This window comes from Kitasatospora sp. NPDC051702, assembly GCF_040681575.1.
In the GTDB taxonomy this organism is placed as follows: Bacteria; Actinomycetota; Actinomycetes; order Streptomycetales; family Streptomycetaceae; genus Kitasatospora.
Genome location: NZ_JBFAZB010000014.1, coordinates 1 through 57,671 on the forward strand (window position 1 = coordinate 1; position 57,671 = coordinate 57,671).

The window sequence follows — 57,671 nt, forward strand, 5'->3', positions numbered from 1 at the left end:
GCCCCGATCTCCTCCGCGGTGACCGGGGAGACCCGGGCCACCGCCCGGTGCCGGGGCCGACCGTCCGTCCCGGCCCCGGCCCTGCCGCCCGCACAGCCGCACGCACGGCACCCGGACATCGTCCGCACCACCGGCCCGTCGGAGGGAGCCCCGCCATGCCGAACCACGCACCGTCGAACGGCGTCGCCCCGGGCCGCGCCCGGACCCACGCCATCCCGCCGCAGCACGCGCCGACGGCCCAGCCGGCCCAGCTGGCCCAGCGCGCCGGGGCAGCCGGGGCACCGCCCGCCCGCACGGCTCCGTACACCCTGGTACGGGCCACCGTGCTCGCCCGGCCGGCCCAGTCCGCCCCGGCCGCCGCCGTCCGGGACCTGCTCGGCCGGCTCACCGCCCTCGAGGCCGCCGAGGCCGTCCTCCGGCCCGCGCTCTGCGACGACCTGCACGCCGAACGCGCCCGCCACGGCGAGGAGTTCCACCGCCGGGTCGCCCTCCCGCTCCGCCGTGACCTGCACAACGGCCGCCCGCCCCGCCCGGCCCTCCTCGACCGGCTCGGCGACCTCCCCGACCGCCTGCCGCGGCTCGCCGCCTGGCTGGAGCTGCGCGCCCGCCGCGCCCGGTTGCTGGACGAGCTCGCCGCCGCCCTCCCGCCCGCGCTCGCCGCCGAACGCGCGGCCCTGGCCGGGTTGTGCGCCGAACCCGCCCTCGCCCGCGCCGTCGCCCTCACCAGCGCTGACCTGCTGCGCGCGGTCTCCGCCGCCGCGCGCCGCGGCCTCCAGCCGGGGGAGCGCGGCGGGCGGGCCCGCAAGGAGGAGGCGGCCGTCCTGCGCCACGCGCTGCGGGCCACCACCAAGACCAGTCCGCTCTCCTGGTTCACCGCCGTCGGCTGGGCGGACGCGGACGCGGACGCGGGTGTGGGTGCGGACGCGGGTGCGGGCGCGGGAGCACCGAGCGCGGACGCGGCCGACGGCGCGCCCCCGCGGGCCGTCGTCAAGGAGAACCGCACCCTGGTCGGCGCCCTCGTCGAAGCCCTGCTCGACGACCCCCGCCGCAGCCGCACCCTGCCCCACCGGATGGCCGGCTCCACCCGGACCGGCGACGGCCTCGCGCGCTACGCCCGCAGCCAGGTGGTGTTCGCCGGAGGGCGGTACCTCGTCACCCGGGAGGAGCAGGTCCAGCTGGCCGACCGCCCCGAACTGGCCGTCCTCGCCCGGCTCGCCGACACCCCGGACACCCCGGGCCGCCTCGCCGCCCGCCTCGCCGCCGCCCTCGGCCGGCCCGACGGCGACCCCGCCGTCCACCGCTTCGTCGGCCAGCTCCTGGGCGCCCGGCTGCTCGCCCCGACCGACCCGGTCGACCCCCAGGCCGAGGCGCCGCTGCGCCGCCTCGCGGACTGGCTCCGGCAATGGCCGGAGGACGCCGGGCTGGTCCGGATGATCGCCGAACTCGCCGACCGGACGGAGGACTTCGGTTCGGCTCCGGCCGACCGGCGCCCCGCGCTGCTGGCCGGACTCGCCGCCGACTGGCGCCGCGCGCTCGCCGAGGCCGGCCGGCCCGTTCCGGCCGAGGCCGCCCCACTGACGGTCCTCACCGAGGACGTCCACGCGCCCGCTCCCGCCCGCCCCCGGCTGGACGACGCGGACCGCAGGGCGCTCGGCGAAGCGGCCGCGCTCGCCGAGCTGTTCGACCACGGCCACCTGATGCGCCGGGCGGCCCGGGACCGCTTCGTCGCCCGCTACGGCGTCGGCGGGGTCTGTACCGCCCCCTGGGAGTTCGGCGCCGACGCCGCCGAAGCCTGGGCCGACGCCGGAAGCTCCGCCGTCCCGGCCGAACTCGCCCACCTCCGGGCGGAGTTCGCCGCCACGCCCGAGCGGGGCGGGGAACAGCTGCTGCCCGTCGAGCAGCTGCGCGCCCTGGCCGAGCGCCTGCCCGACTGGACCGCCGCCCGGCCGCTCAGCTACTCCTGGTTCGTCCAGCGCGACCCCGCCGACGGACTGCTCTGCGTCAACCACGTCTACGGCGGGTGGGGGCGGTTCACCAGCCGCTTCCTCGACGAGGCGGGGCCACGGGCGGCCGCGGCCGTCGCCGCGCAGATCCGCCGCGGCCTGGGACCCGGTGCCCGCGCCGCCCAGATCCGGCCCGTCGGCGGCTTCAACGCCAACCTCCACCCCCGGCTGCTGGCCGACGAGATCGGCCCCGACCGGCGCTGGACCGGTCTCGCCGAGGCGGACCTCGACCTCGTCCACGACCCCGCGAGCGACCAGCTGCGCTTCCGGCTGCGTACCACCGGTGAGCACCTCGACGTGCTCTACCTGGGCTTCCTCGCACCGATCATGCTGCCCCAGCGGCTCGCCCCGCTGCTCGCCGACCACCCCAACGGCGTCGTCGACTTCCGCCCCCTGCTGCCGCGCACCGCACTGCCCGCCCCCGGCGGCACCGTCACCCGCACCCCGCGGCTGCGGTACCGCCACCTCGTGCTGGCCCGCCGCCGCTGGCACCTCCCGGCGGACGTCCTGGACGCCCTGCGCGCCGACCTCGCCGCCGACCCCGGCCCGGACGGCGTGCCCGCCACGACCGCCGCCCGCTGGCGCGCCCGGCTCGACCTCCCCGAACAGCTCTTCCTCCACCCCGTCCCGGACCAGGCCGAGGGGCCCGCCGCGGACGCCTTCGTCGCCCACCTGCGGGCGCCGAAGCCCCAGCCCGTCGACCTCGGCGACCCGCTCCACCTGCACCACCTCGGCAAGTGGCTCACCCGCCACCCCCGGGGCGTCGTCCTGGAGGAGGCCCTCCCGGCCGTCGGAGGTGCGGCGGAGCCGACCAGGGCCGTCGAACTGGTCGCGGAGACGTACCGCCCGGGGCGGCCGGGACGGGCCCGGCGCCCCGCGGGTGAGCGGCCGTGACCGGCGCGCCGCCCGGCGGCGCCCGCAGACCGCCGGCGGGCGGCCGCCCCGATCGTCACGAAGGCCCATCCGAACAGCGTCGAGGAGGCGTGCGATGACCGACCCTGAGGCCGCGACAGCCCGGGACGTGGTCCTCTACCACTACCAGCCCGGCAAGACCCGGGCGCTGCGCGAGGCCGTGCTGCCGCTGGCCCGGCAGGCCGAGACCGACGGGCTGCGCGCGCACGTCGAGCGCCACTGGCGGTTCGGCCCGCACCTGCGGCTGCGGCTGGCCGGGCCCCCCGGGCAGGTGACCGACGCGGCCGAACACGCGGCCGGGCGGCTGAGGGCCTGGGCGGCGGCGCACCCCTCCACGGCGGACCGGACCGACGCACAGCTGCTGGCCGAGGCCGCGGTGGCCGGACGCGTCGAGCTGATCGCCCCGCCGTACGGCCCGCTGGTCCCGGACAACACCGTCCGGATCGAGCCCGTCGAGGACGCCGCCACGACCGCGCTGAACGCCCTGCTCGGCGCCGACGCGGCCGCGCTGCGGGACGAGCTGCTCCGGCTCGGGCTGCCCGCCCTCGGCTCGGCCTGCGACTTCCTCGCGGCACACGGCGACCGGGCCGAGGCCCGGGTCCAGCTCGTGGTGGCGGCGCTCGCCGCGCACGCCACCGCCCACCCGGACGGCCTGGTCGGCGGCCACTACTCCTTCCTCTCCCACCTGGAGGACTTCCTCCTCCACGAGGACCCGGACGGCCGGCTGCGCGCCGCGTTCGACCGCCGCTGGGCGCAGGACGGCCGTGCCGTGACGGCGCTGGTCGGCCGGATCGTCGACGGCGGCGCGCGCGGCTGGGAACGCGACTGGGCGCACTGGTCGGCGACGGCCTGGCGCCGGGCCGAGGAGCGCCTCGCGGCCGGAGCCGACCTGGCCGGCGACCGGACGGAGTACCGGGACCGCGCGGCAGCCGTCGGCGACCGCGCCACCGCCGAACGCTGGAACCACGAACTGCGCACCCGCTACAGCGAGTTCCATCAGCTGCTGCACCGCTCCGACCCGACCGGCACGATGTGGAGCCGCCCGGACTACCTGATCTACCGCGCCTGCACCAACGGCCTCTACCGGCTGCTCGCGATCTGCGACGTCCGGCCGGTGGAGCGCTACCTCGCCGCCCACCTGGTGGTGCGCAGCGTCCCGGAGCTGACCGGGCACCGCTGGCGGGCCCGGATCGACGAGGTGATCACCGCGGTCGAGGGGGCGGCATGACCGCGCCGGAGCCCCGCATGACCGCGCCGGAGCCCCGCCCCCGGCTGCGCCCGGGCGTGGCGGTCACCCCGCTGCGGGCGGGCCTGCACCTGCGCGGGCGGGGCACCAGCCTGACCCTCGAGGGAAGCCGGGCCCTCCCGGCCCTGTGGCGGCTGCTGGCGGCCGGGCCGGCCACCGGACCGGGCGAGGGCCAGGAGCCGGCACCGGGCCCCGCCGACCCGCAGACCCCGCCAGCGGTCGCGGCGGCACTGGCCACCCTGACCGCCCGCCTGCGCGAGCACGACCTGCTGGTCGACGCCCCGGCCGGTGCCGGAGTCCTGCCCTGGCCCGGCTCGGCGGCCGCCCGGCCCCAGGAGGCGGCAGCGGCCCTCGCGGCCGCCCGCCCACTGGTCACGGCGGCGGACCCGGACGGGCCGCTGGCCCGCGCGGTGGTCCGCGCGCTCGCCCGGGGCGGGGCCGCGCCGACCGCCGTCCCCGACACCGCGCTGCCCGCCGGCCGGGTGCTGCTGGTCGCGGGTGACCCGGCGGTGGCCCTCGCCGTGCAGTGCGACGCCGACGGCGGGTTCGTCACCGCGCCGGCCGGTCCGGCCCGCACCCGCGCCGACGCCGAGGCCCTCGCCGCCCGCCTGCGCGAGGGTGCCGACCCGGCGGCCTCCGGCGCGTCACCACCGCCGACGCTGCCCGCGCTCCTCGCCGCGGCCGCGGCCCACCGCCTGCTCTGCGCCGTCGCTGGCCTGACCGACCCGGGGGACCCGGCCGAGGACCCGCGGCTGCTCGCCACCCGACCCGCCGTGCTGGTCGCCGACGCCCGCCCGCCGCGGGCCGAGCACCACCCGTGGGCGGCCGCCCCGGGCCCCCGGGCCGCGCCCCCGGCGGACCTGGCGGAGGCCCTGCGCCGGATCGCCGCCCTCGGCGACCCTCGACTCGGTCTGCTGGACCGGCCGACCCCCGGCGACCTGCCGCAACTGCCCGTCGCCCTGGTCTCCTGCCGCACCCCGGCCGGCCTGCTCGTGGCGGGCGCCGTCCGCACGGACCTGGCCCGGCTGGCCGCCGCCTGCCGGGCCGTCGAACTCCACCTGGCCGCCGTCGACCCGGCCGCCCCCGTCGTGGGCGCCGACCGGGGCGACGCGCTCGGCCGGGCCCTGCGCCGGGCCTGCCTGGCCGACCCCGCCGGCGGGCCCGCCGTCCCGGACGCCGCCTGGCGGCACCACCCCCAGGCGGCCCACTGGTGCGCGGCGCTGACCAGGGCCCTCGGCCGCCCGCCGGAGCTGACAGTGCGTCAACTCGAAGACTCCGGAGCGTTCCTGGCCGAGATCGACGACGCGGCGGCAGCCGTCCCGGACCGGGCCGTCGAGGCCACCCCGGCCGACGCCGTCACGGTCGCCGCGCTCGCCGCCCTCACCCGCCGCTCCGCCGCCGGCCTGCGGCTCCCCGCCGCGCGGCACACCACCCTCACCGGCTCCGCGGCCGCCCTGGCCACCGCCGGTCCGGCACCGGCCCCCTGGACGGACGAGGGCTGGACGGACCGCTGGCTCACCGGACTCGCCACCCGCGAGGAACGGTTGCAGACGGACCTGCGGCAGCTGACCGGCCTGCGCGCCGTCGAGTGGCGCCCCGCCACCCCCGCCGCGCAGCCCTGGGCCGACGCCCTGCACGGCTGCGGCCTCACCGCCCTCGTCACCACCGGAGGCCGCACATGACCGCGACGAGCCCGCCGGCCCCGACGGCCGCTCCCACCGCCGCAAGCGCCGAGCCCGCCCTCCTCGACCCCGACCAGGCCCTCGCGACCACCAGCGGCACCGCCCTGGTCCACCTCACCACCTGGACCCTCGGCCTGGCCGAACGCCTCAGCCGCCACGCCCTCGCCCACCCCGTCCGGCTGGTGCCGATCCGGGAGGACGGCGCCCACACGGTGATCGGACCGGTCCTTCGGCCGGGGGCGGCGGCCTGCCTGCACTGCACCGAGTACCAGCGACTGGCCACCGCGGGCGGCCGCGTCCCCTGGCAGAGCCCCACCCTCGCCCTCGCCGGCACCGGCACCCCGGCGTTCACCGAGGCGGCGGCCGCCCTCGCCGCCGACCTGCTCGCCGAACCCGCCGACGGCACCGCGCCGCACGCCACCGTGTACGTCCTCCACGGCGACCGCGCCACCTGGTCCACCCACCGCGTCCGCCCCGTCGGCGGCTGCCCGGTCTGCCACCCGCTGCCCGCCGACGGACCGGCCGCCGCCCGGCTGCCCTCGACCCCCCGCCCGCTGCCCGACCCGACCGTACTGCGCGGCGCCAACGACCGCACCGGCGCCGACCGGCTGCGCGCCGAACTGCACGACGAGCGCTTCGGCCCCGTCCGGCGCCTCTTCCGCACCGAGGACTCGGCGTTCGCCCTCACCACCGCCTGGGTCACCGACGGTCGGCTGCTCGACGACGGCGGGTACGGCCGGGCCGCGGACTACCGTTCCAGCGAGCGGGTGGCCCTCTTCGAGGCCGTCGAGCGCCACGCCGGCATGCGCCCGCTCGGCCGCCGGACCGTCCTGCGGGCCTCCCACGCCGCCCTGGCGCGCGAGCTCGGCCCCGGCGCCGTCCTCGACCCCGTCCGCCTCGGCCTGCCCGACCCGGCGCACCACGGGCACCCGGCCGCCGCCACCGTCCCGCACACCCCCGACCTGGTGCTGGACTGGGTGCACGGCTGGTCCCTCACCCACCGCCGCCCGATCGCCGTCCCCGAACACGTCGCCTACTGGGACCTCCCCGACCGGGGCCGCCCCCGGGTGGTCTACGAGTCCTCCAACGGCTGCGGGCTCGGCAACAGCCCCCAGGAGGCCGCGCTCTACGGCCTGTTCGAGGTCGCCGAACGCGACGCCTTCCTGATGGCCTGGTACGCGCGGACCCCGCTGCCCGGCGTCGCCGTCCCCGTCGAGGACCGGGCCGTCGCCGACCTCGCCGACCGCGCACACCTGCTCGGCTACCGGCTCACCCTGCTCGATGCCACCAACGACCTCGGCGTCCCCGCCGTGATCGCCCTCTGCCGCCACCGCGGCGGCCACCCGGACGCCCCGCGCACCTTCCTGGCCGCCGGCGCCCACCACGACCCGGCGGTCGCGATCCGCTCGGCCGTCGCCGAGGTGGTCACCAACGTGCAGGAGGCCGCGCACCGCTCCGCCGCCCCCGGCGGACCGCGCGACCCGGACCGGCTCCGGCCGATGCTGGAACGGCCCGAGCTGGTGGTCGGCCTCGACGACCACGTCGGCCTCAACACCCTGCCGGAGGCCCAGCCCCGCCTCGACTTCCTGTTCGCCGGGCCGCCCCCGGTGCCCTGGCGTCGGCGCTGGCCCGGCGCCCCCGAACCGGTCACCGACCTGACCCGGCTGCTGGACCGGACGGTGGAGCGCCTCGCCGCCGAGGGACTGGAGGTGGTCGTGGTCACCCAGGACGAACCGGGGGTGCGCGACCGGCTGGGCCTGCACTGCGTCAAGGTCGTCGTCCCCGGCACCCTCCCGATGACCTTCGGCCACGTCAACCGCCGCACCCGCGGCCTGCCCCGGCTGCTGGACGTCCCGCACCGCCTCGGCCGAACCCCCCGCCCGCTGCGGTACGAGGACCTGCCCCTCCACCCGCACCCGTTCCCCTAGCCACCCCGCCGCCGACAGTCGCAGAGCCGGGGCACCGAGCAGCCCGGGAAGGACCCGAGGACCCATGACCACCCACCCGCCGACCACCACCGACTGGCAGAGCCTCCACCTGGCCCTGCCCCTCCCCGCCCCGGACACCGACGCCTTCGTCACCGAGGACCTCGCCCCGCTCCTGGACGGCCTCACCACGGCGCACCCCGGCACCGACTGGTTCTTCATCCGCTACAACGAGGGCGGCCCCCACCTGCGGATCCGCCTTCGCGGCCCCGGCGCCCCCGGACGGGCCGACGGGCTCGCCGCCGCCCTCACCCGCCTCGCCACCCGCCGCACCCCGCCCGACGGCACCCGCGCCGCCCGCCACGGCGAGGTCACCGCCGTCCCCTACGCACCGGAGACCGAACGCTACGGCGGCCCCGCCCTGCTGCCGATCGCCGAGGAGGTCTTCGTCCACTCCTCCCGCACGGTCGTCCGCGCCCTGACCGCCGCCCCGGCGGCCGCCACCCGGCTGCCGCTGGCCCTCGACCTCGCGCACACCACCGCCCACGCGCTCGGGCTCGACGAGCTCGCCGCCGCCCGCTGGCTGCGCCGCCACGCCGCCTCCTGGCGGTGGGTCACCGAGTTCCGGCCGCTGCCCGGCGCCGCCGTCCACACCAGGGTCAACACGGTCTTCGCCCAACAGCGCCAGGCACTCGCCCGCCGCGCCCGGGCCCTGCGCGAGGCCCTCGACGCCGGCACCGCCGCGCCCTGGCTCACCGACTGGGCCGGGGAGGTCACGGCCGCCGCCGAACGCATGCGCGCCGCCGCCCCGCCCGAGGCCGCCGAACGCCTCTCCTGGGTCTGGGCCTCCCAGCTGCACATGCTGTTCAACCGGCTCGGAGTCGGCCCCGACGAGGAGCGCGCGGTCTGTCGGCTCGCCGCCCGCACCCTGCTGGAGACCGACGGCGCGACCGCCCCGTTCCCCTTCTTCCCCGCCGACCACCACGCCCCCGACTACCAGTACCTGGAGCGCAGCAAGTTCCAGATCGGCCGCGCCGAGGACACCGCCCTGCGCGACCTGGCGCCCCGCCAGGTACCGCAGGAGGCGACCGGGGACGTCCCGCTGCCCGCCGAGCCGCTCCCCGCCGTCCTGCTCGCCGAGGCCCTGCGCAGCCGCCGCTCCACCCGCGGCGCGCTCACCGGACCGCTCACCGCCGCCACCCTCGGCGCGGTCCTCTGGTCCGCGCTCGCACCGAGCCACACCACCCGCCAGCCCCTCGCGGACGGCACCGCCCGCACCCTCCGGCACCGGCCGCACCCCAGCGCGGGCGCCCTCCACTCCGTCCGGGTCCGGCTGCTCGCCCTCGCCGTCGACGGCCTGCCCGCCGGCACCTACCAGTGCCTCCCGGAACGCCGCGCCCTGCGCCCGATCGGTCCGGCACCCGCTCTCGACGACCTCAAGGCCCTCTCCTCCTACCTCTCCCGCCCGGCCGAGGACCCGGACGCCGTCGGCATCGACCACGCCCCCGCCGTCCTGGCCGTCCACCTCGACCTCGCCCTGCTGCGCCGCCGCTACGGGCTGCGAGCGCTGCGCCTCGGCCTGCTGGAGGCCGGCCACCTCACCCAGAACCTGCTGCTCACCGCCGCCGCCTGCGGCCTCGGCACGATCCCGCTCGGCGGCCTCCACGACGACCTCGCCCACGAACTCCTCGGCCTGGACGACCTCGACGAACCCGTCCAGTACCTCCTCCCGCTGGGGCGCGCCTGACCCCGGGCGACTTCTCCGGGCCGTCGGGCCGGCGGGTCGGCGGGGGCGGCGGGGCCGGCCGACGTCCGGTCAGTCGGCCAGGCCGAGCGGGTCGGGGGCGGGGTCGAGGAGCTGGGGCCCGTTGTTGCGGACGCTGTTGACGGTGGTGGGGACGGCGCGGACGGTCAGGGCGCCGTCGGCGGGGCGGCGGAGCAGCCGGTGGAGCTCGTCGGAGTCGGTGTGGTCGGGGGCGAGCCAGGAGGCGAGGTCGTCGGGGGCGACGGTGAGCGGCATCCGGTCGTGGACGCGCCCGGCGCTGTCGCTCGCGTCGGTGGTGATGACGGCGGCGGTGGCCAGCCAGGCCGCCGGGTCGTCCTCGGGCCGGGTCGGGTCGCGCCAGAACTCGTACAGGCCGGCCATCAGCATCACCGAGCCGGTGCTCAGGAAGTAGGGCTGCTTGTACTTCTTCCGCCCGGCCTCGGCGGGGACCTCGCGCCACTCGAAGTAGCCGTCGGCGGGGACGACGCAGCGGCGGGTGGCGAAGGCCTTGCGGAAGGCGGGCTTGACGTGGACGGTCTCCGAGCGGGCGTTGATCATGCGGGCGCCGCCGGACGGGTCCTTGGACCAGGACGGCACCAGGCCCCAGCGCAACGGGCGCAGCTGGCGGAGTAGTTCACCGGTCTCCCGGTCGACGCGTTCCAGCACGGCCGGCACCGGGTCGGTGGGGGCGACGTTCCAGCTGGGGGCGAGGGCCTCGGCCGGATCCCAGCGCAGCTCTCCGAGCAGGCTGACGAGGTCCTGGGGCGTGGTGGTGGAGACGAATCGGCCGCACATGGCCCCCACCCTGCCACTCGGTGGCCCGTCGTGCCGGGCATTCCCGGTCCGGCACCGCGGTCCCGTCCCGTCCCGTCCCGTCCCGTCCCGTCACGGCGCGGCCGGGCCGCCGCCCGCACCGCGGCGCGGTGGGCCCGGTGCTGGGCGGCGCGCCGGCGGAGCACCGGGGCCGGGTGGTGGCGGCCCGCCGGCCGTACCCGGTCGCGGCGGTCGCCGTCGCGGGCGTGCTGCTGGTGCCGGGCCCGGGCCTCTGCGCGTGCGTGGCGCTCGCCCCGGCCGCGTCCGCCCGCCGAGGCCCGGCGGACGCGGCGACGTCGGGGTCAGGACAGCAGGTTCCACCCCTGGCCGGCGGCGGCGCCGTCCGCCGCGTCCGTGGTCACGGTGGCGCCCGGCGCCCCGTGGCCGGTGAGCACCAGGCCGGTGGCGACGTTGGTGATGGTGAGGGCGCCGGTGGCGGAGTCCTGGACGACCCGCCACTCCTGCCAGGGGTTGCCGGGGGAAGGGTTCAGCAGGTAGGCGCTGTTCCCGGCCGCCGTCCCGGCCGAGAGCACGGTGTGCGCGTGGGTGGCGGTGCCGCAGTTGTCGCTGATCCGCACGGTGCCGTCCGGGTTGCCGGTGAAGGTCCACTGCTCGGAGGTGTGGGTGGGCCACCAGGTGTTGACGTCCGCGACGGAGCCGAGCGGGGAGCTGCAGGTGCCCGAGACCTCCAGGGCCAGGCCGCCGCCCGTGGCGACGGCGTGGTACCGGCCGTCGTCGACCACGGCGGCCGGGGTGGTGGCCGCCCGCGCGGAGAGCCGGTAGAGCGCCGCGCCGTGCGGTGCCACGGTGGCGGTCAGGGTGTCGGTGACGGTCGATCCGGCGCCGCTCCAGAGCTCCTTGGCGGTGTAACCGGGGCCGCTCAGGCCGAGCTCGCGCAGGCTGGTGCCGACGGTCCGGCTCGCGGCCGGGTCCTGGTTGACGAGCAGCACGGCGGTGTCCCCGTTCGCCAGCCGCCGCTTGAGGACGACCGGGGCGGTGGGGCTCGCGGGCCGGGCGCCGACCAGTGTCGCGGGCTGGGCCAGGGCGTCCTGGTCGATCGCGATGACGTCCCGGTTCTTCAGCGTGGCCAGGCTCGCCGCGTCGATCCCGGTGGACCAGCTGTGCCCGTCCTGGGTGTGCCGGGACTGCGCGGCGGTGCGCAGGTCGGCGCCGGAGATCAGCGGGGCGGCGAGCATCGCGAGGATCGAGGTCTCGGTGCGGGACTCGTCGCCGGTGAAGGGCTTGTGGCAGGTGCAGGTGTCGGTGGTGCCCCAGAGGCCGTAGACGTCCTGCCAGCCGGTGAACATCATGTCGAGGTCGTTCCAGCTGCCCGGTCGGACGTTGCCGGGGTACTGGAGGGCGGTCTGCAACTGCCCGTTCCAGAGCACGCCGTCGAGTTCGCTGTCGCGGTCGCCGCCGATCCGGCAGAGGTTGGCGACCTGGCCGCACCAGACGCCGGTCGGCGCGTAGCCGGGCGCCTGGAAGGGCACCGGGTCGGCTGCCCGGACGACCGGGTCGGTGCGCGCCGGGTCGTCGGCGGCCTGCAGGTACGGGACGCCGGTGTGGACGGGCTGCGCGGAGACGCTGAGGGTGACCTTCGGCCGGCCGTGGGCGACGGAGGCGGCGTCGAGCGCCCGCTGGAAGTCCTGGACGCGGGCGTAGACGGAGCGGGTGAGTTCCCGGCCCTCGCCCTGGGTGCCGTAGTCGTGGCCGTCCGGGCCGGTGATCCGCGGGCCGTACGGGCAGTCGTCGTACTTGACGAAGTCGACGCCCCAGGAGACGAAGTCGTCCGCGTCGGTGGCCTCGTGGCCGAGGCTGCCGGGGTGCATCTGGCAGGTGAGGTAGGTGTCGGTGGCGTAGAGGCCGAACTTCATGCCCTTGGCGTGCGCGTAGCGGGCGAGGTACTCGATGCCGTTGACGGTGCGTCCGTCGACGGTCTGCGCGGGGAAGTGGTCGGGGCGCGGGAGCAGGTGGCCGCTGGTGGGGTCGTGGCCGGTGCCGTCGGTGCCGCTGACGGGGTTCCCGGCGGCGTCGTAGAGCTGCAGCGAGCCGTCGGCGGTGCGCGCCGGGTCGGTGGTCTGGCCGTCGCGGTGCCAGAGCGACCAGCCGTCGTCGATGGTGACGGTGTCGTAGCCGGCGGCCACCAGGCCGTTGGCGGCCATGAAGTCGATGGTCTGGACGACCTGGTCCTGGGTGACCTCGGTGCCGAGGGAGTTCCAGGAGTTCCAGCCCATCGGCGGGGTGAGGGCGGCGCCGTTGCCCAGGGCGGCGGCCGGCGCGGCCGTGCCCAGGGCGAGGGTGCCGAGGCCGGTGGCGGCGAGGGCCAGCGCGAGCACGGGGGCCGCGAGGCGGTGGGGGACGAGGCGCATGGGGCGCTCCTGTGGGGGGGTGGGGGATCCGGCGGTGCGCCGGTGGGGGCGGACGGGGCGTCCGGGGGTGCGCGGCCGACCGGGGCGGGGGCCCGGCCGGCCGCGGTACCGGGGGGTGGGGGGCGTGCGGGTGTGGGGTGTGCAGGCGGGGGCGGGCGATGGGCCCGCGGCGGGGTCAGCCGGTGACGGCGGCGGTCGCGGTCCGGCCGGGGGCGACGGTGACGGTGGCGTAGGTGTAGGTCACGCCGTCGACCGTCCTGGTGCGGACGGGCAGGCTCCGCCCGTCGACGGTCAGGCCGGTGCGCGCCCCGGTGAAGCGGGCCTCCCAGACGAGCGGGGAGCGGCCGGTGTTGGTCAGGGTGGTGCTGCGGTGGCCGTCCTGCCGGACGGTGACGGACCCGGCGCCGACCGGGATGTCGGCGACCTGCAACCAGCCCATCGTGGAAGGCAGTTGGGAGGCCGTGGTGAGGGTGCCGGCGGCCGCGTCGGGCTGCACGCCGAGCAGGCCCTGGACGGTCTGGCTGAGCAGGGTGAACGGGACCTCGGGGTAGTCGCCGTTGAGCATGCGTCCGCTCGCGTGGAGCTGGTCGACGCCCTGGTGGATCTGCCGCATCCACTTCCACGCCGTGTCGCCGTCGTGGTTGGCGAAGAAGGCGTCCGGCAGGTAGGTGAGGGCCTCCAGGTTGGACGAGCGGTCCGGGCCGGAGTCGGCCGCGTCGACGGCGGCTAGGAAGGCGTCGCGGCGCGGGCCCGGGTCGAGCAGCCCCTTGACCGGCATCAGCACGTTCGCCTCGTACCCCCAGCCGGTCACCGGCCGCCCGGTGGTGTCGTAGCCGTGCACGACCTCGCCGGGCTGCGCCGAGTCCACGCTCCAGGTGGAGTTGACGTAGGTGCGCAGCGCGGTGGCGGCCCGCTGGTAGCCCGCCGCGGTCGCGGTGTCGCCCTGGGCGGAGGCCAGCGCGGCGGCCGCGAGGTACGCCTGGTACTGGGAACCCAGCGCGTCGCCGGCCTCGGCGTAGGTGCTGGTGGCGTTCTCGGCGTAGCTGGCGGTGCCGGCGAAGATGCTGCTGCTGGTGGCCTGGGGGATGGGCAGGCCGCCGTTGTCGACGGGGCCGGGGTGGCCGGCGATGAAGGGGCCGAGGGTGTTGCGGACGTACCCGGTGAGGGTGGGGTCGTCGACGTAGTCGCGGTCCCCGGTCCACTGGTAGGCCTCGCCGGCCTTCTGCACCAGCTCGAACGGCGCGGGCAGCTCGCGGACGAAGCGGTCGGGTCCGCGGTAGTCGATGCTGCCGTACGTCCTGGCGTCGAAGTTGAGCGCCCAGACCGGGTAGAGCCGGTTGACCTCGGTGGCCGAGGCGGCGAAGCCGCGCAGCATGGTCTTGTTCTCGGCGTCCAGGCCGAGCAGGTGGGCGCCGACCAGTTGGTGGGCGAAGTCGCGGCTGTAGAAGTCGGAGCGGAACGGGTAGCCGGCCCAGTAGGTGGTGTCGTAGGTGGTGCTGCCGGTGCCACCGGTGTGGTTCTCGTCCATGTTGAGCACACCGCTCGTGCCGGCCTGCTGCACCCAGCTGTTGGCCTTGGTCTTGGCCCAGTCGAACAGGGCGACGACCTCCGGGTCGGAGGAGCTGATCCGCGGGTCCCGGGGAGCGGCCGGGGCGACGGCGACGTCGTCGACGTTGACCCAGCCGGTGGGGGAGGAGCCGATGCCGACGGTGACGGTGTCGCCGGCCGCGACGCGGATCCGGGGCAGCGTGTACTTGGCGTAGGTGGGCTGTTCGGGCAGGCTCAGCGAGCCCGCCACGGCGCCGTTGACGCGGACCTCGAAGGTGCCCCCGGCGCCGCCGGTCGCGATCCAGGCCGACAGGTCGTAGGCGCCCGCGGTGACGGCCGTGACCTGGCGGCTCACCCGGTAGCCGGTGCCGGCGTCCAGGTAGGCGAGGCGGCTGCCGGTGTGCGGGTTGTTGGTGGCGGTGCCGGTGTGCTCGGTGAGGGTCCAGCCGTCCGCGCCCTGTTCGAAGCCCGGGTTGGGCAGGACCAGCGGCTCGGTGCGGGTGAGCGTCCACCGGTGGGCGGGCCGGGTGTCGCAGTCCCGGCGCCGGGCCGCGGCCTCCCGGTCGTCCGCGTCCGCGGCGGTGAGACAGCCGCCGCCCGCGGCCAGCGTGTAACGGCCGCCCGGAGCGCGGGAGATGGTGAAGGCGGCGGTGCCGGGGGCGGTGCCGCAGTCCGCCGCGGTGGGGCGCTGCCCGGCCCCGCCGAGGGCGAGGCAGCGGCCGCTCGCGGCGTTGACGAGCTGGTAACCCCCGGTGGTGGTCCGGTGCAGCTGCCAGCGCTGGCTGAGCAGGCCCTGGCAGGCGGCGCCGACCACCGGCGTGCCGGGGGCGGTCTGCGCGTACTGCGGTCCGAGGCAACTGCCGTCCAGCGCGGAGGAGATGACGTAGGTGCCGCCGTCCGCCAGCGGAGCCGCCGCGTCGGCGGCCAGGGCGGGCCCTGCCCCGGCGGCCTGGACGGCGAGGACGGTGAGGGCCGTGAGGCCCGGGGGCAGGGCTCGGGCCGGTCCGCGGCGCGGGGCACGGGTGAGGGGCATGGCGGCTCTCCTGTCGGGCGGGTGGGGGTGCGTCAGGGGGCGGGCGCATCAGGGGGCGGGTGCGTGGACGGGCGGTCCGGCGGAGCGTCGTGGGTCAGGGCGGGTCGGCCGGCGGGAGTGGGTTTGAACGTTCAAATCCCCGAAACGGCCTTGACTCATGTGACGGGTGACATGTGTTATTTCACAGCGTCGTCCGAGTCCCGTCAACGGGCGGCGCACAAGCGGCCCTGATCGTCCCGTTTCGCCGTCGGGCCCCGGCGGCTCCGGGTACCGTCCTGGCCGCTTCCGACCGGCGAAGGTCCCCGCCCCACGGGGGTGGGCGGGGACCTTCGCCTCCGGCGGTCGGCTCAGCGTGCGAGAGTCGCGCGCAGTTGGGGTTCAGCGCTTCTGCGGCTCAGCGCCCGAATGCCGTGAGCGCTTGCGGCTCAGCCCGAGTGCCGCAAGCGCCCGCGGCTCAGCGCCCGAGCGCCGCCAGCGTCTCGTCCAGGCCCGGGGCGTCGGAGCGGGGGCGGTTGAACGGGAGCCTGCCGAGCGCCCGGCCCATGGCGCAGGTGTCGGTCAGCGAGGAGAACACCAGCCCGCCGCCGACCGCGGCCGCGAGTCGGCGGGTGCCCGGCAGGGCGCGGTCGGCGACCAGGCCGAGCAGGACCAGCGTTCCCGCGGCGAAGCGGACCTGACGGTCCATCGCCCAGACGGCCCGCGCACCGGCCGGTCGCTCCAGCGGGTGGCCGGCCGCAGCCCAGGCATCGGTGCCGCCGGTCAGGACGCGGGCCGGGACGCCGGCGCCGGCGAGCTGCCGGCAGGCGGTGGCGGCCCGCCGGCCGGAGGCGCAGGCGATCGCCAGCTCGCCCCGTTCGGCGGCGGCGCGCAGCGCGGCGAGGGCCTGGTCGAGCCGGTCGAGCGGCACGTTCAGGGCGCCGGGGACGTGCCCGGAGGCGTACTCGCCGGGGGAGCGGACGTCGATGAGGGTGAGCTGCCCGAGGCGGGGGTGGAGCTGCTCGACGGTCAGCGGCGTGGTCATGGGGGGTCCTTTCGGTGGGGGTGGGGAAGCCGGCGGCGGCCGCTGGGCCGGGCCGGAGAGAGGAGGCGGGGATTCGGTTGGTCGGGGCGGGGTTCCGGCAGCGCGTGGGCGTCGGCCTCAGGTCAGCGTGCCGACCAGCATCAGCGCGGAGACGCCGAGGAGGGCGATGGCGAAGAGCCGCTGCAGGGTGCGGCCGGCGAACCGGTCGGCGAGCCGCTTGCCGTCCCAGGCGCCGAGGATCGCGGCCCCGGTGAAGGGCGCTGCCACCGACCAGTCGACGGACCCGGCGGCGCCGAGCCGGGGGAGTAGCGCGGCGAGGGAGTTGGCGGAGATGACCAGCAGGCTGGTGCCGACCGCCTCGGCCATCGTGAAGGCGAGTGCCGAGACCAGGGCCGGGACGGCGAGGAATCCGCCGCCGACGCCGAGCAGCCCGGTGACGGCGCCGAGCCCGGCGCCCGCCGCGGCCGCGCGGCCCGCTCCGGCGGTGGGCCGGGTCCGGGGCGCGACGGCGGGCAATCTTGTCATCGCCGTCCGCACGGCCGCCGTCCGCGCCCGGGTTTCTGCTGGTGCCGCCGGCGCGGGTACGGTCCCCGCCCGCGCTACCGCGGGTGCCGTTGCCCTGGTCGATGCCAGCATCCGCCAGGCGGCGAGCCCGGCCAGGAGCGCGAAGGCGCCGGTCAGCAGCGCCCCGGGCAGGTGCGCGGAGACCGCCCCGGCCGCCGCGGCGGCGGGCAGGCCGGCGGCGGCGAACAGGGCGCCGGTGCGCCAGCGCACCCGGCCCGCCCGGGCGTGGGCGAACAGGCCGGTCAGCGAGGTGGCGGCGACGATCGCCAGGCCCGCCGTGGTGGCGAGGGCCGGGCTGAATCCCAGCAGGTAGACGAGCGCCGGGACGGCCAGCATGCTGCCGCCCCCGCCCAGCCCGCCGAGGGCGAGGCCGACCACGGCTCCGGCCGCCAGGGCCAGCAGCAGTGCGGTCATAGGGCGGCGCCGGTGTGGGCCGGATGGGGGTTCCGGGAGGAGGTGGACGGCAGCGGGGGCATGCGCTTCTCCGGTGGGTGGTGTGGCGTGGTGCGGGGCGCCCGGGGCCGGGGGGTGGGTCCGGAGCGTCGGCGGCGCACGCCGTCGGCGTGGGGGTGTCCGCCCGCGGCTCGGGGGCGCGGGGCGGTGCGACGGGCGCGCCCGGCTCGGTGGCCCGGCGACGTGCGGGGGCCTCCGAGGGGCCGGTCCACGGCCGCGGCGCGTCGGTGGGACAGCGGCGGCCGGGTCCCGTCATTCCTCACCATAGTACCCCCGGGGGTATTATCGAAAGCGTTCCGAGATACCCCCTCCCGTATCGGCAGTCCTGTCGTATGCTGGCACATATACCGAGGGGGGTATCGATCAGTGCGTTGCGACGCCCGGCGCCGCCCAGGAGGATTCCCCGTGTACTTCGCCCAGTTCTACCTCGACTGCCTCTCCCAGGCCTCGTACCTGATCGCGGACGAGCGCACCGGTCGCGCCGTCGTCGTCGACCCGCGGCGCGACGTCGACGAGTACGTCGCCGAGGCCGAGGCCCGCGGCCTCACCGTCGAGGCGGTGGTCAACACCCACTTCCACGCCGACTTCCTGGCCGGCCACCTCGAACTCGCAGCCCGCACCGGCGCCTGGATCGGCTACGGGCGGCGGGCGGAGACCGACTACCCCATCCGCAAGCTCGCCGACGGCGAGCGGATCGAGCTGGGCGACGTCACCCTCCAGATCCTCGAAACCCCCGGCCACACCCCCGAGTCGATCAGCATCCTGGTCTTCGAGCAGCCCGACGACACCGTCCCCTACGGCGTGCTCACCGGCGACGCGCTGTTCATCGGCGACGTCGGCCGCCCCGACCTGCTCGCCTCCACCGGCGTCACCGCCGAGGAACTCGGCGCCATGCTCTACGACAGCGTCCACCGCAAGCTGATGACCCTGCCCGACGAGACCCTCGTCTTCCCCGCCCACGGCGCCGGCTCCGCCTGCGGCAAGAACCTCTCCACCGACCGCCGCTCCACCATCGGCCGCGAGCGCGCCACCAACTACGCCTGCGCGCCGATGGACCAGGACACCTTCGTCCGCATCGTCACCGCCGGCCAGTCCAACGCCCCCGCCTACTTCGGCCACGACGCCGCCCTCAACCGGCAGGAGCACCCGCTCCTCGACCGCACCGCTGCCGCCCGCCCCCTGTGCCCCGAAGGCCTCCGGGAAGCCCGCGCCGCGGGCGCCGTCGTCCTCGACGCCCGCAACCCCCAGGACTTCGGCGCCGGACACCTGCACGGCGCCGTCAACGTCCCCCTCGACGGCCGCTTCGCCGAACAGGCCGGCACCGTCCTCACCCCCGACAGCACCCTTGCGATCATCGCCCCGCAGGACCGCGAGGACGAGGTCATCACCCGCCTCGCCCGCATCGGCTTCGACCACATCGCCGGCTACCTGCGTAACCCCGCCAACGCCCTGCCCGCCCTCGCCGACGACCTCACCCCCGCCCGCCGCCTCACCGCCGAGCAGCTCCGCACCGCCCTCACCAGCGCACAGCCGCCCACCGTCCTGGACGTCCGCACCTGCGGCGAACGCGAAGCCGGCTCCATCGACGGCTCCCTCCACATCCCCCTGACCGAGCTCCCGGGCCGCCTCACCGAACTCCCCACCGACCGCCCCCTGGTCGTCCACTGCGCCGGCGGCCACCGCTCCTCCATCGCCGCCAGCCTGCTCCGCCACCACGGCCACCCCGACACCGCCGACCTCCTCGGCGGCTACCACGCCTGGCACACGCTCACCCAGCCCGCCGGGGCATGAACCCAGCCCGGTGGCGCACCGCGCGCGTCGGCTCGGGTGGGGGCCGCTCGTCCGACTCGGTCGGTGGCGTCTTCTGCAAGAATCGACGCGCCGGCGGCAAGGGACGAGGAGGCTCGTATGGGCGGGGACGAGGTGCGGTCGCGGATCCCGCAGCTGCGGTTGGACGAGCTGTTGGAGGAGTTGCAGGCGCGGATCGACGCGGCCCGGGGCACTCGGGACCGGGTGCACAGTCTGCTGGAGGCGGTGCTGTCGGTAGGCCGCGAGCTGGAGCTGACGCAGGTGCTGCGGCGCATCGTGGAGGCGGCCGCCGTCCTGGTGGACGCCCGGTATGCGGCGCTCGGGGTGATCGGCCCCGACGGCGAGACGCTCTCCCAGTTCCTCACTGTGGGCATGTCGGACGAGCAGATCCAGCGGATCGGGCCGTATCCGACGGGTCGGGGCCTCCTGGGGGAGCTCATCCGCCACCCGGAGCCGCTGCGAATGATGGACCTCGCCGAGCACCCGTCGTCCGTGGGTTGCCCGGCGCAACACCCGGTGATGCGGGCGTTCCTCGGGGTGCCGGTACGGGTGCGCGAGGAGGTGTTCGGCAACCTGTACCTGACCGACAAGCGCTCCGGTGAGGAGTTCGACACCGACGACGAGTCGGTGATCTCGACCCTGGCGGTGGCGGCCGGGGTCGCGATCGACAACGCCCGGCTTTACGAGGAGGCGCAGCGCCAGCAGCGCTGGCTCGGCACGAGTGCGGAGATCACCCGTGGGCTGCTGTCGGGAGGTGACCGCTCCGAGGTGGTCGAGCTGATCGCGCGCCGGGCGCGGGAGATCACCTGCGCCGAACTGGCGGACGTCTCGGTGCCCGTTCCGGGTACCGGGACGGTACGGGTCGAGCTGGCACTGGGCGGGGACACGGCCGGGAGGCAGGGCCTGGACGTGCCGTTGGAGGGCACGCTGGCGGGCGAGGCGTGCGCGCAGGGCTCTCCGGCGGCGACGGCGGACCTGGCGGGTGATCCGCGGTTCACGGAAGGGCCGCGACTCTACGACGGTCTGGGCCCGGCGGTGGCCGTTCCGCTGGGCCGCGCGGGTGGTCCGGTGGACGGCGTGCTGCTGCTGGCGCGGCGGACGGGGGAGGCGGCGTTCACGGACCGGGAGATCGGCCCGCTGCTGGGCTTCGCCGATCAGGCGGCGCTCGCCCTGGAACTCGCCGAACGCCGCCGGGACGCCGAGCAACTGGCGATGCTGGAGGACCGGGACCGGATCGCCCGGGACCTGCACGACCTGGCCATCCAGCGGTTGTTCGCGACCGGGATGACCCTGCAGAGCGCGGCCCGCTTCATCGAGCATCCCGGCGCCTCGGACCGGGTGCTGCGAGCGGTGGGGGACCTGGACGAGACCATCAAGATCATCAGGTCGACGATCTTCGGCCTGCGGGCGCGGGAGGAGAAGGGCGTCCAGGGCCTGCGGGCACGCGTGGTGCGGGTGGCCGAGGAGGCGCAGGCCGGGCTGGGCTTCCCGCCCAGGCTGAGCATGGAGGGCCTGCTCGACACGGACGTGCCCGCGGAGGTGGCCGACCACGTGGTGGCGGTTCTGGGGGAGGCGTTGAGCAACGCGGCCCGGCACGCGCGGGCAGGGCGGATCGAGGTGGTACTGCAGGCGACCGGGTCCCGGGTGGTGCTCACGGTGCAGGACGACGGGGTGGGCATCCCGGAGCAGGGGCGGCGTAGCGGGCTGCGCAACCTCGCGGAGCGGGCCGAGACCCTGGGGGGTGTCTTCGAACTGGTCTCTCCGGAGGCCGGCGGCACCAGGTTGTCCTGGTCGGTGCCGCTGGAACACTGACCCGGCCTCACGGCGCCGCGTCCGTCGTGCCGGCCGCCGACCGAGAGGCCGGCGAGGGCGCCGGCCGGGCCGCGTCGGTGGGGGCTGGTGTCCCGAGGCGGTCGGTTCAGCGGCCGGGCCGATCGGTGGGCTGCCGGTTGGTTGCCAGGGTCTGGGTGGCGATCAGGGCGGCCTGGACGCGCCGTTCCACGCCGAGCTTGGCCAGCAGGCGGGAGATGTGGTTCTTGACGGTCTTCTCGGCGAGGTAGAGCCGTTGACCGATCTGGCGATTGGTCAGCCCCTCGCCGACCAGGGCGAGGACCTCCCGCTCCCGTTCGGTGAGCCGGGGCAGGTCGGAGCTCTGCTGGGTGGTGGCGTCGCCGCGCAGGCGGGCCATCAGACGGGTGGCAGCGCCGGGGTCGAGCATCGACTGGCCGGAGGCGACCGTGCGCACGGCGGAGACCAGGTCGGTTCCGCTGATCTGCTTGAGGACGTAGCCGGCGGCTCCGGCCATGATGGCGTCCAGGAGGGCCTCCTCGTCGTCGAACGAGGTGAGGATCAGGCAGGCAAGTCCCGGCATGCTTGAGCGCAGTTCGCGGCAGACCGTCACGCCGTCGCCGTCCGGCAGCCGCATGTCGAGGATGGCGACGTCGGGGCGGAGGGCGGGGACCCGGGCGAGGGCCTGCTCGACCGTGGCGGCCTCGCCGATCACCTGGAGGCCCGGCTCGGCGTCCAGCAGGTCGTGCACGCCCCGACGGACCACCTCGTGGTCGTCCAGCAGGAACACCTTCACCGGGCCGCTCGTCCCAGCTGCCGGACTCTCCGTCATCACCGCTCCAACCCCCGTGTGCCCGCCCCGGTGGCAGGCTGCGTGAAACCTACGCGAAGTCTGGCGTGACCGGGGGTGGTTTCGGTAGGGCCGTCCGGCCCTACTCGGTCCGGGACACGGCTGTTGTGGAGCGTGGCGGCCAGTGGGTGCGACGGTATCGACACGGGGCAGAAGCTGATCCCGATCCTGGTCCAGCTGGAGGGCCCGGCCGTCGAGCTCGGCTGGTGTTGTGGACGGGCGGTGCGGCGCACGCGGCGGCGACGACGGCCCGCGCGGTGCCGGGTCGGTCTGGCACGGTCCTCCTTGCAGGGCCGAGCCGGTCGGGGGAACCGTGCCGTCGTGTCCGGTCAGCCGAGGTGGTGTCCGCGTGGGGCGCGGCCGCTCCACACGGGTTCCAGCCGGGCCCAGGACCGTGTCCAGGCCCGGTCGGCCCGACGGTCCAGGGCGCTCAGCCTGACGCAGAGCCCGGCGGAGGCGAGCACGCTGAGCAGAGCGAAGAGGAACAGGCCGAGGAACACCGCGTCGAACACGAGGTCGGCGGTGCTCGGGGGTGCGGCCGCCGGGCGGCCGTCCCGGTCGACCCAGATTCCGACGGTGGCACCGGGCCCGGTGGCCCGGGGTACGTCGATGGTGCCGGTGTTGCGCTGGTTGCCGGGGTAGGTCCAGGCGGCGTCGGCGCGGTAGACGGCCTTTCCGCCGGCGACGGTGGCCTCCGCCCTCCGGACCGAGCCCTGCACCGAGGCTTCGACGCGGTGCAGGCGGGCGGCCGTGGCCGCGGCCTGCCGCTGGCCGACGGAGAGATGGGTGACGGCGGCCCCGGCGCCGAGGAGTGCCGCGAGGCCGATCCCGAGGGCGGTGAGCACCACCGCCCGGCTCCGGGCCCGGTCGAGAGCGCGGCCGAGTGGGTTGCGCTCCGGACCGAAGGCCCGGCGCAGGTGGCCGCACGACGGTGCGGACGGGTTGTCGGGCCGGGCGCGGCGGTGGGTGCTGGACACGGTGGTGCTCCTTGTCGCTGCTCGGGTGGGCGGTGGTGCGGGGTGCGCTCGGCTCACGGGTGGGGGACCACGACGACCGGGGCGGCGCAGTGGTGCAGAACGGCGTGGGCCACCGGACCGAGGCGCGGTCCCAGGCGGTGACGGCGCTCCCGCCGGCCGACGACGACGAGGTCGGCACGGGTGGAGGCCTCCAGCAGGGCCTGGGCTCCGCCGCCGAGGCGGACCTCCTCGACGATGTCGACGCCGGGGCGTCTTGCCCTCAGGCCGGCGAGGACCGGTGAGATCAGGGCCGTTTCGCCGGCCTCCTGCTCCACCGGGTCCACCATGGGCGACATCAGGCCCCCGTAGGCCCAGGAGGCCACCAGGTCCCACCCGTGCACGACGCGCAGCCGGCAGCCGCGCAGCTCCGCCTCGGCGGCGGCGAACTCGACGACGGCGTCGCAGGGTTCACGGCCGTCGAGACCGACCAGCACCTCCCGGGTCGCCCCGACGGCCGCGGTCCGCTCGGCGGGTGCCTGTCCGAAGCGGACCAGCACCGTCGGGACGGTCGCGCCGGCTGCCACCGCGAGCCCCACCGAACCGACCAGGAGGCCGGCGAACCCGCCGAGCCCGCGGGACCCGAGCACCAGCAGTTCCTGCCCCTTCGCCGCGGCGATCAGCCCGTCGACCGGATCGTCCGAGAGCACCACGGCCTCCACCGGGAGGTCCGGGTGGTCGTGCCGGATCCGGTCGCCGATGCCGTGAAGGGCGTCCAACGCCCTCGGCCGCGGGTCGCCGGGCCGCGAGGTGTTGTCGTCCCCGGCGTCGAGCCACGGCCAGGCGTGCAGCAGCCGGAGGGCGCAGCCCCGGCGGCGGGCCTCTTCGGCCGCCCACAGGGCCGCGGCCTCGCTCTGCGGCGATCCGTCGATTCCGGTCAGGACACAGCGCGTCATGGTGGTTTCCTCTTCGTCGGATCACGGCACCGGGCCCGGACGGCCGACGCCCGGCATGCCGTCGAATCTCCCGTCCGGGCGCCGACGGGAGAAGGGACCGAAGGGACCGGCCGGGGGGCCCGGTGGTCCCGGTCGCGGGACCGGCGGGCCGTGCGCCCCTCCCGGTACCTCTGCATGTCGACCGCGAGGGGCCCGGGCCGGGCCCCGGTGGTCCCGGTCCCGCCCGGGACCACCGGGCGGGGGGACCGGGACCGCGGGCAGGGGGAGCAGGGACCGTCGGCCCCTGGGGCGGGGCCGCCCGGCAGACGAGGATCTTCATCGGCGAGCGGTGGGCAGGCCCCCGCCCCGGACCTCCACTCTGACCTAGGAGCACCCTCATGTCCGCACCCGACCGACCGGATCGACGGGCCGCCGCCGCGGCCCCGGGGCAACGGAGAACCGACACGCGCTTCGGACTGCCCGCCGCGACCGCGCTGGTCGTCGGCAGCATCATCGGCACGGGCGTGTTCGCCCTGCCGTCCGCGCTCGCTCCCTACGGCCCGATCGCACTGGTGGCGTTCGTCGCCGTGACCGTCGGCGCCCTGGCACTGGCGGTGGTGTTCGGGCGGCTGTCCGAGCGGGTGCCGGGCAGCGGCGGCCCCTACGTCTACGCCCGGGAGGCGTTCGGCGAGTTCGCCGGGTTCCTGACGGCCTGGTCCTACTGGATCACCGCCTGGGCGGGCAACGCGGCCATCGCGGTGGCCTGGGTCGGTTACGTCGAGGTGTTCGTCGACAAGGGTCACCACACCTGGGCGTCGATCACGATCGCGTTGGCCGGGCTCTGGCTGCCGGCGGCCGTCAACCTGACGGGCGCGCGGAACACCGGGGCCTTCCAACTGGTCACCACCGTGCTGAAGTTCCTGCCACTGGGCTTCATGGCGACCGCCGGACTGCTGTTCGTCAAGTCCGGCAACTTCGGGGCCTTCAACGCGAGTGGAGGGTCGGCGCTCGGCGCCGTCTCGGCGGCGGGCGCCATCGCCCTGTTCAGCTACATCGGGCTGGAGACCGCCTCCGTCGCCGCCGGCCGGGTCCGGGACCCGAAGCGCAACGTGCCCCGGGCGACCGTGTACGGCACGCTGGCCTGCGCGGCGATCTACCTCCTCGGAACCCTGGCCGTGTTCGGCACCGTCCCGCACGATCAACTCGCTGGCTCCACCGCACCGTTCACCGACGCGTTCAACACCATCGCGGGCGGCACCTGGGCCGGGAACCTGGTCGCCGCCGCGGCGATCGTCTCGGGCCTCGGGGCACTCAACGGCTGGACGCTCATCTGCGCCGAGATGCCGCTCGCCGCGGCCCGGGACGGACTGTTCCCGTCCGCGTTCGCCAAGCTCCGGGGGCAGGGCCAGGTGCCCGTCTTCGGCATCGTGTCGGCGACCCTGCTCGCGTCGGTGCTCACCGTGGTCAGCTACACCCAGTTCACCAAGGTCTTCACCGAGATCGTGCTGCTGAGCGTCCTGACCGCCGTCATCCCGTACCTGGTGTCCGCGGCCGCCCAGCTGCTCTGGCTGGTGCAGCACGGCCGCGCCGAGCTCGACCGGCGGCGCCTGGCCCGGGACGTCACCGTGACCGTCCTCGCCCTGGTGTTCTCCTACTGGTCGATCCAGGGCAGCGGTTACCAGACCGTCTACTACGGCTTGTTCACCATCCTGGCCGGCATCCCGGTCTACATCTGGCTCAAGCGGGAGCGGGGCGGGAGCGCCACGGTCCCGGCGGAGCCCTCCGGTGCCGGCACGACCGCCGCCCCCGCGCCGATGGCCCACCCGGCCCGCACGGCCCACCCCGTCGGCCTGCCGACGATCGTCCTGCGCGCGCTGCGCCCGCGGCACCAGCACTGAGAACCGCGTCCACGCGCCGAGAACGAGGAGACCCACCGATGAACACCCTGCGTGTCGATTCCGAAGCCGGCCGCCTGCGCCAGGTCATCCTGCACCGCCCCGGCCTCGAACTCGCCCGGCTCACTCCCCGCAACGTCGACGACCTGCTGTTCGACGACATCCTGTGGGCCAAGCGCGCCCGCGAGGAGCACGACGCCTTCGCCCAGGTGCTGCGCGACCACGGCGTCCGCGTCCACCACTACGCCGACCTGCTCGGCGAGACCCTCGCCCTGCCGCCGGCCCGGGCCTGGCTGCTCGGACAGATCGTCACCGAGGCCACCGTCGGGCCCGCTCTGGTCGACCCGGTCCGGGCACTGTGCGAGGACGTGGACGGCCCGACCCTCGCCGAGTACCTGATCGGCGGCGTCCTCAAGGACGACCTGCCGCTGAAGAGCCCGCACAGCCTGGTCTGGAACGCGCTGGGGGAGCAGGACTTCGCCCTGCCGCCGCTCCCGAACCACCTCTTCCCGCGCGACAACTCCTGCTGGATCGGCGGGCGCTACAGCCTCAATCCGATGGCCAAGCCCGCCCGTCGGCGGGAGACCCTGCACACCGCCGCGGTCTACCGCTTCCACCCGCTGTTCGCCGAGACCGCGCCCCCGCTGCTGGACGGCACCGTCCAGTCCCCGGGCACCAGCCTGGAGGGCGGCGACGTCCACGTCGTCGGCGAGGGCGTGGTCATGGTCGGCATGGGCGAGCGCACCACCGCGCAGGCCGTCGAACAACTGGCCCAGCAGCTGTTCCAGTACGGCACCGCGCGGCGGCTGATCGCCGTCCGCCTGCCGGAGAGCCGGGCCTTCATGCACCTGGACACCGTCCTGACGATGATCGACCGGGACACCTTCGTCGTCTACCCGGGGCTGGCCGACGGACTGCGGTCCTGGACCCTGACGCCCGCCCCGGAACGACCGGCCGGCTTCGACGTCCGCCCCGACACCGACCTCGCCGCCTCGCTCGCCGAGGCCCTCGGCCTGGACACGGTGCGCTTCCTCTCCGCCGAGCAGGATGTGCGCGCCGCCGAGCGCGAACAGTGGGACGACGGCAGCAACTTCCTCGCCCTCGAACCCGGCGTCGTCGTCGGCTACGAGCGCAACACGACCACCAACACCCATCTGCGCAAGCAGGGCGTCGAGATCGTCACCATCGCCGGATCCGAGCTCGGCCGCGGCCGCGGCGGCCCGCGCTGCATGAGCTGCCCCATCCAGCGCGACCCCGCCAACTGACCACCCCCACAAGGAGAAACCGCCATGACCATCGACCTGCACGGCCGTCACTACCTGGACGAACTCGACTTCACCGCCGCCGAGATCCACCACCTGCTCGACCTCGCCGCCGAGCTGAAGGCCGCGAAGCGGGCCGGCACCGAGACGCCCCGGCTCACCGGCCGCCGCCTCGCGCTGATCTTCGAGAAGAACTCCACCCGCACCCGCTGCGCCTTCGAGGTCGCCGCCGCCGACCAGGGCGCCACCACCACCTATCTCGGGCCGGACAGTTCCCACATCGGACACAAGGAGAGCGTCGCCGACACCGCCCGCGTCCTCGGCCGGATGTACGACGGCATCCAGTACCGCGGCTTCGACCAGGGGACCGTCACCGAACTCGCCCGCCGCGCCGGAGTACCGGTCTACAACGGTCTCACCGACGCCTGCCACCCCACCCAGAGCCTGTGCGACGTGTTCACGATGCGTGAGCACAGCGGCCGGCCGGTGGCGGAGATCTCCTTCTGCTATCTCGGCGACGCCCGCAACAACACCGCCAACTCACTGATGACGATGGGGAGTCTGCTCGGCATGGACGTCCGGATCGCCGCGCCGAGCGCACTGTGGCCCGAGCCGGAGCGCGTCGCCGGTTGCCGGGCGCTCGCGCTGGAGAGCGGCGCCCGCCTGACCCTCACCGAGGACGTGGCCCAGGCCGTGCGCGGCGCGGACTACCTCTACACCGACGTGTGGGTGTCGATGGGCGAGGACCACGACCACTGGCCCGACCGCATCGCCCAGCTGCTGCCGTACCAGGTCGACGCCAAGACCCTCGCCGCCACCGGCAACCCGGACACGGCCTTCCTGCACTGCCTGCCGGCCCTGCACGACACCAGTACCGACCTCGGTGCCGAACTCGCCGCCCGCCACGGGCTCGACGGCGTCGAAGTCACCGACGAGGTCTTCGAGTCGCCGGCCTCGCTGGTGTTCGACCAGGCCGAGAACCGGATGCACACCATCAAGGCGATCCTGGTCGCCACCCTGGGGAGGGACTGACCGTGCGCATCGTCGCCGCCCTCGGCGGGAACGCCCTGCTCCAGCGGGGTGAACACCCGGACGCCGAGGTCCAGTTGCACCACGTCCACCAGGCGGCCCGCTCGCTCGCCGAGCTCGTCGAGGCCGGGCACGAGGTGGTGATCACCCACGGCAACGGCCCACAGATCGGCCTGCTCGCCGTCGAGAGCGAGACCGACCCGGCCCTCACCGCGCCCTACCCGCTGGACGTCCTCGGCGCCCAGACCCAGGGCATGATCGGCACCCTGCTCGCCCGGGAGCTGATGAACCGCCTCCCCGGGCGGGAGGTCGCCGCCCTCGTCACCCACACCGAGGTCGACCCGGACGACCCGGCGTTCACCCACCCCACCAAGTTCATCGGGCAGCGACTCGGCGAGCAGCAGGCCCGCACCCTGGAGCGCGAGCGCGGCTGGACCACCGCGCCGGACGGCGCGGACCGACGCCGTGTCGTTCCGTCGCCCGAACCGCGGGCGGTGCTGGAAGCGCCCCTCGTCCGCCGCCTGCTGGCCGGCGGAGCGGTGGTGATCTGCGGTGGTGGTGGGGGCGTCCCGGTCATCCGTGACCGCGACACCGGCCTGCTCCGGGGAACCGAGGCCGTCGTCGACAAGGACCGCACCGCCGCCCTGCTCGCCGAGCAGCTGGACGCCGACGCCCTGCTGATCCTCACCGACGTCACGCACGTGTTCACCCGCTACGGCACCGCCCACCCCGGCCCGCTGGTGACCGCCACGCCCGAGCGCCTGCGCGCGCTGGACCTGCCCGAGGGCTCGATGCGACCCAAGACCGAGGCCGCCGCCGCGTTCGCCGAACGGACCGGCGGCCTGGCCGCCATCGGCCCGCTCGACAACGCCCTCGGCACCGTCCTGGGGACTACCGGGACCGCCGTCCGCGCCGCCCCGGACGGCGGGGAGAAGGGCCAAAGGCCCTGCCGGCGGGACGTCCGGCCGGCGACGGTGCCGCCCGGCGCCCGGCCGTCCGACACCACATCCGAAAGGCAGGACTCCTGATGGACCGTTCGCACCCGCCGATCGCCCACGACATCGAGGTCGAGACCCGGGGTGAGGTGTCCCTCGCCGCGCCGGACTACGCCAGGGCAAGGCTGCTGGCTGTGGTCGAGCGGCTGCACGAGCCGGTCCTCGCGGCTCGGGTGAAGCTCACCCAGGAGAGCAACCACGCCGTCGTCAAGCCCGCCATCGCCCAGGCCGTGGTGGACCTCAACGGCCGCCCGGTCCGCGCCCACGTGGCGGCCGCGACCATGCAGGAGGCCGTCGACCTGCTCCGGGACCGGCTGAGCGCCCGGCTCGCCCGGGTGCACCGGCACCGCGACTCGCACCGTACCGCCGTCCCGGCCGACCGAGGGGCCTGGGACGACGAGGCGGCCCGCGGGCACCGCCCGCTCCGGCGCGCCCTGGCGCCGGAGGAACGGCGGGTCGTGCGGCACAAGACGTACAGCCTGCCCAGCCAGAGCGCCCGGGCCGCCGTGTTCGAGATGGAGGCCATGGACTACGACTTCCACCTGTTCACCGACGCCGCCACCGGCTGCGACAGCGTCGTCTACCGCGACGAGCGCACCGACGGGCACCGCCTCGCCGGCACCGGACCTGTCGGCGAGCCGGAGCAGGGGCTCACCGTGAGCACCGCCGGGGTGCCGGACCTGACGGTGGCCGAAGCGGTGTCGAGGCTCGACCTCACCGGCTTGCCGTTCGTCTTCTTCACCGACACCGCCACCGGGCGGGGCAACGTGCTCTACCACCGCTACGACGGCCACTACGGCCTCATCACGCCGGTGGGGTAGCCGGCGCGGGAACGCGAACCGGGGACGGCCTCAGCCGTCCCCGGTTCGCGTCGTTCCGGTGCCCGGCGCCCGGTGCAAGGACCCGGCGCCAGTCGTACGGGCCACCCGGGGCGCGACGTGCGAACTGGCTGGTGATGTAGGGCATCAGCACCGTGGTCACGGTGGTGGTCGCGCCGGACCTCGTCGCCGATGGCCGGGGCCGGGCAGCGGCGGGCGAAGGATCCCGCCACGTCGGCGTCCTGTGCCGCGGAGGACGCCGACCGCCGCCGGCCGGCGCCCGCGGTGAGGACCGCCTCACGGGGCTGCGCGTCGGGTCCGCTGTGCTGCAGTACGAGGCCGCACGGCGGCGGTGGTGCCGGACGCGCGATCCCCCGCGTGGCGCCGGGACTTTGGGCCCGGACGCAGGGCTGCTCGGCCCCTGCCGCCGCCCTCGGCTACGGCGCGATGCTGTCCCGGACAGCGGGGACGCGGACGGCGGCGTCCCGTGGGACCGAGAGAGGACGCGACATGTCGCACTCCGTGGTGGTGGGGATCGACGGCTCGGAGCAGAGCACGGCGGCGGCCGCATGGGCGGCCGCGGAGGCCGACCGGAGCGGGCGGTCGCTCCGCATGATCCATGTCGGGGGACCGGAGGACGGAAGGCCGCTGCGGCCGGAGGGGGTGGATGACGGTCTGCCGTCGGCGGTGCTCTCGGTCCGGGACCGAATCGCGGCCGTCCTGCCCGGCCTGGGGCTGTCGTGCGAGCGGATTCCGGGCAGCCCGGCCCACGCGCTCGCGGCGGCCGGCGCGCGGGAAGGACTGATCGTTCTCGGTTCGCGGGGGCTCGGAGGATTCACCGGTTTGCTGGTCGGTTCGGTGGGGCTCCGGGTGGCAGCGGACGCGCTCTGCCCGGTCGTGCTCGTCCGGGCGGACACGGACGGCGAGGCCGCCGGGGCGGGTGACGTCGTCGTGGGCGTCCAGGGCGACCGGCCCTGCGCCGAGGTGCTCGCCTTCGCCTTCGAACAGGCGGCCCGCCGTGGCGTCAGCCTGCGCGTGCTGGAGTCCCGTTCGCTGCCGGCCGGCCCGTACGTGACGAAGGCCCCGGTCGACCAACCGGAGATCAGGGGCGCCCTGGCGGAGGCGGAACTGGTGCGCCTCCAGGACGCGCTGGCTCGTTGGCGGGACAAGTTCCCCCAGGTTCGGGTGGAGGCCGAGGTCACCTCCCGCCACGCGGGCGGCGCGCTCGTCGACGCCTCCCGAGGAGCCTCACTCGTCGTGCTGGGGCGGCGGACTCCCGGCCGTCAGGTGGGGGTGTCCCGGTTGGGGAGTGTGGCTCATGCCGTCCTGCACCATGCGCACAGCCCCGTCGCGGTCGTCCCACACGACTGAACCGCCCGGTGGTGGCTGCGGCCCGGACCCGTCGAGGTCCGGGCCGCGGCCGTTCCCGGGTGCCGACCGGGTGCACTGGGCCGGTCGGTCCCGCGAGCGCCCCGCGCGGGGGGAGATCGGGCTGAAGGTCCCGGCACGGAGACCCCTTGGGCCCTTCGCCGGGACGCCCCGGAGGCGGATGGTTGAAGCACTCGGAATCGGCGAGAGGTACGAACCTCCCGGCACCCACGGACAGTCGACTCGGCGGATCGGGCGCGACCGGTCAGGCCTGTCGGCCGACCGGAACGGTGCGCGGCACGCCCCGGTCGTCTCCGCTCACGGCCCCGGGCGCCGAGCCGCCGCGCCGCACTCACCTGACCGGGCCCCACCGGCCCGACACACGTGCCCGAAAGGAAGTCCGACCATGCGACACCGGATCGTGGGAGAGCTGATGACCTCCGCCGTCGTGAACGTGCGGCCCGATACCGGCTTCAAGGAGATCGTCCGACTGCTCGCCGACCACGGCATCACCTCCGTGCCGGTCCTCGACGAACAGGACCGACCGCTCGGCCTGGTCTCCGAGGCCGACCTGCTGCTCAACGAGGCGTCCCAGGAGGACCCCGCCGGCCTGCTGCTCACCCCTCGGCTGTCGGCCCCCGACCGGGCCACGAGCCGCGCCACGACCGCCGAGGGCCTCATGACCAGCCCCGCCGTGTGCGCCCGCCCCGAGTGGACCGTGGTGGAGGCTGCCCGGGTGATGCAGCTCAAGGGTCTCAAGCGCCTCGTGGTGACCGACGAGGCCGGCCGCCTGGTCGGCATCGTCAGTCGCGCCGACCTGCTGCGCGTCTTCCTCCGCCACGACCGGGCGATCCGCGAGGAGATCCGCGGCGACATCCTCTCCCGCACCCTGGGCATCGCGCCGGACAGTCTCGACGTCCAGGTCCACGACGGACAGGTGACCCTGAGCGGCACCGTCGGGCACCGGAGCCTGCCGGCCGTCGTGGAGCGGCTGTGCCGGAGCGTGGACGGTGTGGTCTCGGTGACCAGCCGCCTCGACCACCGGGCAGGCGACACCGCCGCGCAACGCCCGGCAGGCTGATCCGGGCTCAGCGTAGAAGGTGCGGCCGGACCACAGGTCCGATCAGGACGCCGGCCCGGTCGCCCAGGCCCTCCTCCACCACTCCGGCTGCCCCGTGGCGGTCGTGCCCGAGGGTTGAACGCCCGGCACCTGGCCTGGACCCTCGGGACCGGGCCGGGGCCGACCGGCCCGCTGCGGTCGGAGCCGGCCGACCGAGAACCTGCCGGACGTCAAGGGTCGCGCGCGAGGGCGCCGGCCACAAGGAAGGAGACACGGGCGGCGGGGACCGCACGCCGGAGGCCGTGGGCGGACACGCTGCCCACGGCCTCCGGCGTGCCCGTGCCCGTGCCCGTGCCCTTCGGCTCGTCAGGCGACCGCGAAGGAGGGACCTTCGGCCCGACACGGTGCCCCTTTGGCCGCCTCCCTCGGCACCGCTGCCGGGAGAAGCTTTCGATGGAAGCGCGAGCAAGCCGCACGCGCCCGACTCCCGGACGATGAACCGGAAGGTGGTCCAGCCATGCCCCGCCACCCGCAGCCCGAGGAACCGACGGTTCCTCCCGTGCCCGTCGCCGTCGGCCGTCTGGTCGCCGACGCGCTGACGTCCCTCGAGGAGTACGCCGACTTCACCCAGGAACAGGTCGACCGCATCGTCAAGAAGGCCTCGCTGGCGGCGCTGGCCGAGCACACCGGGCTCGCCGCGCTGGCCGTGGAGGAGACCGGCCGCGGGGTCTTCGAGGACAAGGCGGTGAAGAACGTCTTCGCCTGCGAGAACGTCACCCACGTGATGGCCCGGACCAGGACGGTCGGCGTGGTGCACCGTGACGAGATCGACGGCATCGTGGAGATCGCCGAGCCGGTGGGGGTGGTCGCCGGCATCACCCCGGTGACCAATCCGACCTCCACCACGATCTTCAAGTGCCTGCTGGCGCTCAAGACCCGCAACCCGGTCGTGTTCGCCTTCCACCCGTCGGCCCAGCGCTGCTCGGCCGAGGCGGCCCGGATCGTCAGGGACGCGGCGGTGGCGGCCGGTGCCCCGGCGCACTGCATCCAGTGGATCGCGGAACCGTCGATGGAGGCCACCCGCGCCCTGATGAACCATCCGGACGTCGCCACCATCCTGGCCACCGGCGGCAACGCGATGGTGCGGGCCGCGTACTCCTGCGGCAAGCCGGCGCTGGGCGTCGGCGCGGGCAACGTCCCGGCGTACGTGGAGAGGAGCGCGGACGTGCGGCGGGCGGTGAACGACGTCGTGCTGTCGAAGTCCTTCGACAACGGCATGATCTGCGCCTCCGAGCAGGCCGTCGTCCTGGACGGGGAGATCCGGGAGGCGGCGCTCGCCGAGTTCCGGACGCTGAAGGCCCACCACGCGAGCGCGGAGGAGAAGGCGCTGCTGGAGCGGTACCTGTTCGGGGCGGGGGCGGGTGCGACGTGCGCCGGCGGCCGGTTGAACGCCGAGGTGGTGGGCCGGTCGGCGGCGCAGGTCGCGCAGGCGGCGGGCTTCGAGGTGCCGACCGACACCTCGGTCATCCTCGCCGACTGCGAACGGGTCGGACCCTCGGAGCCGCTGACCCGGGAGAAGCTCTGCCCGGTACTCGCCGTCCTCACCGCCCGCTCCCGCGCCGAGGGCATCGAACTGGCCGCCGCGATGGTGGAGTTCGACGGTCTCGGGCACTCGGCGGCGGTGCACACCGAGGACGCGGCGTTCGTCGAGGAGTTCGGGCACGCGGTCAAGGCCTGCCGGATCATCTGGAACGCGCCCAGCTCGCAGGGCGGCATCGGCGACGTCTACAACGCGTTCACGCCCTCGCTGACCCTCGGTTGCGGCAGCTACGGACACAACTCGGTCTCCGGGAACGTCTCGGCGCTGAACCTCGTCAACATCAAGCGGATCGGGCGGCGCAACACCAACATGCAGTGGTTCAAGGTCCCGCCGAAGATCTACTTCGAACGCAACTCGGTCAGGTACCTGGCGAGCATGCCGAACGCACACCGGATCGTCGTCGTCACGGACCGCACCATGGTGGAGATCGGCCACCTGGAGCGGATCCGGGGCGTGCTCGACCGCCGCCGCGACCCGGTCGAGGTGCGGGTCATCGACTCGGTCGAGCCCAACCCGAGCATCGACACCGTCCACAAGGGCGCAGCCCTGATGCGGGAGTTCGAGCCGGACACCATCGTCGCGCTGGGCGGCGGCTCGCCGATGGACGCCGCCAAGGTGATGTGGCTGATGTACGAGCACCCGGAGGTCGAGTTCGCGGACCTGAAGGAGAAGTTCTTCGACATCCGCAAGCGCGCGTTCACCTTCCCCGACCTCGGGGAGAAGGCGAAGCTGGTCTGCATCCCGACCACCTCGGGCACCGGGAGCGAGGTCACCCCCTTCGCGGTGATCACCGACACCGCCACCGGCCAGAAGTACCCGCTCGCGGACTACGCGCTCACCCCGAGCGTGGCCATCGTGGACCCGGCGCTGACCACCGGCCTGCCGAAGCACGTGACCGCGGACACCGGCTTCGACGCCCTCACCCACTGCATCGAGACCTACGTCTCCGTCTACGCCAACGACTTCACGGACGGGCTCGCCCTCCAGGGCATCCGGCTGATCTTCGACAACCTGGAGCGCGCGGTGCTGAACGGACCGGACGACCCCTTCGCCCGGGAGAAGATGCACAACGCGGGCACGATCGCCGGCATGGCCTTCGGCTCGGCCTTCCTCGGCGCCGTGCACGCCATGGCCCACACCCTCGGCGCGACCTTCCACATCGCCCACGGCCGCACCAACGCCCTGCTGCTGCCGCACGTCATCCGCTGGAACGGCTCCGCCCCCGCGAAAGTCACCGGCTGGCCCAAGTACCGGAGCTACACCGCCCCCGAGCGCTACCAGGCGATCGCCCGGATGCTCGGTCTGCCGGCCGCCACCCCCGAACAGGGCGTCGAGTCCCTCGCCTCGGCGGTCGAGGACCTGCGGGACAGGGTCGGCATCCCGCGGTCCTTCAAGGCGGCCGGCGTGGACGAGGCGGCGTTCCTGGCGGCCCTGCCGCAGCAGGCGATGAACGCCTACGAGGACCAGTGCGCCCCCGCCAACCCCCGGATGCCGATGCTCGCCGACATGCGGCGGCTGATGCGCCGGGCCTACTACGGCGACCAGGCCTGAGAGAGGACACCGCGATGACCACCTCGCAGCACGAGTCGACCACCACCGCCTGGAACGGCTTCCGGAACGGACCGTGGCGGGACACCATCGACGTCCGCGACTTCATCCAGCGCAACTACACCCCGTACGAGGGCGACGCCGCCTTCCTCACCGGCCCCACCGACCGCACCCTCGCCGTGTGGCGGCAGATCACCGACCGCTTCCCCGAGGAGCGGGCCAAGGGCGTGTACGACATCGCGTTCGACATCCCGTCGGGCATCACCGCCCACGCGCCCGGATACATCGACCGGGAGCGGGAGTTGATCGTCGGCCTGCAGACCGACGCCCCGCTGAAGCGCGCGATCATGCCCAACGGCGGCTGGCGGATGGTGGCGACCGCGCTGCGGACCTACGGCTACCCGGTCGACCCGGAGCTGGAGAAGGTCTTCACCCGGTACCGCAAGACCCACAACGACGGGGTGTTCGACGCCTACACGCCCGAGATCCTCGCGGCCCGCAAGGCCGGCGTCATCACCGGGCTCCCGGACGCCTACGGCCGCGGTCGGATCATCGGCGACTACCGCCGCGTCCCGCTCTACGGCGTGGACCGGCTGATCGCGGCCAAACGGGCCGAGAAGGCCGAGCTGGACGCCGGGCCCACCGATCCGGCGCGGCTGGAGGAGACCATCCGGCAGCGCGAGGAACTCGCCGAGCAGATCAGGGCGCTGGAGGAGCTCAAGGAGATGGCCGCGGCCTACGGGCAGGACATCTCGGGTCCGGCCGGCACCGCCCGCGAGGCCGTCCAGTGGCTCTACTTCGCCTACCTGGCCGCGGTCAAGGAGCAGAACGGCGCCGCGATGTCGCTCGGCCGCACCTCGACCTTCCTCGACGTCTACCTCCAACGTGACCTCGCGGCAGAGCTCCTGACCGAGCAGCAGGCCCAGGAACTGGTGGACGACTTCGTCATCAAGCTGCGGATCGTCCGCTTCCTGCGCACCCCCGAGTACGACGAGCTGTTCTCCGGAGACCCGACCTGGGTCACCGAGTCGATCGGCGGCATCGGCACCGACGGCCGCCCCCTCGTCACCCGGACCTCCTTCCGCTACCTGCAGACCCTCTACAACCTGGGCCCGGCCCCCGAACCGAACATGACGGTCTTCTGGTCCCCGCGACTACCGCAGGGCTTCAAGGAGTTCTGCGCCCGCGTGTCCATCGACACCTCCTCGATCCAGTACGAGTCGGACGAGCTGATGCGCCCGCGCTTCGGCGACGACACCGCGATCGCCTGCTGCGTCTCCGCGATGGAGGTCGGCAAGCAGATGCAGTTCTTCGGCGCCCGGGTCAACCTCGCCAAGACCCTGCTCTACGCGATCAACGGCGGCCGGGACGAGAAGTCCGGCGTCCAGGTCGGCCCGGCCACAGCCCCTGTCGGCGGGGACGTGCTCGACTACGAGGAGGTGCTCGCCCGCTTCGACGAGCAGTTGGACTGGCTCGCCGGGACGTACGTCCACGCACTCGACGTCATCCACTACATGCACGACAAGTACGCCTACGAGCGCATCGAGATGGCCCTGCACGACCGGGACGTCCGGCGCACCATGGCCTGCGGCATCGCCGGCCTCGCGGTCGCCGCCGACTCGCTGTCGGCCATCAAGTACGCCGAGGTCACCCCGGTTCGGGACGAGACCGGCCTGGTCACCGACTACCTCGTCGAGGGCGACTACCCGGCGTACGGCAACAACGACGACCGGGCGGACGCCATCGCGGTCCGGCTCGTCGAGGAGTTCATGGCGAAGGTGCGCGAGCATCCCGCCTATCGGGGTGCCGAGCACACCCAGTCCGTGCTCACCATCACCTCCAACGTCGTCTACGGGAAGAAGACCGGCAACACCCCGGACGGACGGCGAGCGGGCGAGCCGTTCTCGCCCGGCGCCAACCCGATGAACGGGCGAGACGTCCACGGCTACGTGGCCGGGGCCCTGTCGGTCGCGAAGCTCCCGTACGAGCACGCCGAGGACGGCATCTCACTCACCGACACCGTCACCCCGGACGCGCTCGGCCGCACCCCCGAGGAGCGGGTGTGCAACCTCGTCGGTGTGCTGGACGGCTACACCACCTGCCGCGGCTTCCACATGAACGTCAACGTCCTCGACCGGGACACCCTCCTGGACGCGATGGACCACCCGGAGAGGTACCCGCAGCTGACCATCCGGGTCAGCGGCTACGCGGTCAACTTCGTCCGGCTCACCCGCGAACAGCAGCTCGACGTGATCGGCCGCACCTTCCACGACGCGCTGTAGCTCCCGCCACCCGCTCGCGGTGCCGGCGTCTCCCCGACCGAGGACGCCGGCACCGCGCCACACTCCGAGGACACCCGATGACCGCCACCGGCACGCTGCACTCCTGGGACCTGTCCACCGGAGTCGACGGCCCCGGCACCCGCTTCGTCACCTTCCTGGCCGGCTGCCCGCTGCGGTGCCTCTACTGCCACAACCCCGACACCTGGTCCATGCGCCACGGTCGGCCCCGCTCGGCCGAGGAGATCGTGCGCGAGGCCGCGAAGTACACCGACTTCATCCGCGCCTCCGGCGGCGGCGCCACCGTCAGCGGCGGCGAGCCGCTCCTCCAACCCGCCCTCACCGGCGAACTGCTGCACCGGTTCAAGCACGAGCTCGGCCTGCACACCGCCCTGGACACCTCCGGCTTCCTCGGCGCCCGCGCCTCCGACGCGCTGCTCGCCGACACCGACCTCGTGCTCCTCGACATCAAGTCCTGGGACCGCACCCTCTACCGGCATCTGACCGGCCGCGAGCTCGCCCCCACCCTGGCCTTCGCCCGCCGCCTGGCCGACCTCGGCACCGAGGTCTGGGTCCGCTTCGTCCTCGTCCCACACCTGACCGACCCCACTGAGAACATCGAGGGCGTCGCCACCTTCGCCGCCTCGCTGGGCAACGTCACCCGCGTCGACATCCTGCCCTTCCACAAGCTCGGCGCCGCCAAGTGGCGCGCTCTGGAGCTGGACTTCCCCCTCGCCGACACGCCCGACCCCACCCCGGACCGGACCGCCGAGGCCCGCGGCGTCTTCACCGCCCATGGCCTGTACGCCGTCTGATCCGCCAGGGTCGGACTGCGGACGCCCGACCGAGGACACCGCCAGGCAGGGCCCAGGAAACGCGTGCGCCGCGCCGATCACGTCGGCGCGGCGCACACGGTCCGGAGGTCACCGTCCGTCGCCGGGCTCCGCCTTCGCCCGCCCGGCCTCCCGGACGACGACGACCGGGCAGGAGGCGTGCTGGACACAGTGCTGCGTGACCGAGCCGAGCACGGCCCCGGTGAAGCCCCCGTGCCCCCGGTTGCCGACGACGAGGAGCTCGGCGCCCTCGGCGACGGTCAGCAGGACCCGGGCCGCGTTGCCGGGGGCCACGCGCTCACGCACCTCCACCAGGCGGTCCAGGCCCCACTCCCGCGCGACCGTCTCGGCGAGGACCTTGCCGGCCAACGCCTCCGCGTCCCCGTCCACCGTCGCCGGGACCAGACCGTGGGAGGCCGGGTACTCCCAGGCGGTGACCGCCTCCACCGCGGCTCCGACCAGGGCGGCCTGCCGCAGAGCCCACCGGAGAGCGGCTCGGGAGGACTCCGAGCCGTCCGAACCCACCACGATCCGCCGTCGTGCCGTCGTGCCGTTCATCCCGTACGCCGATCCCTTCCCTCGATGGTGGTCGCGTTTCCCCGATGATGGCCGCGCGGTTCAGCCGCGCAGGTCGAAGACCAGGCGGGCCGCGACCTTTCCTGCCAGGACCTCGTCGAAACAGGCGTTCACGTCGTCCAGGCGGCGCGTCTCGCGGATGACCCGGGTGCGGCCGAGGGCGTGCAGGCGGAACACCTCGGCGAGGTCCTCGCGGGTACCGACGATCGAACCGATCACCCTGGTGCCGTTCAAGACGGTCTCGAAAACCGGGAGTTCGAGCTTGCCTCCGGCCGGAAGCGCGACCAGCACCAGCGTGCCGCCGCGCCGCAGCGCCCCGTAGGCGGCCTGGAAGGAGGCGTTGCTGACGGCGAGGGCGATGGCGGCGTGGGCGCCACCGAGGGCCTGGACCTCGGCGGCGACGTCCTGGGTGCGGGCGTCCAGGACGTGGTCGGCGCCGAGGTCCCGGGCGAGTGCGAGCTTGTCGTCGGTGACGTCGACGGCGATGGTCTCGGCGCCGGAGATCCGGGCGTACTGCAGGGCCAGGTGGCCGAGTCCGCCGATGCCGGACACCAGGACGCGGGTGCCCGGTCCGGCCCCGGAGACCTTGAGCGCCTTGTACGTGGTCACGCCGGCGCAGGACAGCGGTGCGGCGTCCAGCGGGTCGATGCCGTCGGGGACGGGCACGACGTAGTCACCGTGCGCGAGCGCGTACTCGGCGTAGGCACCGTCCACCGAGTAGCCGCTGTTGTGCTGGCGGAGGCAGAGCGTCTCCCAACCGCTGACGCACTGGTCGCAGCGCCCGCAGGCATCGGCCAGCCAGGGGATGGCGACCCGCTCGCCGACCCGCACGTGCCGCACCTGGGCCCCGGCCTCCTCGACGACGCCCACCCCTTCGTGCCCGGGCACGAACGGCGGGTTCGGTGTGACCGGCCAGTCGCCGTGGGCGGCGTGGATGTCGGTGTGGCAGAGGCCGGAGGCCTCGATCCTGACCCGCACCTGGTGCGGGGCCGGCCGGGGCACCGGGCGGTCCTCGATGACCAGCGGAGCGGTGAAGTCGTGGACGACGGCGGCCTTCATGGTGTTCCTGCCCTTCGCGCGGTGGGGGGCGGCGCCATCCGCGGGTGGCGCGTCACATCCATCCCACACTCTCCGGCGGGGTCTCGCTCGGGCCGGACGGTGCACCCTGCCCGGGCCCTTGGTCCCGCTGCTCCCGCCGAAGCCCCCGAGGCCGGTGTGCGGACCGGTCATCCGGCCGGTCCGCACACCGGCGGTGTCGCTCACCGAGGGGATCAGTCGTCGACCTCGTCGTAGCGGCCGTGGCCGAGGCGGCGCAGGTCGAAGGACCAGATGCCGCGGCCGAAGGTGGCGGCGTAGAGCTTGCCGTCGGGGCCGATCTTCAGCTGCTGCACCGAGGTGGTGGGCAGGCCCTTGCCGAGCACCCTGAAGTCGGTGGTGCCGGGTGCGCGGTAGAAGGCGGCGAGGTCGGTGCCGAGGGCCAGGCCGCCGTTGGGCAGCAGCTTGATCGAGGTGGCGGGGACGTCGGGCAGGTTGGCCGAGACGTCGGTCCAGGTGGTGCCGCCGTCGTGGGTCTCGAAGAGGTGTCCGATGCCGGCGCCGGGGCCTTCGGTCCAGCTGCGGGAGAAGCCGCTGAAGGAGACGAGGACGTGCTGGGCGTCCTTCTCGTCGACCGCGAAGGAGGAGACGTAGCGGTTGGGCAGGGTGCCGTCGACGGGCAGGTCGAGCTGGTGCCAGCCGGTGCCGTCGGTCTTGCCGACGGCGATGCCGCGGCTGAAGCCCTGGTTGTTGCAGGGGCCGCACCAGCCCGCGTAGACGGTGCCGTTGACGGTGGCGACGGCGGTGGCGACGTGGCCCTCGCCGAGGTCGTAGGCGGAGGTCCACTCGCTGCCGCTGCGGATCGCGTAGCCCCTGTGCTGCACCCAGACGTGCCGGCCGCCGGCGATCCAGGTGTTGCCGTCCTTCGGGTCGCTGGTGATCGGGGCGATGAAGCGGGCGCCGGCGCCGCCGAGGTCCTTGTCGGGCGGGGCGACCTCGTAGGAGGTGGCCTTGCTCGGGTCCTTCGTCCAGCCGCCGTCGTTGACCGCGCAGTTCTGGGTGACCCACATGTCGAGGTAGACGTACTCCTCGGCGATGTTGCAGCCGTCGGCCGGGTCGACGAGGGTGTCGGCGCCGTCGCCGCCGAAGTTGGAGCCCATCACCTTGTCGTGGGCGCGCAGGATGGATTCGCCGTTGTCCTGGAGGCCGCCGCTGACGATCACGCCCTTGCCGGAGCGGTCCGCCGGGTCCTTGCCGATGCCGACCGAGTAGTACTGCAGAGTGTCGATCGTGCCGTCGTTGAGGGACTTCCAGTCCTTGGCGTGGCCGCCCGCGTCCAGCTGACCGTTGACCGGACGGGTGTAGATGCCGCCGTCGTTGCCCACGTACACCGAGGCCCGGCCGTGGTTGCCACCGATGGCGACGGCGTGCTGGTCGGAGTGCGTGGTCGGCGAACAGTCGCCGGTCTGCTTGGCCGGGTCGATGCTCCAGCACGGGAACGGGTTGTTCCAGTACGGCGCGATGGTGGCCCACTTGGCGCCGCCGTCGGTGGTCTCGAAGACCTCCTCCAGACCCGCCCAGACGTGGTCCGGGTTGGCCGGGTCGACCTGGAGGAACTGGTTGTACCAGGACTGGATGCCCGGCTGGTACCCCTCGTCCTGGAGCGCCGAACCGGAGCCCTTCAGCTTGTCCTTGTCCGCGACCAGCGTCCACGGGCCGGACGGGGAACCGGACTTGGAGACGTAGACGCCCTTGAGGCCGGTGTCGGGGTTGTGCGCCATGACGTCCGGGGACTGGTCGATTGCGTAGTAGCGCGAGCCGTCCGCCGAGCGGGCGAAGGTCACGTTGCCGACGTTCGCGGCATCGGTCGGCAGGTCGCCCAGCGAGGCGACGCGCTGCCAACTGCCGTCCGCGGCCTTGCCGTAGAAGCCGTTGTAGGTGTCACCGCCGCGCCAGCCCACCGCCAGGATCACCTTGGACGGGTCCTTGGGGTCGATCGCGACGTCGTTGGCGATGTTCTTGTACGGCGCGCTCGGGTCGCCCGCCTTCGCACCGCCCGGCAGGTAGTCGGGGTTGGGCGCGAACTCCAGCGTCCACGGGCCCGACAGCGTGGTGGTGGAGTGGCTCCACACGCCCCGGTTGGTGGCCGCCCACACCTTGTCCCCGGCGAAGCGCAGCTGGTGGATCGTGGTGGACTCCAGCTCGGCGCCGCCGATCCGGTTGCCGGGCTGGAACTCGCCGTGCTTGGGGTCGGAGAGCACGTACACGCCGGTGCCGACATAGGAGGTGGCCCCGGTGTTGGACTCACCGGTGGCGTACCAGAGCCGGCCGCCGCCATCGAGATCCAGGGTGCCGGTGGACAGCGTGGGCAGCCTGTCGGCGATCGCCTCCCAGTGCCCGCCGCCGGTGCGGGAACGGAACACCCCGCCGTTGGCGCCGCCCGCGTAGACGTACCCGTCGTCGTCCGCGGCGAGGCCGGTGATCCGCCCGGTGACGAAGCCGGCACCGCCGCTGGAGTTGGAGTTGACGTCGCGGTAGCGCGGGTCGTCCCCGTTGTACGGCTTGTTCGTCACGTGGTCCCAGGAACCACCGGTGTGCGGCAGCGACTGCAGCTGCGCCCAGGCCGCGCCGTACGCGCCGGGGGCGACCACGCCGGGGGCGGTGCGGGCCTCGGTGTACTGCGCGGTGCCCTCGGCGGAGTTCTCCGCCTCGTCGCCCTCGTCCCCGCCGGACTCGGCCTTGGCGGAGAACGCCTTGGCGGAGGAGGCCTGGGCCGTGGTCGTGCCCTTGACCTTCTGGGCGTGCTTCTGGCCGATCTCGGTCAGGTGCTGTACCGGGACGGGCTGGGTCCCGGGCTGTGCGGCGGGTGCGGCGAGGGCCTGAGTGGTGGTCAGGCCGAGCGCGGTGAGCGTGACGGCGCTCATGAGCAGCCGTCGTCGTTGCCTGTTCGGCACGGGTGCTTCCTCCCCTGGGCGTCCGGGGTGCGCGGTCGCGCGCCCCGGCTGGAGCAGACCGAAGCCTGTCCGGTGCGGTGGCACGCTGGGAAGGGGAATCCGCGTAACGAATGATTAAAGCCAATTCTGTTAAATCAGTTCAGTAGAAGGAGAGTTCGGTTCGGCAGGAGGTGGTCAGGGCCTCGACGGCGAGGCAGAGCGGGGGCGCGCCGACGGAACCGAACGGGCGCGGCTGCCATCTCATGACCGCACCTCCGCACGAACCGGGAGCTCCTACCGCATGGACCGCCGCAGAGCCGTGGGAACCGCCGTCCTCGTCCTCGCCGCGCTCGCAGCCGCCTCGGCCTGCGACGCGGACGAGCGCGGCGCCAACCGGCCTGCCGGCACGCCCGCGGCCCCCACCACCTCCGTCCCGGCAGCGCCTTCGGCAGCGTCACCGCCGGCGCCGGGTACGCCACCGGCCACCACGACATCGACCTCACCGGCCTCGGGCACAGTGCCGCCCGCACCGCCCCGAACCGCCGCTCCACCCTCCGCGGACGCCTCCACGCCGCCCGCACCCGTTCCGTCCCTCGACATCGAGAACCCGACCGACCTGCTCCACGGCTCCGCCGCCACACCCACTCGCCCGACGAGCTGACCCGGCGGTCGGCCGGTGGTCGAGGCGGGTACTGCTGTGCGACTGACGGGCGGGAGGACCATCGGCCGGACAGGTCCGTCGCGGCGCACCGCGGTCGCGACTGGGTATGACGGTGGACGCGCACGGTCTTACGGTGGATTCATGGGCACGATCCGGGCGCGGCCCGGGCAGCACCCGCCGGCCTCCATGTCATCAGGGCGGACAGGACGGATGAGACCCGGACACCGGAGAAGAGAGAACACGGAGGAGGCACCCGAGATGAGGACCCCAGGCTTCAGCGCAGAGCAGTCCCTGGGAGATGCCGCGACCCCGTACCGGGCGTCGGCCCGCGGGGCGCACGGCCCGGGCAGCGTGTGGCCCGCCGGGCTGGACGTCCGCTGCCGGGTTCGGCGTCGCACAGGGTCCGTCCGCAGGGACTTCGCGGAGGCGACGACGGTGACCTGTGAACCGGGTTCGTCCTCGGTCTGCGAGGAGTACTGCGACCACGCGGGCGGCGGCATGTCCAGCAATCCTGACGGCTCCACCACCTGCACCGTCATGTAGCGGACACCCGGGCATTCAGCCCTCCGTCAACTCCTTCACGCGGCGCCCGGGATCACCCGCCGGCAACAGTGTTCCGCGGCCGGCCCCCCGATCCGGCCGCGACGTCGCCCGTCCCCGCAGGCGTGGTCAGCACCCGCCGCCGGTCGGGGAACAGGAGGATCCGGAGTCGGTGGCGCCGAGGGTGATCAGCTGCGGTGCGGCGGGCGCCGAGCAGCAGCCTGCGCCGTCCTGGGCCGCGGCGGGCTCGTCGAAGAGGCCGGCTCCGCCGCAGACCCCGGTCTCGGGGAGGGTGAGCTCGACACGGGCGGCTGCTTCCGCGTCGCCGGCGAGGGCCGCGGCGACCGAGCGGACCTGTTCGTAGCCGGTCATGGCGAGGAACGTGGGCGCGCGGCCGTAGGACTTCATGCCGACCAGGTACACGCCGTCCTCGGGGTGGGCCAGCTCGCTCGCGCCGTGCGGGTAGACCGTGCCGCAGGAATGCTGGTTGGGGTCGATCAGCGGGGCGAGGGCGACAGGGGCCTGGAGGCGTTCGTCGAGGCCGAGGCGGACCTCGGAGAGGAACGACAGGTCCGGACGCAGGCCGGTGAGGACGACGACCTGGTCCACCGGCTCGCTGCGGTGCCCGTCCTCGGAAACCAGGACCAGCCGGCCGTCCTCGGCCTCGACGGCGGCGGTGCGGAAGCCGGTCAGGGCGCTGGCGTGGCCGTCGTCGACGGCCTTCCTGGCGCGCAGGCCCAGCGCCCCGCGGGCGGGGAGCTGGTCGGCGTCGCCGCCGCCGTAGGTGTTGCCGGTGATGCCCCGGCGCAGCACCCACACCGCGTGGGTGCCGGGCTCGTCCTCGGCGAGGTCGGCGAGGTGGGCGAGAGCGGTGAACGCGGAGGCGCCGGTGCCGACGACCGCGGTGCGCCTGCCCGCGAAGCGCCCGCGCACGGTGGGGTCGGCCAGGTCGGGGATGCGGTAGGTGATGCGGCCGTTCGCTGCGCGTTCCCCGAGGGCGGGCAGGCCGTCGGCGCCGAGCGGGTTGGGGGTGGACCAGGTGCCGGAGGCGTCGACCACGGCGCGGGCGAGGATGCGCTCCTCGGATCCGCCGGTGCGCTCGACGTGGACGGTGAAGGGCTGCTCGGTGCGGCCCGAGTCGACGATGCGGTCGCGCCCGGCGCGGGCGACGCCGGTCACGCGGGCTCCGTAGTGCACGCGCTCGCCCAGGACGTCGGCGAGCGGTTGCAGGTACTGTTCGGCCCACTCGCCGCCCGACAGGTAGGCGGCCGCCTCGGGGTGGGTCCAGCCGGTGGGTGCGAGCAGCTTCTCGGCGGCGGGGTCGATCACCTCGGACCACGGCGAGAACAGGCGCACGTGCGACCAGGCACGCACTGCCGTACCCGCGCTCGGGCCGGCCTCCAGCACCAGGGGTTCGATGCCGCGCCCGGCGAGGTGGGCGGCGGCGGCCAGGCCGATGGGCCCGGCCCCGATGACGACGACGGGCAGCTGTTCGACGGCGGAGGCGTTCACGGTGGCCACTCCCTCTGATTCGACATTTGTCGATGTCCTGCTGTGCGGACAGCCTGGCACCTGTTTTGATAAACGTCAACATAGAAGAGTGTCGATGTCGCGGGCGACCGGCCGCCCGATACCCAGGGCAGTCGCCGACCCCCGCGAGCGAGGCGCGCGTTCGGATCACGGGTCCGCCGCCCTTCCGCAGTGATTCGGCGGGTGTAAATATTGACGCATGTCGAATACCGCGTCGCTGCCGTTGCTGGAGACCGATGAGGCTCCCCCGTGCTGCCCGCCGCTGACCTCCGCACCGCTGTCGGTGGAGGACTCGGTGCGGATGGCGGCGATGTTCAAGGCGCTCGCCGACCCGGTGCGGCTGCGGCTCTTCTCCCGGGTCGCCTCGCACGAAGGCGGCGAGGCGTGCGTGTGCGACATCCAGGACGTCGGCGTCTCCCAGCCCACCGTCTCCCACCACCTCAAGAAGCTGCGCGAGGCAGGCCTGCTCACGTCCGAGCGGCGGGGCACCTGGGTCTACTACCGCGTCGCCCCCTCCGTGCTCGCCGGCATGGCCGGCCTGCTCACCGCCGCCAGCCGCTGATCCGCCCGGCTCACCCGGCTCACCCCTGCGAACCGCCGCCGAGCAGCGTGCATCGACACTCCTTGCCGACCCCTGCGGAGGACTCCGTGCCCCAGGCCGCCATCACCGTCGTGCCGATGACCACCGCCCACGCCGGCCAGGTCCTGGCCATCCTCCAGGCCGGGATCGACGAGGGGAACGCCACCTTCGAGACCGAGGCCCCGACCTGGGAGGCGTTCGACACGGCCAGGCTGCCCGAGCACCGCCACGTCGCGCTGGACGGGGACGGCCGGGTACTGGGCTGGGTGGCCGCCTCACGGGTCTCGGAGCGGTGCGCGTACACCGGGGTGGTCGAGCACTCCGTCTACGTCCACCCCGAGGCGCGGGGCCGGGGCGTGGCGGGGCGGCTCCTCGGGGCGCTGATCCTCTCGACGGAGGCGGCCGGGATCTGGACGATCCAGTCCGGCGTGTTCCCCGAGAACACCGCCAGCCTCGCCCTCCACGCGAAGGCCGGGTTCCGGGTGATCGGCACCCGCGAACGCATCGGGCGCCACCGTGGCATCTGGCGGGACGTCCTGCTGATCGAGCGCCGCAGCCCGGCGGTCGGCTGACGCCGCTGCACAGTGGTGCGGCGAGAGGTCAGCGGCGCGCTGCCGTGCCGAGGCCGGCCAGGGCGAGGACCATCCAGGCGGCGAGGTAGGCGAAGGCCGCGCTCGGGGACACGGCGGTCCACAGGATGCCGGCGACGGTGGAGGCCGCGAGGTTGCCGAGGGACTGGGCGGTGGCGAGCAGGCCGAGGGCGGAGCCGCGCAGGTCCTTCGGGGCGAGTGCGGCGACGCCCGCGGCCAGCACCAGGACCGGGCGACGCGCACCGAGGCGGTCGGCGATCCGCCCTGCGGGAACGGAGGCCAGGGCCGGTCCGGCGTGCCGCAGGTGGTGACCGGCGGCGAGGACTGCCCGGCCCGCGCCGACGACGAGGACCTGGACACGCCGGACCCCGGTCACTTCGACCCGGAGGTGCGGCGGTGGGTGAAGATCAGCGCCGCCAGGGCCAGGCCGACGGCGCCGCCGATCAGCTGCATGCCGATGAAGCTCGGCACCGAGCTCGGGGCGATCCCGGCGAAGGTGTCGGTGAACGCGCGGCCGATCGTCACGGCGGGGTTGGCGAAGGAGGTGGAGGAGGTGAACCAGTAGGCGGCGCCGATGTAGGAGGCGACGGCGACCGGGGCGAAGCGCAGGTGCTCGGTCCTGGCCAGGCCGAAGATCAGCAGGACCAGTCCGGCGGTGGCGACGACCTCGCCGAGCAGTAGGTGCCCGGCCGAGCGGTCGTGCGTGGACCAGTTCACCAACTGCTCGCCGAACATGGCGTCCGCGAGGATCGCCCCGGCGATCGCACCCACGATCTGTGCGGGAACGTACGCGGCGACCTCGCGCAGCCCAAGACCCTGGGGGTCCTTGCGACCGCTCCACCACTCGGCGAGCGTGACGACGGGGTTGAAGTGCGCCCCGGAGACCGGGCCGAGCAGCAGGATCAGGACGCCGAGGCCGAAGACGGTGGCCAGGGAATTGGCGAGTAGCTGCAGGCCGACGTCCTGGGTGAGCTCGGTGGCCTGGATGCCGGAGCCGACCACGACGGCGACCAGGGCGGCGGTGCCGACCAGCTCGGCCGCCACCCGGTTCGGCAGCGGAACAGCGGGCGGCTCGGCCGCCAGGGGCTCGGCATCGGTGGCGTCGGGTCTGGCGTCGCCCATGGCGCTCAACAGGTGCTCCTCGTGCAGGGGCGGGGTGGGACCGCCGGGGTTGGGGCCGGGGTGATTCAGCAGGATCGGCCGGGGTGGCTCAACAGGATCGCTTGCGGTTGTTCGCGGCGGCTTCGCGGGCGGTGGCGGCCAGCCCTGCGAACTCCGCGGCGACGGCTTCCAGGGCGTCGGCGCGGAGCTTGTAGTAGGTGAAGCGTCCGCAGGGCTCGGTGTCGACGAGCCCTGCGTCGCGCAGGATCCTCAGGTGGTTCGACAGGTTCGTCTGCCTGGCGCCGGTCTCCTCGACCAGGTGCGTCGTGCACAGGGCCTCGCCCGCGAGGAGCGAGACGATCCGCATCCTCAGCGGGTCGGCGAGCGCCTTCATTACGTCACTGTCGACTGATGTCACCATGGGCTGATACGTTACCCGTGTCGGGCCCGCCGAGCGAGCCCCCGTCCCGGCGACCGGGGGCGGACGCCCGTGTGTCCCTGCACCACGCGTCTCCGCCCGCCTCCGGCCGGGAGAAGGAGCGCGCGATCCGCGGCCGGACCCCGCCGATGCCCTCCTCGCCGAACTCGCCCCCGGCGAGCCGAAACAGCCACCGGCCCGTCCCACTGCGGGCACCGCGCAACCGAAGGACACCCCCCACCATGACCACCCCGCCGACGGCCTCCGTGCTGTTCGTCTGCATCCACAACGCCGGCCGCTCCCAGATGGCCGCGGGCTTCCTCACCCACCTCGCCGGCGGCCGCGTCGAGGTCCGCTCCGCCGGCTCCGCGCCCGGCAACCAGGTCAACCCCTCCGCCGTCGCCGCGATGGCCGAGCTCGGCATCGACATCTCCGACCAGAAGCCGAAGATCCTCACCACCGAGGCCGTCCAGGCGTCCGACTACGTCATCACCATGGGCTGCGGCGACGCCTGCCCCTACTTCCCCGGCAAGAAGTACCTCGACTGGAGGCTGGACGACCCGGCCGGCCAGGGCGTGGAGGCCGTGCGCCCCATCCGCGACGAGATCAGGGGCCTCATCGAAGGCCTGATCGCCGAGATCGACGCCGAGGCAGCCGCCGGCCGGGAGAGCTGACCGCCACGGCCGGCACCGCTCGGACCGGGCGGCGGCGGTGCGGTCGAGGAGCGGGTGGTCCTGGCGGTTGAGGGCGGCGTCGTGGCCGAAGTAGGCGGGGGCGGCGGTCTGGCCGCCGGTGACGATGCGGACGAAGGTGTCCTGGTCCATCGGCGCGCAGGCGTAGTCGGTGGCGCGCTCGCGGCCGATGGTGGAGCGGCGGTCGGTGGAGGTGCGGCCGAGCGACGCCTCAAGGCTTCCTGCTGCGCGAGCCCCTGGGAGCGGCCCATCGGGACACGTCCGGGGGTCCGAAGGCCCCGGGGCGGGGCGCGGTTGGTCCCGGCCCCGGGGCGGGGACGGCGACCGTGGTTCAAACGTGCGGCACGACCGCGACCGGGCTGTGCGCGTGGTGGAGGACCGCGTGGGCCACCGGCCCGAGCCGGGGCACGGCGATCGGGTGCCGGGGCGCGCGTCGGCCGAGCACCACCAGCGACGCGCTGCGGGAGGCCTCCACCAGTGTCCGGCTCGCGTTCCAGGCACAGACCTCCACCTGCGTGCGGACCTCGGGGTACTTCTCCCGCCAGCGCGCCAGCGCGTCCCGGAGCCGTACCTCCGCGGCCGCCCGGAGCGACTCCGTGATCTGCCGGTCGTCCAACGGGGCCTCCGTCACGTACGGGACCCGGGACGGGCGGCGGCTCTCCACCGCCCGCAGCGCGGCACCGCTGTCGGCCGCGTACCGGAAGGCGAAGTCGAGCACGGCGTCGCACGGCCGGTCGCCTTCCACACCGACCACGACATCGCCGGGCGATCCGCCCCGTCCGTCCGCGCCCGCGCGGACCAGCACCACGGGGCAGTCGGCGTGTGCGGCGGTGCGCAGCCCGACCGATCCGACCAGCAGGCCGGTGAAGCCGCCGAGCCCCCGGGACCCGAGGACCAGCAGGGGAGCCCGCCGGCCTGCGGCAGTGAGCGCGGGCGCGGGGTGCCCGGGCAGGACCTCGCAGGTGACCGCCAGATCGGGCAGTGCGGCGGTGAGCCGGTCGCGGATCGCGGCCACAGGCTCCGGTACGCCGCCGATGCCGTCGAGCTCGCGGCCGAGGGCGTCGGCCTCGGTGCCCACGACGTGGACCAACCGCAGTCCGTGGCCGCTGCGGCGGGCTTCGGCGGCGGCCCACCCGGCCGCCGCCGCGCTCGCTTCCGAGCCGTCGATCCCGACCACCACGTTGTGCGCCATCTCGGTGACCTCCCCGGTCGTGGGCCGTCCGCGGCACCGGTGTGCGCGGTCCGGCCGGCGACCAGCGTCCCGCTGAGCCCGGGCCCGCCACAGGGGCCGAGTAGCCCCGCTCCGGTGCCGAAGGTCCCGGCGTTGCCGGGGCGGGATGCGGCGGAGGCCCGTCCGGAGTTCGCCGTCGTCTGAGGCAATCCGGCGCGTCGGCCGAGGCGAAGAGGGTGTCGGTGGGTGGCGAGGTGGGGCGGTCCCGGATGCCGCAACTGCGTCTGGACGAGCTGCTGGAGGAACTCCAGGCGCGGATCGACGCCGCGCGGGGCACCCGGGACCGGGTGCACACCCTGCTGGAGGTGGTCGTGCCGGAGCGGTGGTGAGCGCCAAGACCTTCGCCGCCACGGGCAACTCCTGGCCCGCCCGGGGACTCATCACCCGGCTGCCCGGACGGGCGGTGGCCGTGCTGGTCACCACCGAGGTCGCGACGGCCTGTGGCACACCCGTCGTGGCGTTCCGCCGCCGGGTCGATCGTCGGCGCGCGTCCGGAGGGCGCAACCGCGGGGCTGGGTCACGCTGGGCCCCCGCCCGGTTCCTCGCCGCCGAGGTCGAGGCGGAAGGGCGGGTACTCGTCGGTCATCAGTGCCACGTAGGCGGCGACCCGGAGCACCCAGCGGTTGAGGCCGATGACCAGGTCGAACAGGTCGCGGGGATAGCTTCCGGTGAAGGCGAGGGCGACGGCGGAGATCAGCACCAGCAGTCCGACGAGCCCCGTCTCGGTCCAGCCGGCGTGCCCGCTGCCGAGGAAGACGCCGATCACCAGGTAGTGGGGAATCGCGAGCAGCCACCACTTCACCAGGACCAGGCCGCGGGACAGCCGTTCGGGGTAGGCCACGTCGAGGCGGGTCGGGTAGTCGGGTTCCTCGCGCAGGCTGAACGGTGGGTAGCGGTCGGTGCCCAGCGCGCCGTACGCGTAGTAGGAGACGCGCCAGCTCCAGCGCAGCACCCCGAGGTTGAAGTCGAACAGGGCGCGTGGGTAGCGCTCGGTGAAGAGGATCGCGAAGAAGGCGACCACGCTCACCAGGACGAAGGCGATCCACAGGAAGAACAGCACGACGAAGTGCGGGATCACCAGGAGCCACTTCACCAGCCACAGCCAACGGGACAGCGGCAGGTCCGGAACCGCGGTGAGCCGGACCGGGCGGTAGGCGGCGGATGTGGACATGACGGCCACTCCTTCCTGGCCGTAGTGCGGGGCCGAGCGCCACGCCGGGGCCTGCGGGTGGCGGTGGCGCGCGGCGGTCGGTGCCGGGGACGTGAGCCGAGGTCTTCCGGTCTGGCGCTCAGACCAGGCGGGCGCCCCAGGCGCGGGCGCGGTCGAGTTCGCCGGTGCGGACCGGGCCGTCGGCGCCCTCGACGATGAAGCCCTCGGGTTCGGCGACCACGTCGTAGTGGTGGTGGGAGAGCCGGTGGGCGATGCCCTCGGCGGCGCCGCCGCTACCGGGTGTGGCGCCGCGGGTGTCGAACGCGGCGGCGTGGGTACCGGGTTCGGTCTTGGGGAGGTCGTGGAACCAGTGGCGCAGGCCCGGGCCCTCTGCGGTCTCCCGGGCTTCGGCGGCGGCCTCCTCGCGGCCCTCCTTCTTCGACTCGGCGGCGACCGCCATCCGGCGGCTCAGCCCGGAGGACATGCCGCGCATGTGGGTCGGGCCGCCGACCACCAGCAGGTCCGCGGTGCGGGTCGTCTCGGCGTCGGCCTCGGCCACCGGGAGACAGTCGACGGCCGCGGAGGGGTCGGCCTCGTGCACGCCCTCGGCGATGGCCTCGGCGATCTCGCGGGTGTTGCCGTACATGCTCTCGTACACGATCACGGTGTGCATCGCTTCCACCTTTCCTCACCTCCAGGCTCGCACCGGGCGGACCGTCCGGACTCGGGCCGTTCGGCCCCAGCGGGCCGCCGGACGGTCCGCTCCAGCGGCGCCGGACCACGGCGGCCGGGCAGCGGCCGCGCTGGATCGCGGGCGCGCCACCAGGCCGAGGCGGGCGCGCGGGGCGGCGGGGCGGCGTGGACTCCAGCCCTCCCGCGGGTGCGAGTGGGCCGTCATCGGCTGGTACAGGCCGGTGACCAGGAGGTTCGACATGGTGTCAGAGAGTCTGCTTCCGGAGCCGGGCCGCCGCGAGCCCGGCGAGCCCGGCGACGGCGGGCGCCGCGAGGTCGCTCCAGGACAGGGGTTGGGTGCCGAGCACGTCGCGCAGGAAGGGCACGTACAGGGCGGCGGCGCCGAGTGCGGCGGAAGCGAGCACGGAAGCGGGGAGGAAGGGGTTCGCGCGGGTCAGCAGCCGCTCGCGCAGGCCCAGCACGGTGCCGAGCTGGGCGGCCAGGAGTGCGAGGAACAGGACGCTCTGCCACGGGCGTCCGCCGTCACGCGCCCAGACCGCGGCGCCGAGGGCGGCTGCCGCGACGACGAGGCCGAGCAGCAGCACCCGCTGCCACACGCCGGCGCCCAGGATGTGCTGGTGCGGGGGGCGAGGCGGCCGGGACATGGCGCCCGGGGAGACCGGCTCGGCCCCCATGGCGACGCCGGTGAGTCCGTGGGTGAGCAGGTTGATCCAGAGGATCTGGCCCGCCCGCAGCGGCAGTGCCAGGCCGAACAGCGGACCGGCCAGCATCACCAGGATCTCCGCCGCGCCGCCGGCCAGTCCGTACACGAGGAAGCGGCGGATGTTGTCGTAGACCCGCCGCCCCTCCTCCACCGCGCTCACCACGGTGGCGAGTTCGTCGTCGGCGAGGACCAGGTCGGCGGCCTGGCGGGCGACCTCGGAACCGCGGCGGCCCATGGCGACGCCGATGTCCGCCTGGCGCAGGGCCGGGCCGTCGTTGACGCCGTCCCCGGTCATCGCGGTGACGGCGCCCCGGGCACGCCAGGCCTGGACGATGTCGAGCTTCTGGCGTGGGTCGGTACGGGCGAACACCCGGGTGCGGGTCGGGTCGGTGACCGCGCCGGTGGCGAGGGGCTGCCCGGTGGCCACGGCCTCAGGCCCGGCAGATGGTTCCAGGAGGCCGATCCGGACGGCCAAGGCGCGGGCGGTGGCCGGGTGGTCGCCGGTGACCAGGATCGGGAGGATACCGGCGCGGCGGCAGGCGGCGAGGGTGCCGGCAGCCGACGGCTTGGGCGGGTCGGCCAGGGCGGTCAGACCGAGGAGCCGCAGTCCGTGCTCGGCTTCCCCGGGAGGGTCGGGCAGGTGGTCGAGCCGCCGGTCGGCCACGGCGAGCACCCGGAAGCCCTCGGCGGCGAGACCGGCGGCCGCGTGCCGGGCCCGCTCCAGCAGCTCCGGGGGCTCGGCCAGGACGGCGGGGTCCAGGACGGCCTCCGGGGCGCCCTTGAGGCAGAGCAGCGGAGCGCCGTCGGGCCTGCGGTGGACGGTGCTCATCCGCTTGCGGCTGCTGTCGAACGGCGTCTCGGCGACCCGGGGCAGGTCCGCCCGCAGCCGCTCGTGGTCCAGGCCCGCCTTGCCGGCGGCCGTCAGCAGGGCGGCCTCGGTGGGATCGCCGAGCGCCCGCCACTCGCCGTCCCCGTCGGCCGGCGGGTGCAGGGCGGCGTCGTTGCAGAGGGCGGTGGCGGTGAGCAGGGCCCGCACCTCGCCGTCCGGAGCCCCGTCGAGGTGGACCTCACCGGTCGGCCCGTACCCGAGGCCGGTCACGGTGGCGGCCGAATGCGGCGTCCAGAGACGTTCGACCACCATCCGGCCCTGGGTGAGGGTGCCGGTCTTGTCCGTCGCCAGCACGGTGACCGAGCCGAGCGTCTCCACGGCGGGCAGCCGCCGGACGACGGCGTGGCGGGCGGCCATCCGGCGCGCGCCCAGGGCGAGCGCGAGCGTGACGACCGCGGGCAGGGACTCCGGAACGGCGGCGACGGCCAGGCTGATCGCCGCCACCGCCATCTCGCCGGGAGGCTGGTGCCGGAGCAGGCCGAGCAGGAAGACCACCGCGCACGGGCCGACGGCCACAGCGGCCAGGATCCGTCCGAGGCCGGCCAGCCGCCGCTGGAGCGGCGTGGGTTCGGGCCGGGGCCGCAAGAGTGCGGCGATCCGGCCCAGTGCGCTCTCCGAACCGGTGGCGGTGACCACGGCGAGGGCGCGGCCGCGCAGCACGACCGTCCCGGCCCGCACCGTGCCGTCGCTCGGGCGCCCGGCCCCGACCGCCTTCGCCACGGGGAGGGACTCGCCGGTCAGCATCGATTCGTCGAGCAACAGGGCCGCGGCCTCGGTCAGCAGGGCGTCCGCCGGCACGATGTCGCCCTCGGCGAGCGCCACCACGTCGCCCGGCACCACCTCGGTCGAGGGCACCGTCCGTTGCCCGCCGTCGCGCAGGACCCGAGTGACGGGGGAGGAGAGCCGGGACAACGCCGCGACGGCGCTCTCGGCACGTACCTCCTGGGCGACGCCGACGGCCGTGTTGACCGTGACCACCAGCGCGATGACCACCGCGTCGGGTCGGTCGCCGATGGCGAGCGTCAGCGCCACGGCCGCGAGCAGCACCGTGATCAGGGGGTCGCGCAGCTGGGCGGAGACCCGGGCCCACAGCGGCACGCGGCGGTCGGCCGTGATCTCGTTCGGGCCGTGTTCGGCGAGTCGCCGTGCGGCCTCGGTAGTAGTCAGGCCGGAGACGGTGTCGGAGCCACGGGTGGAGAGGGGCACGGCGGAGGCGCCCGTCAGTCGGCGAAGAGGTGCAGGGCTGGCGGCGCGGGCGCGGAGGTGTCCTCGTGCTCGAAGTGGTGGATCCGAGCGTCCGGACCGGGGAAGTACTCGGTCACCCGGCCGTCGTCGGACCAGCGCACGTCGTACGGCGGGCTGCCGTCCGGGTGGTGCAGCCCGACGATCTCGCCGTCCCTGCGGGCCGCGCCCGGCCTGGTGCCCTGGACGATGATGCGGTCTCCCACGGCGGCTCTCATGCCGGCCTCCCTGGTTCGGTGCGGGGGCCGGGGGCGGCCCGGCCGTCCGTACCTCCAGGGGACCACCGCCTGCGGAGTGGGTCAGGGGCCGGATGGCCCCTGACCCGGGACCGTTCGGCCCCGGCGGTCGGTCTGCGGAGGACTCCGACGTCGTCGCGGGGCAACTCGCCGGAGCGGCCACAGCCGGGACGGGCGCGCGCCGCTCGCCCGGTCGTCCGTCCGGTTCCCGTGCTGCCCCGTGGTCGGCGGCGGTTCCCCGGCCGCCCGGCTGGGGACGAGTGAGCCCGCGGTGAGGGACCCTTCGGGCCCGGCACCAGGGCCGTCAGGCCCTCGGCCGACGAACGCGGGCCCGGAAGACTGATCCACGAGAGCCATGCCACCCCGGCCCGGAGGAGGCGGTCATGTCCGTCGCAGCCACCCCGCACAGGCAACCGGCCTCCCGCACGACCCTGCGGCAGCATGTCCGCCGGGCCGCCGGCCTGGACCGCAATCCGCTCTGCCGCCCGTTCGACCGGGCGTACAGCCGCCTGGTGACCGGGCTGGCCGTGACGGTCCTCGCCACGTTCGTCGTGGCGGCGGTCGCGGCACTGGCGGTGTTCCGCGCGGAGGCGCACACCGCGGAGCAGACCGCCCGGCACCGGCACACCGTCACCGCCGTCACCACGGGGCCGGCGCTGTCGGACGGCCTGCGGGCGGGCAGCTCGCAGGCGCACGCCCCGGCCGGTTGGACGTACCCGGCCGGCCCCGGAACCGGAAGCATTCCGGTCCCGGTCGGTACCCCCGCCGGGGCGGCGGTCCCGATCCGGCTCGACGACGCCGGAATGCCGGCCGGTGAGCCCAAGGGGACCGAGCGGATCCTGTCGGACAGCGTCGTGATCGGACTCGGCACGGTCGCCGTGCTCGGGTTGACGGTGGAGGGTGCCTTCGTACTGCGGCGCCACCGGCTGGAGCGGCTGGCGGAGGCGGACTGGGAGTCGGCCTGGGAGCAGGTCGAACCGCGCTGGTCCGGGCGTCGGTGAGGGGGCGCGTTCACAGGTGGAAACGGCGGGTCTCGCCCGGCCGGATCACGGCCTGCGTGCCGCGCAGACGGATCGCCACCGGCTCCTGGCGGTCCTCGCGCAGGCTCACCGTGACCGACTGGTGGTCGACGGCGACCCTGAGCCCCCAGTGGCCCCGGTAGCGCAGGTCCAGCTCCAGCCGGCCGAGCGCGGACGGCAGGTGCGGGTCGAGCCAGAGGGCGTCCTCGCGGACCTCCAGACCGGTGTAGCAGCGCTGCAGCAGGTCCACCGCGCCCGCCATGGCACCCAGGTGAACGCCCTCCGCCGTGGTGCCGCGTTGGCTGTCGCGCAGGTCGGCCACCAGGGAGTCGCGGAAGAACCGCCAGGAGGCCCGGCGGTCGGAGCGGGTGAGCACCCAGGCGTGCACCACCGAGCTGAGCGTCGAGCCGTGGACGGTGCGCCGCAGGTAGTAGTCGGCCGTCCGGCGCAGCAGCTCGTGCCCGGCGGGACGCCCGAGCCGGCGCAGCAGGTCGCGGACCTCACGGGCGGAGAACAGGAACCAGAGCATCAGCACGTCGGCCTGCTTGGACGCCTTGTACCGGTTGACCGTGTCGCCCTCGGCCTCCAGGATCCGGTCCAGGCGGCGCAGGTCGGGGTAGCGGCGCCGGTAGGCCGTCCAGTCGAGCTCGTCGAGCCGTTCGTAGCCCGCGAACTGGCTGAGGACGCCCTCGTGGACGGGGACGTACAGGTGCCGCCCGACCTCCCGCCAGCGGTCCAGCTCCAGGGCGTCGAGGGCGAGGCGCTCGCGCAGCTCGTCGCGGCGGTAGGCGGGCAGGACGTCCAGGGCGTCCTGGGCCCGCGCCAGCACCCAGGAGGCGAGCACGTTGGTGTACGCGTTGTCGTCCAGGCCCGGCCGGTCCTCCCAGGGGTAGGCGTCGTGGTACTCGTCGGGTCCGAGCACACCGCGGATCGACCAGTGTCCGAGGCTCCGGTCGTAGGTGGCGGCGGAGGACCAGAACCGGGCGATCTCCAGCAGCGTCTCGGCGCCGGCCGAGGCGAGGAAGTCCCGGTCCCCGGTGGCCTGGTAGTACTGCCAGACGTTGTAGGCGACCGCCGAGCCGACGTGGCGCTGGAGGTGGCTGTGGTCGGGCAGCCAACGGCCGGACAACGGGTTGAGGTGCAGCTGCTGGGACTCCTCCCGGCCGTCGCCGGCGCTCTGCCACGGGTACATCGCCCCGTGCAGCCCGACCTCGTGGGCCTCCCGGCGGGCGGCGTCCAGCCGGCGGTGGCGGTAGCGGAGCACGGCGCGGGCGAGTTCGGGGAAGCGGAGGTTGAGCAGCCGCAGGACGAACAACTCGTCCCAGAAGACGTGGCCGCGGTAGGCCTCCCCGTGCAGCCCGCGGGCCGGGATGCCGACGTCGAGGTCGACGGAGTGCTCGGAGTACGTCTGGAGCAGGTGGAACAGGTTCAGGTGCAGCGGGGCGATGCCGTCGAAGTCGGCCTCGATCCGGCAGCGGCGCCACAACTCCGACCAG

The 57,671-nt window shown here is 74.8% G+C and carries 42 protein-coding genes (1 of these 42 running past the window's edge); 21 read left to right on the plus strand and 21 right to left on the minus strand.

All coding sequences use genetic code 11. The features are described from left to right. The first annotated feature begins 155 nt into the window (after nucleotides 1-155). From AB0N04_RS14565 to AB0N04_RS14585, 5 genes are all read left to right on the plus strand, one after another. Nucleotides 156-2,897, plus strand: coding sequence for a lantibiotic dehydratase (locus AB0N04_RS14565; protein WP_363364359.1), 2,742 nt, complete (start codon nucleotides 156-158; stop codon nucleotides 2,895-2,897). Between the two features lie 94 nt (nucleotides 2,898-2,991). Then, nucleotides 2,992-4,143, plus strand: a complete 1,152-nt coding sequence (locus tag AB0N04_RS14570) for a hypothetical protein (RefSeq protein WP_360222880.1) — start codon at nucleotides 2,992-2,994, stop codon at nucleotides 4,141-4,143. A 17-nt stretch (nucleotides 4,144-4,160) separates the two neighbouring features. Next, the gene (locus tag AB0N04_RS14575) at nucleotides 4,161-5,843 is read left to right on the plus strand and encodes a hypothetical protein (protein WP_360222877.1); all 1,683 of its coding nucleotides are present in this window, start codon (nucleotides 4,161-4,163) and stop codon (nucleotides 5,841-5,843) included. Beyond that, complete coding sequence (locus tag AB0N04_RS14580; RefSeq protein ID WP_360222874.1) at nucleotides 5,840-7,771, plus strand: TOMM precursor leader peptide-binding protein; 1,932 nt, start codon at nucleotides 5,840-5,842, stop codon at nucleotides 7,769-7,771. The genes AB0N04_RS14575 and AB0N04_RS14580 overlap by 4 nt, the downstream gene beginning before the upstream one ends. Nucleotides 7,772-7,835: 64 nt before the next feature. After that, the gene (locus tag AB0N04_RS14585) at nucleotides 7,836-9,515 is read left to right on the plus strand and encodes a thiopeptide-type bacteriocin biosynthesis protein (protein ID WP_360222871.1); all 1,680 of its coding nucleotides are present in this window, start codon (nucleotides 7,836-7,838) and stop codon (nucleotides 9,513-9,515) included. A 69-nt stretch (nucleotides 9,516-9,584) separates the two neighbouring features. On the opposite strand, the gene AB0N04_RS14590 is transcribed toward AB0N04_RS14585, so the two are convergent. The 5 genes from AB0N04_RS14590 to AB0N04_RS14610 all read right to left on the minus strand — a co-directional run bounded on the left by AB0N04_RS14590 (nucleotide 9,585) and on the right by AB0N04_RS14610 (nucleotide 17,295). Continuing rightward, the gene (locus AB0N04_RS14590) at nucleotides 9,585-10,328 is read right to left on the minus strand and encodes an SOS response-associated peptidase (RefSeq protein ID WP_360222868.1); all 744 of its coding nucleotides are present in this window, start codon (nucleotides 10,326-10,328) and stop codon (nucleotides 9,585-9,587) included. Between the two features lie 320 nt (nucleotides 10,329-10,648). Continuing rightward, the gene (locus AB0N04_RS14595; protein ID WP_363364363.1) at nucleotides 10,649-12,715 is read right to left on the minus strand and encodes an alpha-galactosidase; all 2,067 of its coding nucleotides are present in this window, start codon (nucleotides 12,713-12,715) and stop codon (nucleotides 10,649-10,651) included. Between the two features lie 175 nt (nucleotides 12,716-12,890). After that, on the minus strand, nucleotides 12,891-15,296 hold the full coding sequence (locus AB0N04_RS14600; protein ID WP_360213371.1) for an RICIN domain-containing protein: 2,406 nt from the start codon (nucleotides 15,294-15,296) through the stop codon (nucleotides 12,891-12,893). Nucleotides 15,297-15,750: 454 nt separating this feature from the next. Then, on the minus strand, nucleotides 15,751-16,317 hold the full coding sequence (locus AB0N04_RS14605) for a rhodanese-like domain-containing protein (RefSeq protein ID WP_360213369.1): 567 nt from the start codon (nucleotides 16,315-16,317) through the stop codon (nucleotides 15,751-15,753). A gap of 117 nt (nucleotides 16,318-16,434) precedes the next feature. Then, nucleotides 16,435-17,295: a sulfite exporter TauE/SafE family protein gene (locus tag AB0N04_RS14610; RefSeq protein ID WP_360213367.1), complete on the minus strand. Its 861-nt coding sequence runs from the start codon at nucleotides 17,293-17,295 to the stop codon at nucleotides 16,435-16,437. 444 nt (nucleotides 17,296-17,739) lie between these two features. Between AB0N04_RS14610 and AB0N04_RS14615 the strand changes: the two genes are divergently transcribed. Together AB0N04_RS14615 and AB0N04_RS14620 are read left to right on the plus strand one after the other, a co-directional pair. After that, the gene (locus tag AB0N04_RS14615; RefSeq protein WP_360213365.1) at nucleotides 17,740-19,125 is read left to right on the plus strand and encodes an MBL fold metallo-hydrolase; all 1,386 of its coding nucleotides are present in this window, start codon (nucleotides 17,740-17,742) and stop codon (nucleotides 19,123-19,125) included. 117 nt (nucleotides 19,126-19,242) lie between these two features. After that, on the plus strand, nucleotides 19,243-20,955 hold the full coding sequence (locus AB0N04_RS14620) for a GAF domain-containing sensor histidine kinase (RefSeq protein WP_360213363.1): 1,713 nt from the start codon (nucleotides 19,243-19,245) through the stop codon (nucleotides 20,953-20,955). Nucleotides 20,956-21,061: 106 nt separating this feature from the next. Here the strand turns inward: AB0N04_RS14620 and AB0N04_RS14625 are convergent, their stop codons facing one another. The 3 genes from AB0N04_RS14625 to AB0N04_RS14635 form a co-directional block, all read right to left on the minus strand. Beyond that, nucleotides 21,062-21,763, minus strand: a complete 702-nt coding sequence (locus AB0N04_RS14625; protein ID WP_360213361.1) for a response regulator transcription factor — start codon at nucleotides 21,761-21,763, stop codon at nucleotides 21,062-21,064. Nucleotides 21,764-22,110: 347 nt separating this feature from the next. Then, nucleotides 22,111-22,758 carry a hypothetical protein gene (locus AB0N04_RS14630; protein ID WP_360213359.1) on the minus strand — a complete coding sequence of 216 codons (648 nt, stop codon included), beginning with the start codon at nucleotides 22,756-22,758 and terminating at the stop codon, nucleotides 22,111-22,113. 53 nt (nucleotides 22,759-22,811) lie between these two features. Beyond that, nucleotides 22,812-23,690, minus strand: a complete 879-nt coding sequence (locus tag AB0N04_RS14635; protein ID WP_360213357.1) for a universal stress protein — start codon at nucleotides 23,688-23,690, stop codon at nucleotides 22,812-22,814. A 377-nt stretch (nucleotides 23,691-24,067) separates the two neighbouring features. Between AB0N04_RS14635 and AB0N04_RS14640 the strand changes: the two genes are divergently transcribed. The 10 genes from AB0N04_RS14640 (at nucleotide 24,068) to pflA (ending at nucleotide 38,338) form a co-directional block, all read left to right on the plus strand. Beyond that, nucleotides 24,068-25,567 (plus strand): amino acid permease, encoded by a 1,500-nt coding sequence (locus tag AB0N04_RS14640; RefSeq protein ID WP_360213355.1) that lies wholly within the window; start codon nucleotides 24,068-24,070, stop codon nucleotides 25,565-25,567. 38 nt (nucleotides 25,568-25,605) lie between these two features. After that, a complete protein-coding gene (locus tag AB0N04_RS14645) occupies nucleotides 25,606-26,829 on the plus strand; it encodes an arginine deiminase (RefSeq protein ID WP_360213353.1) in 1,224 nt (407 codons plus the stop codon). A 24-nt stretch (nucleotides 26,830-26,853) separates the two neighbouring features. Further along, nucleotides 26,854-27,858 (plus strand): ornithine carbamoyltransferase, encoded by a 1,005-nt coding sequence (argF, locus tag AB0N04_RS14650; protein ID WP_360213351.1) that lies wholly within the window; start codon nucleotides 26,854-26,856, stop codon nucleotides 27,856-27,858. A 2-nt stretch (nucleotides 27,859-27,860) separates the two neighbouring features. Next, nucleotides 27,861-28,883: a carbamate kinase gene (locus tag AB0N04_RS14655; protein ID WP_360213349.1), complete on the plus strand. Its 1,023-nt coding sequence runs from the start codon at nucleotides 27,861-27,863 to the stop codon at nucleotides 28,881-28,883. Then, nucleotides 28,883-29,671, plus strand: coding sequence for an HPF/RaiA family ribosome-associated protein (locus AB0N04_RS14660; protein ID WP_360213347.1), 789 nt, complete (start codon nucleotides 28,883-28,885; stop codon nucleotides 29,669-29,671). The genes AB0N04_RS14655 and AB0N04_RS14660 overlap by 1 nt, the downstream gene beginning before the upstream one ends. Before the next feature lie 507 nt (nucleotides 29,672-30,178). Beyond that, on the plus strand, nucleotides 30,179-31,039 hold the full coding sequence (locus AB0N04_RS14665) for a universal stress protein (RefSeq protein WP_360213345.1): 861 nt from the start codon (nucleotides 30,179-30,181) through the stop codon (nucleotides 31,037-31,039). A 403-nt stretch (nucleotides 31,040-31,442) separates the two neighbouring features. Continuing rightward, nucleotides 31,443-32,117 carry a CBS domain-containing protein gene (locus tag AB0N04_RS14670; RefSeq protein WP_360213343.1) on the plus strand — a complete coding sequence of 225 codons (675 nt, stop codon included), beginning with the start codon at nucleotides 31,443-31,445 and terminating at the stop codon, nucleotides 32,115-32,117. A 496-nt stretch (nucleotides 32,118-32,613) separates the two neighbouring features. Continuing rightward, nucleotides 32,614-35,247 (plus strand): bifunctional acetaldehyde-CoA/alcohol dehydrogenase, encoded by a 2,634-nt coding sequence (adhE, locus tag AB0N04_RS14675; protein ID WP_360213341.1) that lies wholly within the window; start codon nucleotides 32,614-32,616, stop codon nucleotides 35,245-35,247. Between the two features lie 14 nt (nucleotides 35,248-35,261). After that, nucleotides 35,262-37,526, plus strand: a complete 2,265-nt coding sequence (gene pflB, locus AB0N04_RS14680) for a formate C-acetyltransferase (protein WP_360213339.1) — start codon at nucleotides 35,262-35,264, stop codon at nucleotides 37,524-37,526. A gap of 77 nt (nucleotides 37,527-37,603) precedes the next feature. After that, nucleotides 37,604-38,338 carry a pyruvate formate-lyase-activating protein gene (pflA, locus tag AB0N04_RS14685; protein WP_360213337.1) on the plus strand — a complete coding sequence of 245 codons (735 nt, stop codon included), beginning with the start codon at nucleotides 37,604-37,606 and terminating at the stop codon, nucleotides 38,336-38,338. A gap of 108 nt (nucleotides 38,339-38,446) precedes the next feature. Here pflA and AB0N04_RS14690 read toward each other — a convergent pair whose 3' ends face one another. The 4 genes from AB0N04_RS14690 to AB0N04_RS14705 all read right to left on the minus strand — a co-directional run bounded on the left by AB0N04_RS14690 (nucleotide 38,447) and on the right by AB0N04_RS14705 (nucleotide 45,613). Further along, nucleotides 38,447-38,914 (minus strand): universal stress protein, encoded by a 468-nt coding sequence (locus tag AB0N04_RS14690; protein ID WP_360213335.1) that lies wholly within the window; start codon nucleotides 38,912-38,914, stop codon nucleotides 38,447-38,449. 60 nt (nucleotides 38,915-38,974) lie between these two features. Further along, on the minus strand, nucleotides 38,975-39,991 hold the full coding sequence (gene adhP / locus AB0N04_RS14695; protein ID WP_360213333.1) for an alcohol dehydrogenase AdhP: 1,017 nt from the start codon (nucleotides 39,989-39,991) through the stop codon (nucleotides 38,975-38,977). Nucleotides 39,992-40,203: 212 nt separating this feature from the next. Next, nucleotides 40,204-42,891: a glycosyl hydrolase gene (locus AB0N04_RS14700; protein ID WP_360213379.1), complete on the minus strand. Its 2,688-nt coding sequence runs from the start codon at nucleotides 42,889-42,891 to the stop codon at nucleotides 40,204-40,206. Nucleotides 42,892-44,230: 1,339 nt separating this feature from the next. After that, complete coding sequence (locus AB0N04_RS14705; protein WP_360213331.1) at nucleotides 44,231-45,613, minus strand: FAD-dependent oxidoreductase; 1,383 nt, start codon at nucleotides 45,611-45,613, stop codon at nucleotides 44,231-44,233. A gap of 217 nt (nucleotides 45,614-45,830) precedes the next feature. On the opposite strand from AB0N04_RS14705, the gene AB0N04_RS14710 reads away from it, so the two are divergent. After that, on the plus strand, nucleotides 45,831-46,193 hold the full coding sequence (locus AB0N04_RS14710; RefSeq protein WP_360213329.1) for a metalloregulator ArsR/SmtB family transcription factor: 363 nt from the start codon (nucleotides 45,831-45,833) through the stop codon (nucleotides 46,191-46,193). 116 nt (nucleotides 46,194-46,309) lie between these two features. Beyond that, nucleotides 46,310-46,783: an N-acetyltransferase family protein gene (locus AB0N04_RS14715; protein WP_360213377.1), complete on the plus strand. Its 474-nt coding sequence runs from the start codon at nucleotides 46,310-46,312 to the stop codon at nucleotides 46,781-46,783. A 28-nt stretch (nucleotides 46,784-46,811) separates the two neighbouring features. Here AB0N04_RS14715 and AB0N04_RS14720 read toward each other — a convergent pair whose 3' ends face one another. The 3 genes from AB0N04_RS14720 to AB0N04_RS14730 all read right to left on the minus strand — a co-directional run bounded on the left by AB0N04_RS14720 (nucleotide 46,812) and on the right by AB0N04_RS14730 (nucleotide 48,323). Beyond that, nucleotides 46,812-47,177 (minus strand): hypothetical protein, encoded by a 366-nt coding sequence (locus tag AB0N04_RS14720; RefSeq protein WP_360213327.1) that lies wholly within the window; start codon nucleotides 47,175-47,177, stop codon nucleotides 46,812-46,814. Beyond that, a complete protein-coding gene (locus tag AB0N04_RS14725; RefSeq protein ID WP_360213375.1) occupies nucleotides 47,174-47,923 on the minus strand; it encodes an MIP/aquaporin family protein in 750 nt (249 codons plus the stop codon). Before AB0N04_RS14725 ends, AB0N04_RS14720 begins: the two co-directional genes overlap by 4 nt. An 88-nt stretch (nucleotides 47,924-48,011) precedes the next feature. After that, a complete protein-coding gene (locus AB0N04_RS14730; protein ID WP_360213325.1) occupies nucleotides 48,012-48,323 on the minus strand; it encodes a metalloregulator ArsR/SmtB family transcription factor in 312 nt (103 codons plus the stop codon). Between the two features lie 239 nt (nucleotides 48,324-48,562). On the opposite strand from AB0N04_RS14730, the gene AB0N04_RS14735 reads away from it, so the two are divergent. Beyond that, the gene (locus AB0N04_RS14735; protein WP_360213323.1) at nucleotides 48,563-48,994 is read left to right on the plus strand and encodes an arsenate reductase ArsC; all 432 of its coding nucleotides are present in this window, start codon (nucleotides 48,563-48,565) and stop codon (nucleotides 48,992-48,994) included. Between the two features lie 349 nt (nucleotides 48,995-49,343). Here AB0N04_RS14735 and AB0N04_RS14740 read toward each other — a convergent pair whose 3' ends face one another. The 5 genes from AB0N04_RS14740 to AB0N04_RS14760 form a co-directional block, all read right to left on the minus strand. Next, nucleotides 49,344-50,204, minus strand: coding sequence for a universal stress protein (locus tag AB0N04_RS14740; protein ID WP_360213321.1), 861 nt, complete (start codon nucleotides 50,202-50,204; stop codon nucleotides 49,344-49,346). A 556-nt stretch (nucleotides 50,205-50,760) separates the two neighbouring features. Further along, nucleotides 50,761-51,414 carry a DUF4389 domain-containing protein gene (locus tag AB0N04_RS14745; RefSeq protein ID WP_360213319.1) on the minus strand — a complete coding sequence of 218 codons (654 nt, stop codon included), beginning with the start codon at nucleotides 51,412-51,414 and terminating at the stop codon, nucleotides 50,761-50,763. Nucleotides 51,415-51,532: 118 nt separating this feature from the next. Next, nucleotides 51,533-52,066: a flavodoxin domain-containing protein gene (locus tag AB0N04_RS14750; protein WP_360213317.1), complete on the minus strand. Its 534-nt coding sequence runs from the start codon at nucleotides 52,064-52,066 to the stop codon at nucleotides 51,533-51,535. Between the two features lie 265 nt (nucleotides 52,067-52,331). After that, complete coding sequence (locus AB0N04_RS14755; RefSeq protein WP_360213315.1) at nucleotides 52,332-54,884, minus strand: cation-translocating P-type ATPase; 2,553 nt, start codon at nucleotides 54,882-54,884, stop codon at nucleotides 52,332-52,334. A gap of 14 nt (nucleotides 54,885-54,898) precedes the next feature. Next, nucleotides 54,899-55,138, minus strand: a complete 240-nt coding sequence (locus tag AB0N04_RS14760; RefSeq protein ID WP_360213313.1) for a DUF1918 domain-containing protein — start codon at nucleotides 55,136-55,138, stop codon at nucleotides 54,899-54,901. A 401-nt stretch (nucleotides 55,139-55,539) separates the two neighbouring features. On the opposite strand from AB0N04_RS14760, the gene AB0N04_RS14765 reads away from it, so the two are divergent. Beyond that, nucleotides 55,540-56,157 carry a hypothetical protein gene (locus AB0N04_RS14765; RefSeq protein WP_360213311.1) on the plus strand — a complete coding sequence of 206 codons (618 nt, stop codon included), beginning with the start codon at nucleotides 55,540-55,542 and terminating at the stop codon, nucleotides 56,155-56,157. A 10-nt stretch (nucleotides 56,158-56,167) separates the two neighbouring features. Here AB0N04_RS14765 and AB0N04_RS14770 read toward each other — a convergent pair whose 3' ends face one another. Continuing rightward, nucleotides 56,168-57,671, minus strand: the 3' portion of a protein-coding gene (locus AB0N04_RS14770) for a glycosyl hydrolase family 65 protein (protein ID WP_360213309.1). It continues 890 nt past the right edge of the window; the window shows 1,504 of its 2,394 coding nt (coding positions 891-2,394); its start codon lies off the right edge, out of view — the gene reads right to left on this strand; it ends in the stop codon at nucleotides 56,168-56,170.

Coding starts and splice junctions, on each gene's coding strand:
- AB0N04_RS14740 (WP_360213321.1), bottom strand. CDS start 50,204: ATGGCGCACAACGTGGTGGTCGGGATCGACGGCTCGGAAGCGAGCGCG.
- AB0N04_RS14660 (WP_360213347.1), top strand. CDS start 28,883: ATGGACCGTTCGCACCCGCCGATCGCCCACGACATCGAGGTCGAGACC.
- AB0N04_RS14665 (WP_360213345.1), top strand. CDS start 30,179: ATGTCGCACTCCGTGGTGGTGGGGATCGACGGCTCGGAGCAGAGCACG.
- pflA (WP_360213337.1), top strand. CDS start 37,604: ATGACCGCCACCGGCACGCTGCACTCCTGGGACCTGTCCACCGGAGTC.
- AB0N04_RS14580 (WP_360222874.1), top strand. CDS start 5,840: ATGACCGCGACGAGCCCGCCGGCCCCGACGGCCGCTCCCACCGCCGCA.
- AB0N04_RS14600 (WP_360213371.1), bottom strand. CDS start 15,296: ATGCCCCTCACCCGTGCCCCGCGCCGCGGACCGGCCCGAGCCCTGCCC.
- AB0N04_RS14700 (WP_360213379.1), bottom strand. CDS start 42,891: ATGAGCGCCGTCACGCTCACCGCGCTCGGCCTGACCACCACTCAGGCC.
- AB0N04_RS14570 (WP_360222880.1), top strand. CDS start 2,992: ATGACCGACCCTGAGGCCGCGACAGCCCGGGACGTGGTCCTCTACCAC.
- argF (WP_360213351.1), top strand. CDS start 26,854: ATGACCATCGACCTGCACGGCCGTCACTACCTGGACGAACTCGACTTC.
- AB0N04_RS14635 (WP_360213357.1), bottom strand. CDS start 23,690: ATGACGCGCTGTGTCCTGACCGGAATCGACGGATCGCCGCAGAGCGAG.
- AB0N04_RS14730 (WP_360213325.1), bottom strand. CDS start 48,323: ATGGTGACATCAGTCGACAGTGACGTAATGAAGGCGCTCGCCGACCCG.
- AB0N04_RS14565 (WP_363364359.1), top strand. CDS start 156: ATGCCGAACCACGCACCGTCGAACGGCGTCGCCCCGGGCCGCGCCCGG.
- AB0N04_RS14620 (WP_360213363.1), top strand. CDS start 19,243: ATGGGCGGGGACGAGGTGCGGTCGCGGATCCCGCAGCTGCGGTTGGAC.
- AB0N04_RS14640 (WP_360213355.1), top strand. CDS start 24,068: ATGTCCGCACCCGACCGACCGGATCGACGGGCCGCCGCCGCGGCCCCG.
- AB0N04_RS14745 (WP_360213319.1), bottom strand. CDS start 51,414: ATGTCCACATCCGCCGCCTACCGCCCGGTCCGGCTCACCGCGGTTCCG.
- AB0N04_RS14645 (WP_360213353.1), top strand. CDS start 25,606: ATGAACACCCTGCGTGTCGATTCCGAAGCCGGCCGCCTGCGCCAGGTC.
- AB0N04_RS14585 (WP_360222871.1), top strand. CDS start 7,836: ATGACCACCCACCCGCCGACCACCACCGACTGGCAGAGCCTCCACCTG.
- AB0N04_RS14765 (WP_360213311.1), top strand. CDS start 55,540: ATGTCCGTCGCAGCCACCCCGCACAGGCAACCGGCCTCCCGCACGACC.
- AB0N04_RS14610 (WP_360213367.1), bottom strand. CDS start 17,295: ATGACCGCACTGCTGCTGGCCCTGGCGGCCGGAGCCGTGGTCGGCCTC.
- adhP (WP_360213333.1), bottom strand. CDS start 39,991: ATGAAGGCCGCCGTCGTCCACGACTTCACCGCTCCGCTGGTCATCGAG.
- AB0N04_RS14575 (WP_360222877.1), top strand. CDS start 4,161: ATGACCGCGCCGGAGCCCCGCCCCCGGCTGCGCCCGGGCGTGGCGGTC.
- AB0N04_RS14590 (WP_360222868.1), bottom strand. CDS start 10,328: ATGTGCGGCCGATTCGTCTCCACCACCACGCCCCAGGACCTCGTCAGC.
- AB0N04_RS14605 (WP_360213369.1), bottom strand. CDS start 16,317: ATGACCACGCCGCTGACCGTCGAGCAGCTCCACCCCCGCCTCGGGCAG.
- AB0N04_RS14735 (WP_360213323.1), top strand. CDS start 48,563: ATGACCACCCCGCCGACGGCCTCCGTGCTGTTCGTCTGCATCCACAAC.
- AB0N04_RS14595 (WP_363364363.1), bottom strand. CDS start 12,715: ATGCGCCTCGTCCCCCACCGCCTCGCGGCCCCCGTGCTCGCGCTGGCC.
- AB0N04_RS14710 (WP_360213329.1), top strand. CDS start 45,831: ATGTCGAATACCGCGTCGCTGCCGTTGCTGGAGACCGATGAGGCTCCC.
- AB0N04_RS14670 (WP_360213343.1), top strand. CDS start 31,443: ATGCGACACCGGATCGTGGGAGAGCTGATGACCTCCGCCGTCGTGAAC.
- pflB (WP_360213339.1), top strand. CDS start 35,262: ATGACCACCTCGCAGCACGAGTCGACCACCACCGCCTGGAACGGCTTC.
- AB0N04_RS14690 (WP_360213335.1), bottom strand. CDS start 38,914: ATGAACGGCACGACGGCACGACGGCGGATCGTGGTGGGTTCGGACGGC.
- AB0N04_RS14725 (WP_360213375.1), bottom strand. CDS start 47,923: ATGGGCGACGCCAGACCCGACGCCACCGATGCCGAGCCCCTGGCGGCC.
- AB0N04_RS14760 (WP_360213313.1), bottom strand. CDS start 55,138: ATGAGAGCCGCCGTGGGAGACCGCATCATCGTCCAGGGCACCAGGCCG.
- AB0N04_RS14715 (WP_360213377.1), top strand. CDS start 46,310: ATGACCACCGCCCACGCCGGCCAGGTCCTGGCCATCCTCCAGGCCGGG.
- adhE (WP_360213341.1), top strand. CDS start 32,614: ATGCCCCGCCACCCGCAGCCCGAGGAACCGACGGTTCCTCCCGTGCCC.
- AB0N04_RS14750 (WP_360213317.1), bottom strand. CDS start 52,066: ATGCACACCGTGATCGTGTACGAGAGCATGTACGGCAACACCCGCGAG.
- AB0N04_RS14625 (WP_360213361.1), bottom strand. CDS start 21,763: ATGACGGAGAGTCCGGCAGCTGGGACGAGCGGCCCGGTGAAGGTGTTC.